The 57,671-nt window shown below is 35.0% G+C and carries 52 protein-coding genes, 1 tRNA gene and 1 pseudogene (1 of these 54 running past the window's edge); 7 read left to right on the top strand and 47 right to left on the bottom strand.

The window, feature by feature from the left end:
- Positions 1–473, top strand: partial view of a Cof-type HAD-IIB family hydrolase gene (locus NFR82_RS04885; RefSeq protein ID WP_251717170.1) — the 3' portion only. Its footprint begins 340 nt before the window's first position; the window shows 473 of its 813 coding nt (coding positions 341–813); the start codon falls outside the window, past its left edge; it ends in the stop codon at positions 471–473.
- A 38-nt stretch (positions 474–511) separates the two neighbouring features.
- On the opposite strand, the gene NFR82_RS04880 is transcribed toward NFR82_RS04885, so the two are convergent.
- The 12 genes from NFR82_RS04880 to murB all read right to left on the bottom strand — a co-directional run bounded on the left by NFR82_RS04880 (position 512) and on the right by murB (position 12,555).
- Positions 512–961 carry a low molecular weight protein-tyrosine-phosphatase gene (locus tag NFR82_RS04880; RefSeq protein ID WP_251717169.1) on the bottom strand — a complete coding sequence of 150 codons (450 nt, stop codon included), beginning with the start codon at positions 959–961 and terminating at the stop codon, positions 512–514.
- Positions 954–1,676, bottom strand: a complete 723-nt coding sequence (locus NFR82_RS04875; protein ID WP_251717168.1) for a hypothetical protein — start codon at positions 1,674–1,676, stop codon at positions 954–956. The genes NFR82_RS04880 and NFR82_RS04875 overlap by 8 nt, the downstream gene beginning before the upstream one ends.
- Complete coding sequence (locus NFR82_RS04870; RefSeq protein WP_251717167.1) at positions 1,677–2,492, bottom strand: Cof-type HAD-IIB family hydrolase; 816 nt, start codon at positions 2,490–2,492, stop codon at positions 1,677–1,679. It lies immediately after the preceding gene.
- Between the two features lie 98 nt (positions 2,493–2,590).
- Positions 2,591–4,402 (bottom strand): glutamine--fructose-6-phosphate transaminase (isomerizing), encoded by a 1,812-nt coding sequence (glmS, locus tag NFR82_RS04865; protein ID WP_251717166.1) that lies wholly within the window; start codon positions 4,400–4,402, stop codon positions 2,591–2,593.
- A 194-nt stretch (positions 4,403–4,596) separates the two neighbouring features.
- Complete coding sequence (glmM, locus tag NFR82_RS04860) at positions 4,597–5,949, bottom strand: phosphoglucosamine mutase (protein ID WP_251717165.1); 1,353 nt, start codon at positions 5,947–5,949, stop codon at positions 4,597–4,599.
- 22 nt (positions 5,950–5,971) lie between these two features.
- Positions 5,972–6,931 (bottom strand): CdaR family protein, encoded by a 960-nt coding sequence (locus NFR82_RS04855; protein WP_251717164.1) that lies wholly within the window; start codon positions 6,929–6,931, stop codon positions 5,972–5,974.
- On the bottom strand, positions 6,928–7,767 hold the full coding sequence (gene cdaA / locus NFR82_RS04850) for a diadenylate cyclase CdaA (protein ID WP_251717163.1): 840 nt from the start codon (positions 7,765–7,767) through the stop codon (positions 6,928–6,930). The genes NFR82_RS04855 and cdaA overlap by 4 nt, the downstream gene beginning before the upstream one ends.
- Positions 7,768–7,811: 44 nt before the next feature.
- Entirely contained in the window at positions 7,812–8,885 is a 1,074-nt protein-coding gene (locus NFR82_RS04845; protein WP_251717162.1) for an ABC transporter substrate-binding protein, read from the bottom strand.
- Positions 8,882–9,694 (bottom strand): ABC transporter permease, encoded by an 813-nt coding sequence (locus tag NFR82_RS04840; RefSeq protein ID WP_251717161.1) that lies wholly within the window; start codon positions 9,692–9,694, stop codon positions 8,882–8,884. Before NFR82_RS04840 ends, NFR82_RS04845 begins: the two co-directional genes overlap by 4 nt.
- Complete coding sequence (locus NFR82_RS04835; RefSeq protein ID WP_251717160.1) at positions 9,691–10,509, bottom strand: ABC transporter permease; 819 nt, start codon at positions 10,507–10,509, stop codon at positions 9,691–9,693. Before NFR82_RS04835 ends, NFR82_RS04840 begins: the two co-directional genes overlap by 4 nt.
- On the bottom strand, positions 10,502–11,599 hold the full coding sequence (locus NFR82_RS04830; RefSeq protein WP_251717159.1) for an ABC transporter ATP-binding protein: 1,098 nt from the start codon (positions 11,597–11,599) through the stop codon (positions 10,502–10,504). Before NFR82_RS04830 ends, NFR82_RS04835 begins: the two co-directional genes overlap by 8 nt.
- Positions 11,600–11,661: 62 nt before the next feature.
- Entirely contained in the window at positions 11,662–12,555 is an 894-nt protein-coding gene (gene murB / locus NFR82_RS04825) for a UDP-N-acetylmuramate dehydrogenase (RefSeq protein ID WP_251717158.1), read from the bottom strand.
- 97 nt (positions 12,556–12,652) lie between these two features.
- Here murB and NFR82_RS04820 point away from each other — a divergent pair, with 97 nt between their 5' ends.
- Entirely contained in the window at positions 12,653–13,186 is a 534-nt protein-coding gene (locus NFR82_RS04820; RefSeq protein ID WP_251717157.1) for a 3'-5' exonuclease, read from the top strand.
- Between the two features lie 35 nt (positions 13,187–13,221).
- Here NFR82_RS04820 and tsaE read toward each other — a convergent pair whose 3' ends face one another.
- Genes tsaE through NFR82_RS04805 form a run of 3 tightly spaced genes read right to left on the bottom strand, consistent with a single transcriptional unit; the run spans position 13,222 to position 15,402 of the window.
- Positions 13,222–13,701: a tRNA (adenosine(37)-N6)-threonylcarbamoyltransferase complex ATPase subunit type 1 TsaE gene (gene tsaE, locus NFR82_RS04815; protein ID WP_251717173.1), complete on the bottom strand. Its 480-nt coding sequence runs from the start codon at positions 13,699–13,701 to the stop codon at positions 13,222–13,224.
- Positions 13,698–14,687, bottom strand: a complete 990-nt coding sequence (gene pta / locus NFR82_RS04810) for a phosphate acetyltransferase (protein ID WP_251717156.1) — start codon at positions 14,685–14,687, stop codon at positions 13,698–13,700. Before pta ends, tsaE begins: the two co-directional genes overlap by 4 nt.
- 16 nt (positions 14,688–14,703) lie before the next feature.
- Positions 14,704–15,402, bottom strand: coding sequence for a uracil-DNA glycosylase (locus NFR82_RS04805; RefSeq protein WP_251717155.1), 699 nt, complete (start codon positions 15,400–15,402; stop codon positions 14,704–14,706).
- A gap of 146 nt (positions 15,403–15,548) precedes the next feature.
- On the opposite strand from NFR82_RS04805, the gene NFR82_RS04800 reads away from it, so the two are divergent.
- On the top strand, positions 15,549–16,061 hold the full coding sequence (locus tag NFR82_RS04800) for an LURP-one-related/scramblase family protein (protein ID WP_251717154.1): 513 nt from the start codon (positions 15,549–15,551) through the stop codon (positions 16,059–16,061).
- Position 16,062: 1 nt separating this feature from the next.
- On the opposite strand, the gene NFR82_RS04795 is transcribed toward NFR82_RS04800, so the two are convergent.
- From NFR82_RS04795 to NFR82_RS04775, 5 genes are all read right to left on the bottom strand, one after another.
- A complete protein-coding gene (locus NFR82_RS04795; protein ID WP_251717153.1) occupies positions 16,063–16,629 on the bottom strand; it encodes a GNAT family N-acetyltransferase in 567 nt (188 codons plus the stop codon).
- A 304-nt stretch (positions 16,630–16,933) separates the two neighbouring features.
- Complete coding sequence (gene tpiA / locus NFR82_RS04790) at positions 16,934–17,689, bottom strand: triose-phosphate isomerase (protein ID WP_251717152.1); 756 nt, start codon at positions 17,687–17,689, stop codon at positions 16,934–16,936.
- Between the two features lie 23 nt (positions 17,690–17,712).
- Positions 17,713–18,924: a phosphoglycerate kinase gene (locus NFR82_RS04785; RefSeq protein WP_251717151.1), complete on the bottom strand. Its 1,212-nt coding sequence runs from the start codon at positions 18,922–18,924 to the stop codon at positions 17,713–17,715.
- 104 nt (positions 18,925–19,028) lie between these two features.
- Entirely contained in the window at positions 19,029–20,045 is a 1,017-nt protein-coding gene (gene gap / locus NFR82_RS04780; protein ID WP_251717150.1) for a type I glyceraldehyde-3-phosphate dehydrogenase, read from the bottom strand.
- Positions 20,046–20,099: 54 nt separating this feature from the next.
- Positions 20,100–21,131 (bottom strand): sugar-binding transcriptional regulator, encoded by a 1,032-nt coding sequence (locus NFR82_RS04775; RefSeq protein ID WP_251717149.1) that lies wholly within the window; start codon positions 21,129–21,131, stop codon positions 20,100–20,102.
- A 251-nt stretch (positions 21,132–21,382) separates the two neighbouring features.
- Between NFR82_RS04775 and NFR82_RS04770 the strand changes: the two genes are divergently transcribed.
- Positions 21,383–21,454 (top strand) — tRNA-Arg (locus NFR82_RS04770).
- A gap of 38 nt (positions 21,455–21,492) precedes the next feature.
- Here NFR82_RS04770 and NFR82_RS04765 read toward each other — a convergent pair.
- Together NFR82_RS04765 and NFR82_RS04760 are read right to left on the bottom strand one after the other, a co-directional pair.
- Positions 21,493–22,980 (bottom strand): hypothetical protein, encoded by a 1,488-nt coding sequence (locus NFR82_RS04765; protein ID WP_251717148.1) that lies wholly within the window; start codon positions 22,978–22,980, stop codon positions 21,493–21,495.
- Between the two features lie 60 nt (positions 22,981–23,040).
- Positions 23,041–24,531 (bottom strand): LBA0864 family S-layer associated protein, encoded by a 1,491-nt coding sequence (locus NFR82_RS04760; protein WP_251717147.1) that lies wholly within the window; start codon positions 24,529–24,531, stop codon positions 23,041–23,043.
- A 150-nt stretch (positions 24,532–24,681) separates the two neighbouring features.
- On the opposite strand from NFR82_RS04760, the gene NFR82_RS04755 reads away from it, so the two are divergent.
- Entirely contained in the window at positions 24,682–26,121 is a 1,440-nt protein-coding gene (locus tag NFR82_RS04755; RefSeq protein WP_251717146.1) for an APC family permease, read from the top strand.
- A 50-nt stretch (positions 26,122–26,171) separates the two neighbouring features.
- Here NFR82_RS04755 and NFR82_RS04750 read toward each other — a convergent pair whose 3' ends face one another.
- Positions 26,172–27,788, bottom strand: coding sequence for a GW dipeptide domain-containing protein (locus tag NFR82_RS04750; protein WP_251717145.1), 1,617 nt, complete (start codon positions 27,786–27,788; stop codon positions 26,172–26,174).
- A gap of 170 nt (positions 27,789–27,958) precedes the next feature.
- Here NFR82_RS04750 and clpP point away from each other — a divergent pair, with 170 nt between their 5' ends.
- A complete protein-coding gene (clpP, locus tag NFR82_RS04745; RefSeq protein ID WP_251717144.1) occupies positions 27,959–28,543 on the top strand; it encodes an ATP-dependent Clp endopeptidase proteolytic subunit ClpP in 585 nt (194 codons plus the stop codon).
- A 42-nt stretch (positions 28,544–28,585) separates the two neighbouring features.
- On the opposite strand, the gene whiA is transcribed toward clpP, so the two are convergent.
- From whiA to NFR82_RS04660, 17 genes are all read right to left on the bottom strand, one after another.
- Positions 28,586–29,521: a DNA-binding protein WhiA gene (gene whiA, locus NFR82_RS04740; RefSeq protein WP_251717143.1), complete on the bottom strand. Its 936-nt coding sequence runs from the start codon at positions 29,519–29,521 to the stop codon at positions 28,586–28,588.
- A complete protein-coding gene (locus NFR82_RS04735; protein WP_251717142.1) occupies positions 29,514–30,560 on the bottom strand; it encodes a gluconeogenesis factor YvcK family protein in 1,047 nt (348 codons plus the stop codon). The genes whiA and NFR82_RS04735 overlap by 8 nt, the downstream gene beginning before the upstream one ends.
- Positions 30,561–30,568: 8 nt before the next feature.
- Complete coding sequence (gene rapZ / locus NFR82_RS04730; protein ID WP_251717141.1) at positions 30,569–31,444, bottom strand: RNase adapter RapZ; 876 nt, start codon at positions 31,442–31,444, stop codon at positions 30,569–30,571.
- Between the two features lie 88 nt (positions 31,445–31,532).
- A complete protein-coding gene (locus tag NFR82_RS04725) occupies positions 31,533–32,075 on the bottom strand; it encodes an HdeD family acid-resistance protein (protein WP_251717140.1) in 543 nt (180 codons plus the stop codon).
- Positions 32,076–32,145: 70 nt separating this feature from the next.
- The gene (uvrA, locus tag NFR82_RS04720) at positions 32,146–34,995 is read right to left on the bottom strand and encodes an excinuclease ABC subunit UvrA (RefSeq protein WP_251717139.1); all 2,850 of its coding nucleotides are present in this window, start codon (positions 34,993–34,995) and stop codon (positions 32,146–32,148) included.
- Complete coding sequence (gene uvrB / locus NFR82_RS04715; protein ID WP_251717138.1) at positions 34,985–37,030, bottom strand: excinuclease ABC subunit UvrB; 2,046 nt, start codon at positions 37,028–37,030, stop codon at positions 34,985–34,987. The genes uvrA and uvrB overlap by 11 nt, the downstream gene beginning before the upstream one ends.
- A gap of 99 nt (positions 37,031–37,129) precedes the next feature.
- The gene (locus NFR82_RS04710) at positions 37,130–38,854 is read right to left on the bottom strand and encodes a phospho-sugar mutase (protein WP_251717137.1); all 1,725 of its coding nucleotides are present in this window, start codon (positions 38,852–38,854) and stop codon (positions 37,130–37,132) included.
- Between the two features lie 192 nt (positions 38,855–39,046).
- On the bottom strand, positions 39,047–39,985 hold the full coding sequence (gene trxB / locus NFR82_RS04705) for a thioredoxin-disulfide reductase (protein WP_251717136.1): 939 nt from the start codon (positions 39,983–39,985) through the stop codon (positions 39,047–39,049).
- A gap of 116 nt (positions 39,986–40,101) precedes the next feature.
- Positions 40,102–41,121, bottom strand: a complete 1,020-nt coding sequence (locus NFR82_RS04700; RefSeq protein ID WP_251717135.1) for an NAD(P)H-dependent glycerol-3-phosphate dehydrogenase — start codon at positions 41,119–41,121, stop codon at positions 40,102–40,104.
- A 29-nt stretch (positions 41,122–41,150) separates the two neighbouring features.
- Positions 41,151–41,990, bottom strand: coding sequence for a prolipoprotein diacylglyceryl transferase (lgt, locus tag NFR82_RS04695; protein WP_251717134.1), 840 nt, complete (start codon positions 41,988–41,990; stop codon positions 41,151–41,153).
- On the bottom strand, positions 41,990–42,949 hold the full coding sequence (gene hprK / locus NFR82_RS04690; protein WP_251717133.1) for an HPr(Ser) kinase/phosphatase: 960 nt from the start codon (positions 42,947–42,949) through the stop codon (positions 41,990–41,992). Before hprK ends, lgt begins: the two co-directional genes overlap by 1 nt.
- 11 nt (positions 42,950–42,960) lie before the next feature.
- The gene (locus tag NFR82_RS04685; protein ID WP_251717132.1) at positions 42,961–43,236 is read right to left on the bottom strand and encodes a hypothetical protein; all 276 of its coding nucleotides are present in this window, start codon (positions 43,234–43,236) and stop codon (positions 42,961–42,963) included.
- Positions 43,237–43,244: 8 nt separating this feature from the next.
- Positions 43,245–44,361, bottom strand: a protein-coding gene (prfB, locus tag NFR82_RS04680) for a peptide chain release factor 2 (protein WP_251717131.1) whose coding sequence is annotated in 2 segments (ribosomal slippage) — positions 43,245–44,288 and positions 44,290–44,361 — 1,116 coding nt in all. Because the reading frame shifts where the segments join, the coding sequence is not laid out codon by codon here.
- 67 nt (positions 44,362–44,428) lie between these two features.
- Positions 44,429–46,828 (bottom strand): preprotein translocase subunit SecA, encoded by a 2,400-nt coding sequence (secA, locus tag NFR82_RS04675; RefSeq protein WP_251717130.1) that lies wholly within the window; start codon positions 46,826–46,828, stop codon positions 44,429–44,431.
- 141 nt (positions 46,829–46,969) lie between these two features.
- Entirely contained in the window at positions 46,970–47,512 is a 543-nt protein-coding gene (gene hpf, locus NFR82_RS04670; RefSeq protein WP_251717129.1) for a ribosome hibernation-promoting factor, HPF/YfiA family, read from the bottom strand.
- Between the two features lie 79 nt (positions 47,513–47,591).
- On the bottom strand, positions 47,592–48,287 hold the full coding sequence (locus NFR82_RS04665) for a ComF family protein (protein WP_251717128.1): 696 nt from the start codon (positions 48,285–48,287) through the stop codon (positions 47,592–47,594).
- 1 nt (position 48,288) lies between these two features.
- Positions 48,289–49,566, bottom strand: coding sequence for a helicase-related protein (locus NFR82_RS04660; RefSeq protein WP_251717127.1), 1,278 nt, complete (start codon positions 49,564–49,566; stop codon positions 48,289–48,291).
- A 45-nt stretch (positions 49,567–49,611) separates the two neighbouring features.
- On the opposite strand from NFR82_RS04660, the gene NFR82_RS04655 reads away from it, so the two are divergent.
- Positions 49,612–50,274: a YigZ family protein gene (locus NFR82_RS04655; RefSeq protein ID WP_251717126.1), complete on the top strand. Its 663-nt coding sequence runs from the start codon at positions 49,612–49,614 to the stop codon at positions 50,272–50,274.
- 43 nt (positions 50,275–50,317) lie between these two features.
- Here NFR82_RS04655 and NFR82_RS04650 read toward each other — a convergent pair whose 3' ends face one another.
- From NFR82_RS04650 to NFR82_RS04620, 7 genes and pseudogenes are all read right to left on the bottom strand, one after another.
- Positions 50,318–51,466, bottom strand: a complete 1,149-nt coding sequence (locus NFR82_RS04650; RefSeq protein ID WP_251717125.1) for a glycosyltransferase family 4 protein — start codon at positions 51,464–51,466, stop codon at positions 50,318–50,320.
- Positions 51,467–51,570: 104 nt separating this feature from the next.
- A complete protein-coding gene (gene rny / locus NFR82_RS04645; RefSeq protein WP_251717124.1) occupies positions 51,571–53,202 on the bottom strand; it encodes a ribonuclease Y in 1,632 nt (543 codons plus the stop codon).
- Positions 53,203–53,326: 124 nt separating this feature from the next.
- Positions 53,327–54,406, bottom strand: a complete 1,080-nt coding sequence (gene recA / locus NFR82_RS04640; RefSeq protein ID WP_251717123.1) for a recombinase RecA — start codon at positions 54,404–54,406, stop codon at positions 53,327–53,329.
- 186 nt (positions 54,407–54,592) lie between these two features.
- Positions 54,593–55,171 (bottom strand): CDP-diacylglycerol--glycerol-3-phosphate 3-phosphatidyltransferase, encoded by a 579-nt coding sequence (gene pgsA / locus NFR82_RS04635; RefSeq protein WP_251717122.1) that lies wholly within the window; start codon positions 55,169–55,171, stop codon positions 54,593–54,595.
- A gap of 37 nt (positions 55,172–55,208) precedes the next feature.
- Complete coding sequence (locus tag NFR82_RS04630; protein WP_251717121.1) at positions 55,209–56,246, bottom strand: helix-turn-helix domain-containing protein; 1,038 nt, start codon at positions 56,244–56,246, stop codon at positions 55,209–55,211.
- Positions 56,247–56,320: 74 nt separating this feature from the next.
- A complete protein-coding gene (ymfI, locus tag NFR82_RS04625) occupies positions 56,321–57,049 on the bottom strand; it encodes an elongation factor P 5-aminopentanone reductase (protein ID WP_251717120.1) in 729 nt (242 codons plus the stop codon).
- 4 nt (positions 57,050–57,053) lie between these two features.
- Positions 57,054–57,671 (bottom strand): annotated as a pseudogene (locus NFR82_RS04620) (M16 family metallopeptidase); the annotation flags it as partial.

The raw sequence follows: 57,671 nt of genomic DNA, 5'->3' as shown, positions 1-57,671 counted from the left end.
ATGCTTCTTACTTCAAAAGTTCTAGTCCTACAGCCTTCAAGCAATTAATGCATTTCTATTATCCAAATTATGTTGAAGTAGATAATTTTGATGAAATGCCTTCCGATGAAAGAATTATCAAGCTCACTTTAAACTGCCCTGCTGAATGGGCAAATGAAATTGAAACCCGTTTTAATAGTAAACACACAGAAAATATTCATTGTACTACTAGTGGTTTCGATGATATTGATGTAGTTCCCTACGGAATTAACAAGGCCCAAGCTTTAAAATATTTCTTACGTTATTTCGATGTTAAACCTAGCGAATTAATTGCTTTTGGTGACGGTATGAATGACAAAGAAATGCTTGCATTAGCTGGATATAGTTATGCAATGGCAAACGGCGACGAGCGCATTAAGAAAATTGCCAATTACGAAGCACCAAGTAATAATGATAGTGGTGTAATGCAAGTCTTAGAAAAATACTTTGATTAATAAAATAAGGAGTGATCGAATTGATCACTCCTTATTTTTTACTGTAATTTCTTAAAAAGTCCTTCACATGATTGCTTAATTTCTTTATAACTCGTATCAAAATCATTTGTATACCAAGGATCGTCAATATCTTTAGTACTATCAATGAAGTTCATTAATTTATATTCTTTATGATCAGGATCACCACCAGTAATCTGATTCATGTCCATAAAGTTTTCTTCATCCATTCCAATCAAATAGTCATACTTTTGATAATCATCTGCAGACATTTTATGGGCAATATGTTTGGTATAAGGAACAGCATTTTTATCAAGAACTCTTTTAGTCCTCGGATCCATCTGCATCCCTTCCGCATCAGTTGTTGCAGCCGCCGAATCAATCAGAAATTGATCGGAAACACCCGCCTTTTCAACTATATCTTTCATAACAAATTCTGCCATTGGTGAACGACAAATATTACCATGACAAACAAATAAAATTTTATGCATTATTCTCACTCTTCCTGATTTTATGAAGTAAAAATGGCCAAATAATTGCCACGATAACTCCTATGAATAGCCCTAAGTCAACGCCGGCATTAATGCTCAAGTTTATTCCACTATAGATTTGTGATTGAAACTCTGCATTTGCCCCTGTTACGAAATAAAGCAATGCCCCATAAGTTATTACCGCACCAATTAATAAAGCAGCTGAAGCCCAATATCGGTTAAAGATAAATAATACAATTGCTAAAACATAAAGTAAAACAATTGCTAACAGTGAATATCGGTAAATACTGATAATGTGATGAACTCGCGTCGACTCTTCCTTTAGTTTTCGGTTAATTTCTTTTATTAAATAAGAGTTAATGACCTTAGTTAAATTATTTTTACTCTTTAGTCCAATATCACTTTCTGTAATTTTACCTTCTTCATCATATTTTCGACTTAATTGATACAAATTAACATAAGAAAAATCATGCTGATACTTTTTAGGAAGTTCTGACAAAAGTACATTTTCTAGGCCTGATTCTTCAAGCATCTTAACGCCAACTTTTAAGCCATCATTATCCGATTGTTCAACAACACGGTTAATAATCGTTGTAGCCATCTTATGAGTATTATTAATTCTTAAAGTAGTTGGGCTAAATAACAATAAATACATTGAAATTAAAGTTAGGGCAGAGACAATTATTTTTGATAAAATTGCGAAACTTTTTTTCATTTAAATCACGAACTTCTTTAAAGCTTTGGCAATTCCATTATGATCATTATCGTCAGTGACATAGTCTGCTTTTTCTTTAATCATACTAATTGCATTCCCCATTGCAATCTTATGAAAATTAGGATTTTCAAACATTGAAATATCATTTCCTTGATCACCGAAGACCATGACATCTTTTTGACTGATCTTCAATCTTTCAGCCAAATCCATCAGAGCATTACCCTTTGAAGCGCCAATTGCATTTAACTCAATAACATTATCGAGGCTTCTTACAATATCATAAGATTCAAAGGCCCAATCAGGAATTGAACCCCATAATTTTGCAATTTGGTCACTATCTTTATTACAAGTGAATCCTACTTTATTGAAAGTAAAATCTTCTGGAATCTCATCACGATTTCTAACTCGAATATCATTATTGGTAAATGCAGCATTGATTTGCATTTGGACAGAAAGATCACGGTCTAAAGTCCAAAAGCACTCAGTCGTTTCAAAATGCAAGTTAACGTGGCTTAATCTTTGAAGACGCAGCATTACATTAAAATCGCGGTAATCCATTTCTTGACTCATTAAAACTTTTCCTGCCAAGTTTTGAACAACTGCACCATTGAAGACAACTGCATATTGATCGTCTCCTTCAAGTCCAAGTTGAGATTCAAATGGTAAAACACCGGAAAGAGGTCTACCTGTCGCTAATACAATTTTTATTCCATTATTCTTTGCAATTTGTAAGGCCTTCTGGGTTTCTGGAGAAATAGTATTTCCACTGGTTAGCAATGTTCCATCAAGGTCAATCGCAATCATTTTAATTGCCATAAATTGTCATCCCCTTAAACAAACTTTAACAACATCACTATTAATTATACAAAAAGCCGTGAGTTTCCTCACGACTTTTTATTAAAAGTATACACTAACTATTCAACAGTTACACTCTTAGCAAGGTTACGTGGCTTATCAACGTCTAAGCCCTTATCCTTAGATGCGTAATATGCTAAAAGTTGAGTTGGGACAACTGTAAGTAATGCTGACATGTAGTAATTAATTTCTGGTAAAACAATATCATCGGTATCTCTAGCAAATTCCTTACCAACAATAGTAATTACTGAAGCTCCACGAGAAGTTACTTCTTGAATGTTACCACGAGTTAAATCAGCAGTTACAGGGTCATTGATTAAAGCAATAACTGGAGTACCGTCTTCAATTAATGAAATTGTTCCGTGCTTAAGTTCAGCTGCAGCGAAACCTTCAGTTTGAATGTATGAAACTTCCTTTAATTTCAAAGCACCTTCCAAAGCAACTGCATGGTCAATTCCACGACCAATGTAGAAGGCATTTCTTGATGGAACTAAGTACTTCTTAGCCAATTCATCAAATTGTTCTTTACCATCTACGATTTGTTGAATACCTTCTGCGGCAATAGCTAAATCGTGCTTCAAGTTCCAGTCCTTGGCCTCTTCATTATTTAACTTTTCACCTAAAGCCTTAGCAAGAACAGCTTGTAAAGCAACTTGAGCAGTGTAGGCCTTAGTTGATGCAACAGCAATTTCAGGACCAGCACCTAATAACATTGTGTAATTTGCTTCACGAGATAAAGTTGAACCTTCAACGTTAGTCACAGTCAAACTTGGAATACCGCGCTTATTAGCTTCCTTCAAAACAACACGTGAATCGGCAGTTTCACCAGATTGAGTTAAGAAGATGAAGAATGGATGCTTACTCATCATTGGGAAGTGGTAACCTGCTTCTGAAGCATAACCAACTTCAGTAGGAATTCCAGTGTAGTGTTCGAATAAAGTCTTACCAACTAATCCAGCGTGGTAACTAGTACCAGCAGCAAAGATGTAAAGGCGATCTGCCTTAGAAACGGCATCAACAATATCTTGTTCAACCTTTGGATTACCATTGTCATCAAGATATTCTTGAGAAATGTGACGCATAACACCTGGTTGTTCATCAATTTCCTTTAACATGTAGAAATCGTAAGTACCTTTTGATGCAGCGTTTGGATCAATATTCAATACGTGTGGTTCACGTTTAACTTTTTCTCCATCTACAGTTTCAATTACGTATGAATCCTTGGTAATGTCACCAACATCACCATCTTGTAAATCAACGAAAGTCTTAGTTTGGTCTAAAACTGAAATAGCATCTGAAGCGATGATATTGAATCCATCCCCGATACCAAGCATCATTGGTGACTTGTTCTTAGCAATGAAAACATGGTCAGGTTCAGTATTATCAACAAGCAAGAATGCGTATGAACCCTTAACAAGCTTCAAAGCTTCCTTAAATGCTGAAAAACCATCTAAGTTCTCTTCACGAGCAATCTTACCAATTAATTGAACAACAACTTCAGTATCAGTATCTGAATGGAACTTTACACCATCTAAATACTTTTCCTTTAATTCAGTATAGTTTTCGATAACACCGTTGTGAACTAAGTAGAATCGCTTAGTTTTATCGTAATGTGGGTGTGCGTTATCAACAGTTGGCTTTCCGTGAGTTGCCCAACGAGTATGTCCGATACCAACTAAACCTTCTTCATCAGGAGTTAATTTTTCTTTTAAGTTAGAAATACGACCTACAGCCTTAGTTAAATATTCGTTGCCGTTTAAATCATTTAAATAAATACCTGCTGAATCATAACCACGGTATTCAAGATTAGTTAAACCATTTAAGATAAGTTCTTTAGCGGGTTTACCAACAACCCCAACAATTCCACACATATTTTTCTCCTTTGGTCTAGTTCATTTTCGTTGAATGGACTAGTTAGTTTTTATTGTTACAGACGTAATAATAGCCTTATTTTTCTAATTGGTCAAGTTTATTATTTTAAAATTGGTATAATAATTAAATTTGGGTAAAAAAATACCGTTTGTATTGCTTTACAAACGGTATTTTTGAACAACAGATTTAAATTTTATCTGCCCATTTCTTTTTTAACAACATCTACGATACGTGCTACGTATGCATCAGTTTCTTCTTGTGTTGGACCTTCTGCCATTACACGTAATAATTCTTGAGTTCCTGAAGGACGAACAAGTACACGACCATTATCGCCCATTTCATTTTCAACTTCTTTGATTACATCAACAATAGCTTGGTGTTCTTTCCAAGAATTCTTATCCTTTACTGGGACGTTTACTAAACATTGTGGGTATTCCTTGAAATCTTCAAGAAGTTCTGACAATGATTTACCAGTCTTCTTCATTACAAGAAGAAGGTGAAGACCAGTAAGCATACCGTCACCAGTATTATGATAGTCACTCATGATAACGTGACCTGATTGTTCACCACCAAGATTGTAACCATTAGCACGCATTTCTTCAGATACGTAACGGTCACCGACTTGAGTACGGACATTCTTAATGCCTCTTCTTTCAAGGGCTTTAGTAAAACCAAGGTTACTCATAACAGTAGTAACGATAGTATCCTTCTTCAAGCGACCATGTTCTGATAAGTAACTACCAATGATGTACATGATATGGTCACCATCTACTTCATTACCGTTTTCATCAACAGCAATACAGCGGTCAGCATCCCCATCAAATGCCAAACCTAACTGAGCCCCTTGCTTAACAACTTCTTCTTGTAACTTTTCAGTATGAGTTGCACCAACGTGATCATTAATGTTCAAACCATCTGGATGAGTTGCAATTGTAGTGAAGTCAACGCCGCAATCAGCGAACAATCTAGGAATCAAGTCACTTGCAGCACCATTAGCACCATCAATTACAACTTTAATACCACTTAAATCTTCTGGAATTGTGTTCTTGATAAATTGAAGATATTTTGCACTACCTTCATGGAAATCAGTTACAGTTCCTAAACCTTTAGCTGAAGGACGTGGTAATTCATCTTTTTCAGCATCAATTAATTGTTCGATTTCTTCTTCCATGGCATCTGAAAGTTTTAAGCCATCGCTACCGAAGAACTTAATACCGTTATCCTCAACTGGGTTGTGTGAAGCTGAAATTTGGATACCAGCATCTGCACCTTGTGCACGAACCAAGTATGAAAGACCTGGAGTTGAAATTACACCAACTTCCAAAACTTCAATACCAACTGAAAGAAGTCCAGAAATAAGTGCATATTCAAGCAATTCGCCAGAAATACGAGTATCACGAGAAACCAAAACTCTAGCTTGACGATCGTCTTCTTTTTCCTTAGTTAAAATATAACCACCATCACGGCCAAGTTTAAAAGCCATTTCTGGAGTTAATACTTTATTTGCTTCACCACGAACACCATCAGTTCCAAAATACTTTAACATTTGAAAAAACCTTCCTGTTTTATTAATTTCTTGTATTTTTCACTTTAATTGAAATCTGAACTTTATCAGGATCAGACTTAACTACTCCACTTGGAAGTTTGATTGGATACGTCTCAGTTGTTGAAGAAATAATTTTATTTAAATCAATATCAACACTAACCTCATCAATCTTATCCAATTTCGTTTTATCTCCAAATAGAGTAACTTCACTCTGCTTAGCTGTTACCGAGTAAACTTTATTGCTATTTTCATTTTTAGAATTCAAGCTCAGTTTTACTTTTTTCTTAGCAATAGAAATCGGTACAACTACTCTAGCAGTTGACGGCTCGATCACTACATTTAATGGTCGACCTTTTTTATCAACTGCCGTCAAAATAACTTGTCTTTCAAAATTATGATCAATTCCGTTAGGTAATGAGACCTTAGCAACAATTTGATCAATTTGATTTACCTCGCTTAAGGCACCAGTTACTTCAACTTGATTTGGATCTGCGCTAGTCTTACCAAAATGATAACCTTTTGCCACAGCATTTTTATTATACTCTATTTGCACTGGCAATGTGCGCGATTTTCTACGTTCGATATCAACTTTGATAGTTTTTGGATTAACTTGATAGTTAATCTGCTTACTTAAACCGCTGACTCTTACAGGTACAGTATGTTGACCAATTTTTTGATTTCCTAAATCAATATATGCACGAAAATTTTGAGTATTAATCGCTGAAGTTACTAAAGCATTTGATCCTTCAAGGGTAATTTTCACTTTTTCTGGATAACCAACAACATAATATTGGTCAGTATCTACTGAAACTTGTAGCGGAACTTTAATTGTTCTTGTCTCTGTTGCTGTCTGCCTGGTTTTATTTTGTTGAATTTGTGAGATAAACCCGGTTTGAGTCGAATCAATGTAAACAACAATTAAAATTGCTAATAGTAGAGAAACGATCCGAATAACCCAGGTTTTAGACCAAAAATTTTTCATCGATCGGCACCCCACTTCCAAATCTTATTAAGCCATTTTTGATACCACTTAGTTGGTACATCTTGCTCTGGAACTAATTCTGCATTTAGATATTTCAAATATTCTTCTCTTGATAAGTCCAATAAGAATCTACCATTACGAGTAATTGTTACACCACCGGTTTCTTCAGAAACCACAATTGTAATAGCATCTGTAACTTCAGAAATCCCAACCGCAGCTCTGTGCCGAGTTCCCAACCGCTTAGGAATCATACTACTATCCGATAAAGGGAGATATGCTGCAGCAACTAGAATTCGATTATTATTAATAATCACAGCCCCATCATGTAAAGGAGTATTTGGAATAAAGATATTTATAAGCAATTCACCTGAAACATCTGCATCCAATTTAATACCCGTTTCAACATAATCATCCAATCCTGTTTCTTGCTGAATTGTAATAAGAGCACCAATTCTTCTCTTAGACATATATTGAATAGCTTTATCTAATTCATTAACCAAATGAACGGACTTATCATGTTCACTATTTTCATGACCACTAAAGATCCGTCCAATGTGTTCTAACCCTCTTCGGATTTCTGGTTGGAAAATCACAATAATTCCAACTACCGACCAAGATACTATTTGATCAACAATATAAGTAACGGCATGGAGTTGCAAATATCCTGCAATTATTCTCACTATGAAAATAAAAACTATTCCTTTTGCAAGCTGTACAACTTTAGTTCCTCGGATCAACATAATTAAACGATAAACGAGGTACCAAATTATTAATACATCAAGAGCAATAGAAAGATTATTCCAAGTGAGCAAACTTGCTACATTGAAATGATTCATATTACTGATAAATATCTCCTTTCACTAATTATCTTAATTATAGATTAATGAGCATACATTTTAAATTCCAAAAATAAATCATTATATTCTTGAGTAACTTTTGAACCTAAATCCCGATAAACTTGTAAACCTTTAATCGTGCTATCAGGTGGATAAAAGCCTTTATTATTTTGAACTTTCTTCGGTAGTAATTTTTTGGCTGCCCAATTTGGCGTTGCATATCCAACATACTCGGCATTTCGAGCTGCATTTTTTGGTTCAAGCATAAAATTGATAAATTCATATGCGGCTTTTTTATTTTTAGCAGTTTTAGGAATCACAAAATTATCTATCCATAAATTTGAACTAGGATTCGGCACTACATAATAAAGATGAGAATTGTTCTCCATCATTTCATGAGCTTCACCTGACCAAGTTACACCAATTGCTGCTTCATTTTGAGTCATATACATTTTCATTTCATCTGAAATAATCGCCTTAATATTATCTCCCAATCCATCAAGCTTTGTCTGGGCCAAATGAAGGCGTAAAGAATTGGTAGTATTCATTGAATAACCCATCGATGCTAATGACATCCCCATGATATCCCTAGCCGAATCAACTAGAAGAATCTTGTTATGATATTGCTTCTTCCACAGATCATTCCAATTAGTAATTGAGCCTTTTTTAACAAATTTATCGTTATAGACAATACCTAAGGTTCCCCAGAAATATGGAATAGAATATTTATTATCTGGATCAAATGATTGATGCAAAAAATTAGAATCAATATATTTAAAATTACTAATCTTTTTAGTATCAATCGGCTCTACAAGATTAGCCTTTTTCATCTTTGATACCATGTATTCAGACGGAATAGTCAAATCATAAGCGGTCCCGCCTTGCTTAATTTTGGTATACATTGCTTCATTTGAATCAAAGGTTTCATAAACTACATGATATCCGGTTTTATTTTCAAATTCTTTGATCAATTTAGGATCTAAGTAATCGCCCCAATTATAAATAATTAAATTTTGCCTTTTGGTTTGAGTTGTTGGCTTATTTAACTTAACTGCTCCATAGCCCAATAAAATGCAGGCTAACAAAATTGAAATGGTTGACCAAATAATTTTTTTCATTTAATCAAACCTCCAATCATTCGCTTGCCCTTTTTAACTCTTCTCTTAGTTAAGAAATAATAAATGATTACTAAAACCAAAACAAAGAGAAACATCACGGTACTTAGCGCATTAATCTCGAGATCAATTCCTTGTCTTGCTCTAGAATAAATTTCAACTGAAAGAGTGGAAAAACCATTTCCAGTAACAAAAAATGTTACTGCAAAATCGTCAAGTGAATAAGTTAACGCCATAAACATGCCGGCTGCAATTCCAGGAAGCATGGTTGGAATCATTACATTACTGAAAACCTGATAGCCACTAGCACCTAGGTCTCTTGCTGCATCAATTAATGAAAAATCCATTTCATTTAATCTTGGTAAAACCATCAACACTACTATCGGAATTGAAAAAGCAATATGACTTAATAAAACTGAGCCGAAATTAAGTCCAAAACCTAATGCAGTAAAAAAGATTAAGAAACTAGCTCCAATGATTACATCAGGTGAAACCATCAAGACATTGTTCAAAGCTAATAAAGTATTTTTTTGCGCTTTCTTTTTCACCATTGTAATTGCAAGAGCACCAAATGTTCCAACTATTGTTGCAATTAAACTAGATAGTAATGCGAGTAAAATCGTCTCCAAAAAAATTGCTAATAATCGATTATCTTGAAACAAATCTTGATAATGACTTAAAGTAAATTGACCGAATTTATTCATATTTTTTCCACTAGAAAATGAAAAGTAGATCAAATAGAAAATGGGAATATATAAAATTACTAAGATAAAAGAAAGGTAGACCCTTGCAAAAATTGAATTTTTTCTCATAGATTTACCTTCTTTCTCTTTTGTCTTCTACCTGTCACAAGCATTACGATAATCATCAAAACAATTAAAACAACACCGATAGTCGCACCCATGTTCCAATTCATGGTTGTCATGAAATATTCTTCTATCGCTGTGCCTAGAGTAATAACTCGATTACCACCAATTAAACGAGTTAGCATAAACAGTGATAATGAAGGAATAAAAATAGCTTGGATTCCACTTTCAACCCCAGGCCATGAAAGTGGCCAAAGTACATATCTAAACGTCTGCCACTTACTGGCCCCTAAATCTTCTGAAGCTTGAATAACTGCAGGATTTATCTCTTTAATTGCATTATAAATTGGCAATATCATGAAAGGTATTTCAATATATGTCGCCACAAACATAAAGGCAAAATCAGTAAATAAAATATTAACTGGGCCAATTCCAAATAACTGCAAAAATTTATTTACTAAGCCATTATTTCCTAAAATACCAATAAACGCATATGCCTTAAGCAGCAAATTAATCCACGTTGGCAAAATAATTAGTAATAACCAGATCTGTTGATTTTTAACCTTTGTCAAAAAATAAGCGGCTGGATAAGAAACTAGTAAAGTGACCAGAGTTATTAAGAAAGCATACCAAAATGAATTCAGCATCATTCTTAAAAAGGTCCCATTTCTAAAAAACGTTACAAAATTATTCAAAGTAAAGTGATTATTACTATCAGTTAAGGAATACCAAAGAATCAATAAGATTGGTAAAATCACAAATAAAATGATCCAAGTAAGATATGGAATCATGAAAAAGGCGCGAGCTTTTTTATTATTCATTTTCGTCGTCTCCTTCATAACTTTCTAGTCTTGCATCAAAGTCTTCTTGACTTTCATGGAGTCTCATTACATGAATATCTTCAGGATCAAAATATAATCCAATTCGTTCATTCAATTTACAACCATTAATTGACTGGATGAGCCACTCATTTTCATCAGCATCAATTGCCTTAATTTCAAAGTGATCACCCAAAAATAGTTGCGTTTGAGCTGTTACTACAAGCTTCCCTTTTTCAGGACTAGTAATATCCAAATCTTCAGGTCTCAAAACCACTTCAACTTTTTCATTCGGCCTCATTCCGGCATCTGCACATTGAAACTTCTTATTAGCAAATTCAACTTCATAATCCTTAATCATTCGACCCGGCAAAATATTCGAGTCACCGATAAAGCGTGCCACAAAATCATTGATCGGTTCATCATAAATATCCACTGGACTTCCGTTTTGTTGAATTTTACCATCGTTCAAAACAAAAATTTCATCACTCATCGATAGCGCTTCTTCTTGATCATGAGTAACAAAAATAAAAGTGATCCCTAACTTCTTTTGGATAGCTCTTAATTCAAACTGCATCTCTTTTCGAAGACGTTTATCAAGTGCTGAAAGAGATTCATCAAGAAGCAGAACTTTTGGCTCATTAACAATCGCTCTTGCAATTGCCACACGTTGTTGCTGACCGCCACTAAGTTCAGAAATTTCCCGATTAGCATAGCCATCAAGTCTTACCATATGAAGAGCATCCCTAACAGCCGCTTTAATTTTGTCCATTGGTACTTTTTTGATTTTTAAACCAAAGGCCACATTTTCAAAAACATTTAAATGTGGAAAAAGAGCATAATTTTGAAAAACAGTATTTATTTGTCTCTTAGCTGGATCTAAATTAGTGATATCTTTTCCATCAAAATATATTTTTCCATCGGTAGGATTGGTAAACCCTGCAATAATTCTTAGAATCGTTGATTTACCTGACCCACTTGGTCCCAATAATGAATAAAATTTTCCTGATTCAATCTCTAAATTAATATCCTTAAGTGCTACAAAACCATCGTCATATCGTTTGTTTACATGCTTTAACTCTATAATCTTCATCGTTATTCCCAAAAAAATAAAAATGGCTACAAGCCTCATAGCCTGTAGCCTGCTTCTAATTTCTATTCTTTACCAATTATTCTAACTTCTGTTTGTAAATCAATATCAAACTTTTCTTTAATTACTTTTTGAATGTAATGAATAAGATCTAAATAATCTGTTGCGGTTGCTCCACCTTTATTCACGATAAATCCTGCATGTTTAGTAGAGTCTTGCGCACCACCAATCTGTTTACCTTGAAGGCCAGCTTCAATTATCATTGGTCCTACAAAATGACCTTTAGGGCGCTTAAATACACTCCCGCAGGATGGATATTCAAGGGGTTGCTTATAACGGCGTAAGGCATTTAAATAATTCATTTGATCAAGAATTTTTGCTTTATCATCAGGTGTTAAAGCAAAAGTTGCTTCAATTACAATATCATCATTTTCTTGAACCCTTGAATGACGATATGAGAATTCCATTTCTTCATTGGTATAAGTCTTAATTTCATCGCTACTTGTAAGTACTGTAACAGTCTTAATAGCATCTTTTGTTTCACCGCCATATGCACCAGCATTCATAAAGACTGCACCACCAACACTCCCTGGAATACCCGCAGCGAATTCAAGCCCTGACAATCCCGCATTAGCTGCTGTAAATGCCGTATCAATTATTCTTGCACCAGCTTGAGCAGTTACTTCATCACCATTAACTGTGATTGATTTCATTTTAGTTAAAATAATAACCAATCCATCGATTCCACCATCACGAATTATCAAATTTGAAGCATTTCCAATAACCGTAATTGGCATCTTGGCATCATTTGCGCTTTTTATTAGCTGCTTTAATTCTTCTACGCTTTTAGGAAAAGCTAAAAATTCGGCCCGTCCACCAGTTTTAGTAAAAGTATATTTACTTAAAGCGATGTTTTCTTGTACATCAATTCCGTCTTTTTTTAAGTCAAGCAAGTTCAATGAGTATGCACCCTCTCTTAATATCTTTATTTATTTTACCTCATTAATGCCTAAGGTTCATCCTATGTTATACTTAATTTGTTTTAAAGGAGAAAAAATGAATTTTATCGCAATGGATTTTGAAACTGCAAATCGGTTTCCAGAAAGTGCTTGTTCCCTCGCTTTAGTGATGGTTAGGGATAATAAGATTGTTGATCGTTTTTATACTGTGATCAATCCACAAATGCCCTTCGATGCAAGAAATATTCAGGTTCACCAAATTACTGCAGAAGATGTAAAAAATGCCCCAACGATGGCTGAAGTTTGGCCTAAAATTTCACAATTATATCAACCAGGTATGCTTGTTGCTGCACATAATGCAAGATTTGATACAAATGTAATGAAACAATCTCTTGCACGATATAGTATTGATGAACCACATTATTTAGTAATCGATACACTTGCTACTAGTCGCGCTTTAGAGTCAGATCTACCTAATCATAAATTAGATACAGTTTCTGATGCTTTAAATATTAATCTTTGGCACCATCATAATGCTTTAAGTGATAGTGAAGCTTGTGCTGAAATTTTAATTAAGCAAAATCAAGAGTTCGGTGATGATGCACTTAAAAATTTTATTTATCAAATATAAAAGAGAGTTTGCAATTTAGAGCAAACTCTCTTTTACTATTTATTAAACTCTTCAATTATTTCTTTGACCCAAGTATCATTTCGCTTACCTTGTGGCTCGAAATTCACAACTCTTTTAGTTGAATCCCAACTATCATCTACTCGTTCAATTTTTAATTGCAGATGACTGTCTGGTAAATCATTCATAATTAATTGAGGCCATTCAATGACTACTAATCCCGGTTCCTCAAGATAAGCATTTAAATCGATTGATGATAAATCATCATGCTCTAATCGGTAAAAGTCCATATGAAACAATGGCATCTTTGCATCTCGATATTCTCTAACAATCGTAAATGTTGGACTTTTTATTGGACGTCTAATTCCTAGAGCGCGTCCAATTCCCTGAGTCATTGTAGTTTTTCCGGCTCCTAAATCACCAGTTAATAACAAAACGTCGTGCGGCCTAGCAGTTTGAGCAATTGCTCTACCTAACTTTTGCATTGATTCTGCTGAATTAATTTCTAATTTCATTATTTATCCTCTGCTAAAACTTGTGCAGCAGTCAAAATTCCCATCATATAAATATCTTCACTGCTTGCACCACGTGATAAATCATTAATAGGAGCAGCTAATCCTGCTAAAACAGGACCTACTGCATTAAAGTTACCAAGACGTTGAGCAATCTTGTAGCCAATATTTCCTGATTGTAATTCTGGGAAAATAAAAACATTAGCACGACCAGCAACTTTTGAACCAGGTGCCTTACTTTCACCTACTGAAGGGACAAATGCAGCATCAAATTGTAATTCACCATCAGCTGGAATATTTGGATATAATTTCTTAAATTTTTCTGTTGCATCTGCAACCTTAGTAACCATTTCACCTTGAGCCGATCCCTTAGTTGAAAAGCTTAAAAATGCCACCCTTGGATCAACTTCAGCCATTTCAGCAATCTTTACGGCCTCATAGCCGATTTCAACTAACCCATCACTATCTGGATCGATATTCATTGCACAGTCGGCAAAAATATATCTTTCATCACCACGTTCCATAATCATAACACCAGATACTCGCTTCATTCCCTTTTTGGTTTTAACAATTTGAAGGGCTGGGCGAACCGTATCTGCGGTTGAATGTGCTGCACCTGAAACCATACCATCGGCAAATCCCATCTTTACAAGCATAGTTCCAAAGTAGGTAGTAGCTTTAAGCATCTTTTGTGCATCTGCAATTGTATTCTTTCCTCGACGAACTTCGACAAACTCTTTACACATTTTGTCAAAATCTTCGTAATCTTCTGGATCGATGATCTTAATAGTATCAATATTAAAGCCGTTATCTTTGGCCTTTTGACGAACTTCTGTTGGATTTCCTAAAAGGATAATATCTATTAATTTTTCTTCTTCAAGCTTAGAAACAGCTTCTAATACCCTTAAATCATCACCTTCAGGGAAAACTAATTTAGGCTTTTTTTCAGCATTTTTTACTTGTCTCTTGAATACATCAAATACACTACTCATATTTATTTACCTCGCTTTAAATCAAATCTGCTTTAGTCACATGTTCGGGCAATTGCCAATCAATTGGATTTTCACCAAATTTGATTAACGCCGCATTACATCTAGAGAATGGTCTTGAGCCAAAAAAGCCTCGATCTGCAGAAAACGGACTTGGATGAGGTGATTTTATGATCACGTTCTTACTCTCATCAATTAAGGGAATTTTATTTTGGGCGAATCTTCCCCATAATATGAAAACAACTTTTCCTCGTTCACTTAAGGCCTTAATAGCAGCATCAGTCACATTTTCCCAGCCCTTGCCTTGGTGTCCATTTGCATGACCATATGGAACTGTTAACACTGCATTAAGAAGTAATACGCCTTGATCGGCCCATTTCTTCAGATATCCATGCTCTACTGGCATAGCACCAACATCATCATATAACTCTTTATAAATATTTTTAAGTGATGGCGGTAAATTAATACCAGGCATAACTGAAAAGCTCATCCCAGTTGCTTGCCCAGGATTATGATATGGGTCTTGTCCTAAGATTACTACCTTAGTATCTGCAAAAGAAGTTAACTTGAAGGCAGTAAAAATATGATACATATCAGGGAAAATCTGTTTAGTTGCATATTCTTCCTTCAAAAAATTATGTAATTGCTGATAACTATCACTAGCAAAAACCGGATCAAGAATTTCATCCCAATCATTACCGATTAACTTCTTTTTCACTTGGACAACCTCTTTTCTAATCCTATCTATGGTATCATGAAATTAAGTAAATATGTGAGTGTTAGCTTCATTAAATTACCTAATAACTCGAATTAAAAACTTTAAGCAGTGATATTTTATTAAAACAATAATAATGGGGTGAGAATATGGAATTCTTACTAGAGTTACATCAAAAAAAATCATATGGACAAATTCCAATTACTGGACCAAATGGTAAAATACAATATTTTATTCGTGGTAATTTAGACAATCCTAACCACACATTATACTTAGTAGATCTTAATAATGATGAAATGGGTAGATTATTTACGGATTATTCAAAATTTATTGCATCATTTACAGTTGATATCATAAACGAGCCAATTGCCAAAGTTAAAAAAATCAATAATCCATTAGCTAATTTATTCTTTGTAACCCACTTAAATTATTTAATCACAGGAAGTATAAAAAAAGGCACTTACACATTTAGAGCCGGAGCTAAGAACGTTGCAAGTGTCAAAACAATTATGGGAGATAATGGTGTTGTCTTAGTATGTAATATTTCAAAATTCGAAGATATTCCATATATCTTACTAATTACTGTCTTATTAACTCAATGGCATGTAACACCACTTAAGTTACCGATTTTTCCACCAATTAATCCAAAATTATCTACTTAAACTAAATTTCTTTTATCATGTGATCATAAACACGATCACCAATTGTCATTGACTTAGTGGTTTTAAAACCCTTGTACGCATATAATTTTTGCGCACGAGGGTTTTCTTTATCTACATTTAGGCTGATAATCGAATAACCGCGCTCTTTTGCAATCTTTGGAGCAATATCAAGTAATTTCTGACCGATTCCTTCACCCCAATGTTTAGGACTGACCGCAAGCGCATCAATGTACCATTCATTAGGCCAAGCTTCTTGATCATCAAAAATGACTGTAGTCAAAGGGAGGCCAACTTTTGCGTATTCTTTTCTTAAAGCAAAATCAATAATTTTTTGATCCTCATATGAATACATTGTTAGCATTCCATTAGGAATATTTTCTTCATTAGTATGTACCCAAATTCTACGATATGAATAGCGATAATAATCCGAAATAAATCCTTGTTTCATTAAAGCATAAAATTGATCTTCTGGTAACTTCTTGATACTTGCCATATCCATCTCTTCAAAGATTTGCTTTAATATTGGATAAATGAATGGAAAATCGTCTCTTTTTGCTTTTCTAATCATTTTTGCCTCCATATTTACTATTTATTTTCTTAACTTATATTATACGAAATTGCAAATTAAAAGACAGCTATGGATATCCCATAACTGCCTTTAAGAAAGTGATATAGATATAGATGTATCTGCCGTAATTATTTTTGAGTAATAAGGAACTGGCAGAGACTGAATTTTGAAGATCTAATCAGTGTTTGATCAGATCTTCATTTATATAGTACTACTTTAAAATAAAAATGCAAGGGCTATATTTTAATATTTCAATTTAAAATATAAAAAAAAGAACCCCTTTCGGAGTTCTTTTTATTAATTATTAGTCTTGGTAATTTACTAATGCAAGGAATGAATCTGGTACAAGTGAAGCACCACCAACTAAACCACCATCAATGTCTGGCTTAGCCATTAATTCCTTAACATTTGCAGGCTTTACAGAACCACCGTATTGAATACGAACGTTTTCTGCAGTTTCTTCGTTGTACAAGTCCTTGATAGTTTCACGAATAGTCTTGCACATTTCTTCAGCTTGATCTGAACTAGCAGTCTTACCAGTACCGATTGCCCAGATTGGTTCATAAGCAATAACAAGCTTAGAAACTTGTTCAGCAGTTAAACCTTCAACATCTGCCTTAATTTGACCTACAACCCATTCTTCTTGCTTGTTTGCTTCACGAGTTTCAAGACTTTCACCACAGCAAAGAATTGGAGTCATGTTGTTAGCAAAGATAGCCTTTGCCTTCTTGTTAATTTCTTCATCAGTTTCGTGGAAGTATTCACGACGTTCTGAGTGTCCAATAATAACGTAATTCATACCCATTTCGCTCAAAACCTTAGGTGAAGTTTCACCAGTAAAGGCACCTTCATCTTCAAAGTAGCAGTTTTCTGCTCCAATGTGTAAGTTTGAGCCAGCTGCTGCTTTTCTTAAAGCATCAAGGTCAACAGCAGGAGCACAAATAAGTGATTCAACCTTATCTGAATCTGGTAATTTGTCCTTTACAGCATTAACAAATTCAGTAGTTTGTTCTGGGTTCATATGTAACTTCCAGTTACCAGCAATAATTGGTGTACGCATTATACTAATTTCCTTCCTTAATTCTACTTATCTGAGATGCAAGCGATACCTGGTAATTCCTTACCTTCAAGGTAATTAAGTGAAGCACCACCACCAGTAGAAATGTGAGTAATCTTAGGAGCGATACCTAATTGCTTAGCAGCAGCAGTTGAGTCACCACCACCGATAATAGTGATGGCATCCTTCAAGTCAGCCAATGCACGACCAACTTCTAAAGTACCTTCAGCGTAGTTAGGCATTTCGAAAGCACCCATTGGTCCGTTCCAAACAACAGTCTTAGCATCCTTCAAGATATCCTTGAATTTTTCAACAGTCTTAGGACCGATGTCAAGACCCATCATGTTGTCAGGAATATCAATACCTACAACTTCGTGTGAAGCATCGTTTGAGAATTCAGTAGCTGCAACGTGGTCAACAGGAAGAACAATCTTGTCGCCAGCCTTTTCTAAAAGACTCTTGGCAAGTTCAACCTTGTCAGCTTCAAATAATGACTTACCAATCTTGTGACCTTGTGCTGCTAAGAATGTGTAAGCCATACCACCACCGATTAAGATGTGATCTGACTTAGGAATTAAGTTTTCAATAACACCAATCTTGTCTGATACCTTAGCACCACCAAGAATAGTTACGAATGGGTGAACTGGATTTTCAACAGCATCACCTAAGAACTTAATTTCCTTTTCCATCAAGTAACCAGCAGCTGCAGGCTTACCTTCTGCCTTCATAGCAGTAGCAATACCAACATTTGAAGCGTGGCTTCTGTGAGCAGTACCAAATGCGTCGTTTACGAACATATCGCCAAGGCTTGCCCAGTATTCGCCAAGCTTAGGATCGTTACCTGATTCACGCTTACCGAAATCGTTGTCGATATCTTGGAATCTAGTGTTTTCAAGAACAACAACGTCGCCATCTTTCATGTTGTTAATAGTTTCTTCAACTTCCTTACCTTCATTTTCAGGTACGAAAGTTACAGGCTTCTTAAGTAATTCACTTAAACGTTCTGCAACTGGCTTCAAAGTCAATTCCTTCTTGTCAGCATCGCTCTTAATACGACCTAAGTGACTCAAAAGAATTGCCTTACCACCATTATCAATAATGTACTTGATAGTTGGAAGTGCAGCAACGATACGGTTATCATCACCGATAACACCATCTTTAATTGGAACGTTAAAGTCTACACGAACTAAAACTTTTTTGCCTTTAACATCGAGATCTGAAACGATTAATTTAGCCATCGAAATCCCTCCGAATATATTTCTTTAAATTTTTTCTTTAAAAAAAGGCGGAAGGAAGAATCTCCCTCCGCCTTCTCATTTAACACTTAACTTTTAATTTAAAATTAAAGAGTTGCAAAGTGTAATAAAGTACGAACCATTTGGCAAGTGAATGAGTATTCATTGTCGTACCAAGCAACAGTCTTAACTAATTGCTTGTCACCTGCAGTAGTTACCATAGTTTGAGTTGGGTCAAAGATTGAACCAGCAGTTCTACCTAAGATATCACTTGAAACAATGTTGTTGTCATCGTATTCAAATGAAGGACTTTCGTACTTCTTCATAGCTGCGTTAACTTCGTCAGCAGTTACGTCCTTACCTAAGATAGTTACTAATTCAGTTACTGAACCATCTGGAACTGGAACACGTTGTGCGTGACCGTTCAACTTACCGTTCAATTCTGGAATTACAAGACCGATAGCCTTAGCAGCACCAGTTGAGTGAGGAATAATGTTGATTGCAGCAGCACGTGCAGCACGTAAGTTACCACCACGTACAGGACCATCCAAGATCATTTGAGTTGAAGTGTAAGCGTGGATAGTAGTCATAGTACCAACTTCGATACCAAATTCCTTTTGTAAAGCGTTAACCATTGGTGCCAATGAGTTAGTAGTACATGAACCAGCTGAAACAATCTTGTCATCAGCAGTCAAAGTATCTTGGTTTACTGAGTAAACGATAGTCTTCAAGTCGTTACCTGCTGGAGCAGAAATCAATACACGCTTTGCACCTGCATCGATGTGAGCTTGTGACTTAGCCTTGCTAGTGTAGAAACCAGTACATTCAAGAACGAAGTCAACACCGTCGTTCTTAACCCAAGGAATGTTTTGAGCTTGTGGTTCTGCGTAAACACGGTACTTCTTACCGTCAACAACGATTGAGTCTTCAGTAGCTGAAACTTCGTGGTTGAAAGTACCATGAGTTGAGTCGTACTTAAGCAATTGTGCTAAAAGTGCTGGAGTGGTCAAGTCGTTAATTGCAACAACTTCGATATCCTTTGACTTTTCGCCTAAATCCATAATACGACGGAATGCTAAACGACCGATACGGCCAAAGCCGTTAATACCAATTTTAACTGTCATAACCTAAAAGTCCTCCTTAAGAACTATAAACAACAATTTATTTTAAACGGGATTTTAATTCCCCTTTAAAATCATATCTGAGGCACCTTCGTCAGTAATTAACCAGGTTTGACGAGGCGCATTTGGCATATAAGCTTTAATTGCTTCAGCTTTTTTGCTTCCGCAAGCAAAGGCAAATATGTGAGGTATTTTCTTTAGATTTTCGAACTGCAAACCAACCTGGGTGATGCGGTCGACAATCTCTCCTTTGTCATCGAAGAAACACCCGAAACATTCGGTGACAGCATTTTTTTCACGCAGCTCAGATAATTTAATTGAATCATAGCCTCTTCGCTTAGCCATTTCTTGAGCTAAGCCAATACCATGAATCACTGCATCGCTTTGTGAAATATCTTGAAGCACGTCTGCAATAGATGCCTCACGAATGAGGGATTTGTAGGCAGTATCAGAAACCTGCTCAGGTAAATATAAAGTTTTATATGTACCGTTGGTTTTGATTGCCATCTCCTGAACGATTGTATTACTTTGAGTCAATGCATTTTCACCCAAAGCACCACGTCCAGGAACAAATTCAAGTTGACGATTATTTCCAAGCGCACTTGATAAATATTTAGCAGAATTTGCTAACGCCAACCCACCTAACACAGTAACAATTGTTGGACCTAGTGGAAGAAGTAAATCAAGTGCTGAGCTTAACGCCTCTCCCATTTCTTGAAATACTCGATCTTGCAAATCAGCATTTCCAGGAACAATAATTGTTCGATCAATCCCTAATTTCTGTGCTAGCTTAACTTCCGTCTCACCAGCATTAAATAACCGATCGATCAGGGGTGCTGCATCTTGTAAGGTCTTCTCGCCTTTTTCTGTTAAAACCATACCGAAACTTTTTATTTCGATTAAACCCGATTTTTTTAAATAATCAGTCTCAGTTCTAACATTTCGTTCCGATAGACCTAATCGTTGAGCAACGCTTCTTCGCCCAACAGGCGCATTAAGTGAAATTTGCTCAAGAACAAGATATCTTTGTCGAAGTATCTTTAGGACATCAGGAACCAGAGCTTCGAGCAAGGAAAAGTCCGAGTTCATAAGCTCCTCCTTTCCTCGGGACGTAAAACGACCATCAATGTGTCATTTTATGTCCCAGATAGTCTAAAAATATAAGAGACATGTATTCTCAAGAACTTTTTCTGTTCAATCTACATCTCTCATCGACAATGTTAGTATAACAATCTATTTTTTGTAATTCAAGGAAAACTTTTAGCTTTTTAAGATTATTCAAATTGAATTGAAAAAGTTTTCATTCATAAGTAATTTTTGCTATAATTGGAGTGCTTATAGGGCCCTTAGTGTAATGGATCGCACGTAAGATTCCGGTTCTTAAAATCTGGGTTCGACTCCCAGGGGGCCCATATAAAAAGCCATCGCAATCGCGATGGCTTCTTTTTTTCTAATTAATCGGGCTTACCAGTAATTCTGGTCTTTCTGCTAATTCAGCAAATAACTTACCTCTTCGAGCACTTATTCCTTCAAACTCTCTACCAGTATTAAAGTGACTTGTACTCAATACTTTTCCATTTTTGGCAATTTTAAAAATGTAATCATTAAAAGCTAAATAAAAATTCTTATTAATTTTATCGTAAGTTAATCCCTGCATTGGTGAATTATTTCTCATGAATTCGCCTTGACTTGCGCCTACTTGTTTTGGTACCCATTTATTTCCAACTTTATCAACTTGCCAATATTGGAATTTATGCTTTCTTCCATTATGAAAAACTGCATAAAAGCGATGATCATTTACAAAAACCGCATTATGCACATAATAACTATATTTTTTACGTGCATTCCAAATTCTAAAAGTCCAAATTCTTTTAATTGTTAAATCACTCTTACGAATTTGCATGATTTCTTCAGATTTGAAACTATTCTTCAAAGTATGGTCATTAGCAATTACATAAAGATAGTTTTTAGTTGAACTTAAGGACTGACCGTGTCCTAACTTAATTAATGGACTAATTTTTATATTTTTGGATAAAGCAACAAACTTATTCCAGCTTAGCCATGGTAATTTTTGTAATTCATAACGTGGTACTTTCTTTAAATTATAAGAAACAATTCTAGCATTTTGTCGGTAAGGTTTTTGAAACATCGCAATATATGCTCTTTTTCCTGATACAGTTAAGCCTTCTGGTGTTGGTCCAACAGCACCTTGTACTGAATTACCTATACTTAATGTAGCTGGCTGATAAAATACTGTTTTTAAATCTAAATTTCCACTCTTTAATTTATGGCTCTTTGTTTCTGGTGCATAACTTTTACCCCAATTACCTGAAGTTTTATAGTGATGCTTCCAAGTTGATTGCGTTTTACCGGGTTTAAATTTATTTCTAACCTTAACAATTCCTTCTTGCTCATCTGATCTAACTGTAACAATCGCTTTGGCATGAGCTTTACCATAATTGTAGCTAATCACATGACTACCAATATTCGTCGAGGATACAGACTTAGCTGAAACATTAACTTTACTCTTAGAAATTACGCTGCCATGAGAATTTGTCACATAATTGATTGCATCCCTAGTAGGAAATTTATATGCCGGGTTATAAACTAAACTAATATGCCTTGCAACTGAAATTTTACTTCTTCTAAAAGCTTTCTCATTAACCCAGCCTGCACTATGACCATTAATGTAAAGAAACCAATATCTTTGTCCGCGAACCTTTCTCGAAAGCTTTGACTGATAATTTGCTAACCGAAGACTTCTAGTATTAGCCATTGGCCTACTAGGCCCTTTCCTAGTCAATCTTTCATAGATTTGAAACTTATGATTATTTACGATTTTAGTTTGATATTGACCATAACTTTTAGCAGAAATTTTTTGACTGCTATAAGTAAAACCAAAAATTAATAATAAAAAAATAAAACTAATTTTCTTCATAATGAAACCAAAAAAAGTTGCCTCCGATTGAAGGCAACTTTTTATAATTAAATCCTAAAATTAAATTCTACCCTCTGTTAATTCGGCTCTTTGGGCAAATTGAACATAAAGCTTAGAACCATTAGCAGACATACCTTCTAATTCTCTTCTTACATTAAATTTGTAATGCTTTTGAGCCTTACCACTTTCTGAAACTTGGAAAATGTTATCGTTGAATCCAATAAAGAAGCGGCCATTACTGTATGCAAAACCTTGAACTGGTGAATTTGAAATAAATGAACCTTTGGTTGCACCTACTTCATTAGCTTTCCATGCATCACCATCTAAACTTACTTTCCAGTATTCATAGTGGTTGTTTCCACCATTGTGGAATAATGCGTACATGGTTCCATCATTTGTGAAAGTTGCATTGTGGATGTAGCGGTTAGAAGCAATGCTAAATGTCCAAATCTTGTTAATCTTCATATCACTCTTACGGATTTGAAGAATTTCTTCTGACTTAGGACCATTAGTGTACTTATTGTCATTAGCTAATACATAGATATATGAACTACTTGATCCAAGTGATTGACCATGACCTAACTTAATGTATGGACTTACTTTGATATTGCTTGCATAGTGCTTAAAGTTACTCCAACTCATTGTAGTTAAGTTTTGAGCAGCAGTTTTACTACCTAAAGCATTTAAATTGTAAGATACCAAGTGTCCATGTTGATTACTACTGCTTGTAAACATTGAAGTAGTGAAAATACCGCCATTAACTGTAATACCTTCTGGAATTACACCAACTTGACCCATAGCATCTGCTGCTTGTCCATAACCTAAACTGACAAATCTAGGTTGGAATAATCTAGTCTTTAGGGTTAAGCCGTTTGATCTAAAAGTATTACCACTAGTTTCTGAGCTATAATGATGTGCTGCATTCCAATTACGTGATGAACTCTTAGAACTACCGCTCCATGTTGAACTTGTCTTGAAGCCTTTTTGTGGTGTCTTATCAGCGCCTGCTTCTTCGCCATCATAAATAGATATATTTACGCTAGCTTTAGCTTTACCATAACTATAATTTACCGTGCCACCTTTGGTACTAATATGCGCTTTAGAAACATTAACCTTGTCTGGGTTAACTGCAGTACCTTGACTATTAGTCACGTAATTAATTGCATCTCTAGTTGGAAATGCATAATTTGGATTGCTTACTAATGAAACTTCCTTAGCCACAGAAATTTGATTTCTTGCAAAGAATTTTTCACTAACCCAACCAACATGACGTCCATCAACATAGATATCCCAGAAGTTTCCCTTCTTGGTTGAAACATATTTCTTTGATTGGATTTGACCACGCTTAAAGTACTTAGTTGAAGTAAACTTTCCTGATGGACCTCCATTAGATACATTGTGATAAATAGCATAATTACCATTACCAGCAATCTTGGTCACAGCCTTACTAAAACTCTTTGCTTGAGTTGGTGCAGCGTTTAATAATGATACTCCACTAAGCATCACAGCACTTATTGCCAAAACTTTTGCGACTTTCTTATTCACTTTCATAAAAATCCTCCCAATGTTTTTAAAACACTGTTATTTTAGCACATTATTTATTATTTTTTATGAGATTTTAATTAACCTTTGCCCATTTTTGGGCTATCCGTTATATAATGAAAAAGTTCACAATTTATTTTTTTGAATAGGAGAAATTTAATGGTAGAAACTCAAAACAATCCTAAAAAAATGATGTGGACTTCATTAGCAATGATGGCCTTCTCTACAGTATGGGGGTTCAGTAATGTTGTTAATGGTTATGTCTACTTCGATGGAACAAAGGTTGTCTTTAGTTGGATAGTTATGTTCCTGCTCTATTTCGTTCCCTACGCCCTGATGGTTGGGGAACTTGGTGCCACCTTCAAAAATTCTGAAGGTGGGGTTTCATCTTGGGTAAATGCTACAATGGGCGCTAAATGGGCTTATTATGCAGGATGGACTTATTGGGCTTGTCACATCGTTTATATTTCTAGTAAAGGTACGGGTGGCCTAAGAGCAATGGCCTGGGGGATCTTTGGAAATACTATTTGGTATGATAGTTTACCAACTGCAACTACTCAAGTTGCTACATTAGTTGTCTTTTTATTTTTCTGTTGGGTAACTAGTCGTGGTATCACCGTATTAAAGGGTCTTGCAACTATTGCTGGTACATCAATGTTCATCATGTCAATTTTATTCATCATCATGATGTTCGCAGCACCTGCAATTAATCCACATGCAAGTTATCTCAGTATTAATTTTAACTGGAAGAACTTGATGCCAACATTTAATGTTAAATACTTAACTTCACTTTCGATTTTAGTATTTGCCGTTGGTGGTGCTGAAAAGATTTCACCATATGTTAATAAGGTAAAAGATCCATCAAAGAACTTCCCTAAAGCAATGATGGCACTTGCAGTTATGGTTATGATTTCAGCTATCTTAGGGACCTTTGCGATGGCTCTGATGTTTGACCCTAAAGTTGTTGATAATAACTTAAATGAATATATTTCAAATGGTGCCTACATGGCCTTTGATAGACTTGGAGAATATTACCACGTTGGTGGTTTATTCATGTACATCTATTCATGGTGTAATGTTATTGGTCAATTCTCAACTTTGGTTATTAGTATTGACGCACCACTTAGAATGCTCCTTGCAAGTAAAGAAGCTAAAGAATTCATTCCTAAGAAACTGCTCAAGGTTAACAAACATGGAGCTTACCTCAATGGTATCTGGATGGTTGTAATCCTTTCTGGTGGCTTAATTGCTGCTCAGGCATTGTTGCCCGATGCTCAGTCAGTTATGGCCCAATTAGTTAAGTTAAACTCAACTACTATGCCACTACGCTATCTTTGGGTATTTGCAGCATATATTGCCTTACGAAAACATCAAAGTCAATTTGAAACAAGCTATCAAATGACCAAGAGCCAAGCCTTGGCATACACCGCTGGTATTTGGTGTTTTGTTATCACTGCAGCTTGTTGTCTTCTCGGTATTTATTCACCTGATGGATTTACCTTCTTCTTGAATGTAATCACACCAATCATTTTAGTAGCATTGGGATTGATTTTGCCAGCTATCAAAAAATCTGAAGACGCAAAAGAAATATCAAAATAATTTAAAAGTTTTTAAAAAAACAGGATTAATTAATCCTGTTTTTTTAACTTTTAATTTAATTTACTTTGACTTTCAAGTAATTCAGCACGTTGAGCTAGGTTTACGTATAGACGTTCATCACTTATTGAAATACCTTCAATTTCTCTACCAGTTGAGAATGTATATGACTTCTTCAACTCGCCGTCACGACCAACCTTAACAATTAAATCGTTAAATCCAAGATAAAAGTTCTTATTCTTAGTATCGTAAGAGAATCCTTGAATTGGTGAATCATTATCTACAAATTTTCCTTTTGTAGCACCAACTAAAGTTGGGTACCAGTTATCACCAGTACGGTTTAATTCCCAGTATTCGTAACGATCTGTAGTCTTGTCATAGTAAAGTCCATACATTTGCTTATCGCTAGTAATAACGGCATTCTTGAAGTAACGTGGTGAGTTTTCATTGCCGTTCCAGCACTTAATAGTCCAAATCTTGTTAATAAGCATATCGCTCTTACGGATTTGTACTAATTCTTCAGACTTATTACTTGTTTGTTCAGTATTATCATTAACAAGAACATAGATATAATTCTTGGTTGATCCCATTGCTTGTCCATGACCAATTGGAATGTATGGACTAACTTTAATATTCTTTACGTATGTGTTAAATTTGCTTTGACTCATAGTAAGAAGATTCTGTGGGTTATATGGACTAACCAACTTATTCAAGTTATAACCAACAATGTGACCTTGAATTAAGTTAGTGTGACTAAGCAAACTAGTATATGCCCAACCATTTGAAACAGTTAATCCTTCAGGGATATGACCTACACGGTTAATATTACCGTCATTATTAGTGTCAGTCTTTACACTAAGTAAAACTGGTTGGAAAAGACGGGTCTTTAGTGTCAAGTCATCACTACTCCATGAATGTGTTTTCTTTTCAGGAGTAAATTCCTTTGGATTAATGTAGTTCAAAGATGAACCATAGTGACTGTCTGGACTCTTTAAGCTATTAGTACCTTCCTTTGGAGTAACGGCATCTGCATTTCCGATTCCTTCACTAGTACTCTTTCTAACTGTAATCTTTACAGTTGCCTTGGCTTTTCCATAAGTATATTTAACGTTATAAGTCTTTGGATCTGTACAATCTACACCATCTTTTGAAACGCTAACTTCATCATTATCTACAACTGTACCAGTATCATCAGTTGCGTAGCTGATGGCATCACGCGTATCAAAGAGATAATTTTCATTATTCACAAGAGAAACTGTCTTAGGAACTGCAATTTCGTTTCTTGCAAAGAATCTTTCATTAACCCAACCGACGCGACGACCATCAACATAAATTAACCAATAAGTATATTTCTTAGTTTTAATACTTTGATTAGATTGAATGTGGTTATAACGGAAATTAATCCCATCGGCTACCTTGCCAACTGGTTTGCCATTATTAACGGATTTCCAAACTTTATAATTCTTATTTCCGGCAACCTTAGTCATCAAATCATAACTAGTTGTTACTTGAGCGGGTGTAGTCTTCTTTTTCTTAACATTTGTACTTTCACTAACAGTTGATTTATTACTGTTTGAATCAGCAGCAAATGCCACACTTGTAGTATTAGCGGCAACGCCTAAGCTCAATACAACTGAAGCAGTAAAAGTTAATAATTTTTTACAGTTCAAATTATTTCCTCCAAACACAAAATCTTACTTCTACATTGTAATATAAAATTATTGTAATAAAAAATACAAAATTAATACACTTTCATTGACATGAACAAAAGTAAGTGATTTAATTAGCACTGTACTCTTATGAGTGCTAATTAATAATGTTTATTATAGGAGGCAAAAATATGCTCGTACCTACAGTTATTGAACAAACTGCACGTGGTGAACGTGCTTATGACATTTACTCACGCTTATTAAAAGACAGAATTATTATGTTGAGTGGCGAAATTAATGACCAAATGGCTAACTCAATTATCGCTCAATTATTATTCCTTGATGCACAAGACAATACTAAAGATATTTCATTATACATTAACTCACCAGGTGGTGTAATTACCTCTGGTCTTGCAATTATGGATACTATGAACTTCATTAAGTCAGACGTATCTACTATTGCAATTGGTATGGCTGCATCAATGGCTTCAATTCTTTTGACAAGTGGTACTAAAGGTAAGCGTTTCGCTCTTCCAAATTCAACAGTTTTAATTCACCAACCATTAGGTGGTGCACAAGGTCAACAAACTGATATTCAAATCGCTGCTGAAGAAATTTTGAAGAGTCGTAAGAAGATCAATGAAATCTTGCACGAAACTACTGGTCAACCATTAGACAAGATTCAAAAAGATACTGAACGTGATAACTACTTAACTGCTGAAGAAGCAAAAGAATACGGCTTAATTGACGAAATTATGGTTAATAAGAAGAAGTAATTTAAGTCACAAAAATAGGGATTCGTAATGAATCCCTATTTTTTATACTCTTAATTTTTCTGCCATTTCTTTTAACTTTTTCAAGCGATGATTTACGCCTGACTTTGAAATTGGCCCATCTGGTACTTGTGCTGCCAACTCTTTTAAAGATAATTCCGGATGTTTTAATCGGAAACGTGCAAGCCCCTCTAACTTTTCAGGTAACTTATCTAAACCTACTTCTTTATCAATCAATTGAATATCTTCGATTTGTTTTGCTGAAGCTGAAGCTGTTTTCTTCATGTTTGCTGTATCGCAATTAACCAAGCGATTAACCGAATTTCTCATATCACGAATAATTCTCAAATCTTCAAATGCCAACATTGCATTTAAAGCACCTACAATATGTAGAAAATCTCCAATTTTTTCTGCTTCTTTCAAATACGCAATATATCCACTTCTTCTTTTAGTCGTTTTAGCGTTTAAGTGGAAATATTTGTTCATTAAATCTTTCAGATCTTCATTGTGATCTTCGTAAGTTGAATATATCTCTAAATGATAACGGCTTGTTTCCGGATTGTTAACACTTCCACCAGCTAAAAAGGCACCACGTAAATACGACATTGCACCTTCTTCAGAATTCATGATTCTTTCTGGAATTCTAGTAACTAATCCCTTTTCTGGATCCCAGATTTGCAATTTACGCATTATTTCCTGAACATTATTTTGAAGACGTACCAAATATTGATTATTCTTCTTCAATTTCATTTTTCTAGAAACAATTAATAATGGTTCTACTCCAAATGCAACTTTAATTAAAGTAAATATTCTTCTAGCAATTGCTGGATTTTCCGTTGTTATATCCAAACTAAATTGATGATCATGTAAATTTAAAACACCATTCATACGCAAAAAAGCAGCTAACTCCGCCTTTGCATGTTCCGGGTGAACTTCAAGCGAAGTTAGCTCTTTTTTTACATCACTAGCATAACTAGCCATCTATTTCTTCATCCAATCTTTTTCTTGACATTGCTTCAAAAGCCAAGTTAATAATTTCTTCTCCCACTTTTTCACCGTCGTGAAAAACTAAGCCATGTCTTTGATCAATAAAATCATCCGTAATAACTCGACATTCTTGCTCTCTTAGGCCCTTAAAGTTATTTCTAACTGGTTCAATATATTCATCGTAATCTTCTGGATGGAACTTATCCATATCGATTTTTGCACCATTTACTAGAGCGGTATTAATATAATGACCACCTAAATGTTCATTAATCACTCGAACGTGATCAGCATCACTGAAATGATCTGTTTCTCCGCGCTGGGTCATAATATTACAAATGTAAATAACTTCTGCCTTAGTTTCACGAACCGCCTGACCCAAATTCGAAATCATCAAATTAGGTAAAATAGAGGTAAACAAACTACCAGGACCAAGTACAACTGCATCCGCCTGCATGATTGCTGCCAAAACAGGTAATACAGCTTTTGGAGTCTCGCTATTATTGGTATCGGTTACCCAAACACGCTTAATTTGTTTATCTTTGGAGGTAATTTCAGTTTCACCTGATTCAGTACTTCCATCCATAAATTCTGCATTTAAGGTCAATGGTTCATTAGAAGCTGGGAAAACATGCCCATCAACCTTCATCATCTTAGAGAGGGACTGCACTGCATCAAATATGTTTCCATGCATTTCATTTAAGGCCGCAATAATTAAATTACCGATTGCGTGACCTGAAAAGAATGAATCTGATGAATCAAATCGATATTGGAAAATATTCTTTTCTTCATTTGGAATATCACTTAGTGAGACTAAAACATTTCTAATATCACCAGGTGGAACAACGTTAATAAAATTTCTGATTGAACCAGATGAACCACCATCATCTGAAACTGTAACAATAGCAGTAATTTCTGCATTTTGATCTTTCAGAGAATTGAGAACTACTGGTAATCCAGTTCCTCCTCCAATTACGACAACTCGCGGACGTCTTCCCTTAATCACGCGAATTACTTTGGTTTCACCATATGCCATCTTTTCACCTAATTTCTTATATAACGACTAACCTCACGATGAGTTATATCCACAGAATACTTCTTTGATAAATCTCTTGCCAATTGTTGAGCAATTGATACACTTCTGTGCTGACCACCAGTACAACCAATCGCAATAGTCAATTTTTCTTTACCTTCTTTAATGTAACCTGGAATAGCGGTTTTCATTAAATCTAATAGTTTTTCGTAAAAGACTTTTGTTTCTTCTTTGTTCATTACATAATCAAAAACACGCTTATCCAATCCAGTAAAAGGTCTCAACTCTGGAATATAGAATGGATTAGGCAAAAATCTAACATCCATTACAATATCCGCATCAATTGGCATCCCATATTTAAAGCCAAATGACATGACCTCGATTGAAAACTGTTGATGTTTGCGGTCGCTAAATTCATGTAATAATTTTTCTTTTAGTTCTTTAGTAGATAACTTGGAAGTATCAATAATATAATTTGCACGATTCTTAATTGGGCTAAGAATTCTTCTCTCTTCTTGTATGCCATCAAGTAATCGACCATTTGTAGCAAGTGGGGGTAAACGACGAGTTTCCTTATATCTTGCTACCAGAGCATCATCGGAAGAATCTAAGTAAACAATTGTAGCCTGGACTTTACCGTTATCTTCAAGTGAATTTACTTCTGAAAGTAAGTCTTCATAAAAAGTTTTTACTCTTAAATCAATTACTACAGCCACTTTCTTGAAATCTTCAGAATTAATCATTAGATCCCAAAAGCTACCCAGTAAAGTCGGAGGTAAATTATCAACAACAAAATACCCCATATCTTCTAAGGCATGAGCCGTAACAGTCTTTCCTGCACCACTCATCCCTGTAACTATTAATAATTGTTTCTTTTCTTCGGACATAAGACGCCTCCTGTTCAAATATTATAACACACCGGGTGTTTCATTTTCTTAAATTAGGCAAAAAAAAAGAGTCTTTCGACTCTAATTTTTATCTATGCATCCAGGCAGTAATAATTTCGTTTATTCCGAAAACCAAAAGCCAAAATGCAACCAACCATACTAAGCTCAATGCAGCAATAATTGGGTTGAAAATCAAAAAGATTGCAATGATTAAACTCAAAATGTTCATAATCAAGTTAAAGATAAAGTAACCATTTGAAATCATTTTCAAGCGTCCTGAAAATGCAATTCCAACTACTGAATCAACAAAGAACCAAATTGCAAATAAGTATGCAATCACAATTCCACCAATGTCATATGAACATAAGAATAAAATACCAATAATGATATCTAAAACACCAGAAATGATTGCTACCCAACTGTGTTGGAAGAAATCACGAAAACGTGAGTATCCTGCTAACCATACAATACCTTGAAGTATTGAAACAATACCAAATACAAGAACAAAGGCCTGTAAACCTTTGGCAGGGTGACGCATAATTAAAAATGATGCAATTACCATTAAAATACCGGCAACAAATGCCCCCCAGTCAAAGCCACGACTTTGATTTGAAGATGAAAAGTTATCCATAATTATATCTCCTCCTTGTTAACATTTTACACTGAATTAAAGTTATAGCCAACCAAATTAATTTTATACATTATTTTTTGTTATTTTTGGCAGCCTTCGTTAATTTAGTATCACGGTCTAAAACCGGTTTCAAATATTTACCCGTATAGCTTTCTTTAACATTAACAACTTCTTCAGGAGTGCCAGTGGCTACTACAGTACCGCCGCCATCTCCTCCTTCTGGGCCCAAATCAATAATCCAATCAGCGCATTTGATAACATCCAAATTGTGTTCAATGATTAAAACGGTATTGCCTTCATCTACCAATCTTTCAAGTACTTCCATCAAACGTTTAATATCATCTGTATGAAGTCCAGTTGTTGGTTCGTCAAGAATATAGAAGTTCTTACCAGTTGATAATTTCTGTAATTCTGCAGCAAGTTTCATTCTTTGAGCTTCACCACCAGATAAAGTAGTTGCTGATTGCCCTAACTTAACATAGCCTAAACCTACATCAACAATAGTTTGTAATTTTCTTTCGATCTTAGGAATGTTTTCGAAGAACTTAGTTGCTTCATTTATTGTCATATTCAATACTTGCGAAATATTCTTTTCGCGATAAGTTACTTCCAAAGTTTCTGAATTATAACGATTACCATGACATACTTCACATGGTACATATACATCAGGTAGGAAATTCATTTCAATCTTGATGATTCCATCACCATGACAAGCTTCACAACGTCCACCTTTAACATTAAATGAGAATCTTGCTTTAGTGTATCCTCGCATCTTTGCCTCATTAGTTTGAGCAAATAATGTTCTAATATCATCAAAGACACCAGTATAGGTAGCCGGATTACTTCTTGGGGTACGACCAATTGGGCTTTGATCAATATTAATTAATTTTTCAATATTTTTATATCCAGTAATACTCTTGTACTTTCCTGGTTTAGTTGAATTATTATTTAGTTTTTGAGCTAAAGCCCGCTTTAAAACAGTATTGACCAAAGTAGATTTACCAGAACCGGAAACACCCGTCACAAGATCTAATTTTCCTAAAGGAAAATCAACAGTAATATCTTTCAAATTGTTTTCTTGTGCACCCTTAACTGTTATTTTCTTGCCATTACCTTTACGGCGCTTTAATGGTACTGGCACAAATTTTTCACCAGTTAAATATTGACCTGTTAAAGATTTAGGATTATTTTCAACCTCTTCAGGAGTTCCTGCGGCCATTACTTCACCACCATAAGAACCGGCACCAGGTCCCATATCAATTAAATAATCAGCTTGCCGCATTGTTTCATCATCGTGTTCAACAACGATTAAGGAATTACCTAAATCTCTCATTCGCTTAAGAGATGAAATTAATCGGTCATTATCACGCTGATGAAGACCAATTGATGGCTCATCAAGAACATACATAACCCCTGACAAGTTAGAACCAATTTGAGTGGCTAATCTAATACGTTGGGCCTCACCACCAGATAAGGTATTAGCGGATCTAGAAAGTGTTAAGTAATCTAATCCCACACTATCAAGGAATGATAAACGATCACGAACTTCTTTCAAAATCGGCTTGGCAATCGTGGTCTTTTGTTCATTAAAATTAAGATTCTTGAAGAAATCGAGTGACTTGTTAATTGATAATTCTGAAGCTTCAGCAATATCTTTACCATTTACTTTCACAGCTAGAGCTTTTTCATTGAGACGCTTACCGTGACAAGTAGTACAAGTAAGTTCAGTCATATACTTACCCATTGCCTCACGCATAAATTTTGACATTGGGTGGTGATAACGACGGTCAATATTATTAATAACTCCTTCAAAGGCCTGAGTTGTATCATTAACGCCAAAATCACCTGTTAAGTGAAACTTAACTTCCTTGGTTGAACCATATAAAATAGTTTCTCTCTGTTTTTTAGTAAGCTTATTAAATGGTTTATCCATCGGAATTTTTAAAGCTTCACAAGCTTGTTCTAACATACCCGTGTAATACTTTGAAGTTTTCCATGGTAGAATTGCACCTTCAGCCAAAGTTTTCGACTTATCTGGAATAACTAAATCCTCATCAACAGTTAATTTCATTCCAAGTCCATCACAGGCAGGACAAGCACCAAAGGGTGCATTGAATGAGAAAAGTCTTGGCTCCATTTCTCCAACTGTAAAGCCACACTTTGGACAAGCATAGAATTCTGAAAAGTTAAGCATTTCTCCGTCAATGACATCAACATTCATGTAACCATCAGAAAGTCTTAATGCTGCTTCAATTGAATCAAATAGTCTTGAACGAATGCTTTCTTTAACGACTAAACGATCAACTACAATATCAATTGAGTGACGCTTATTTTTTTCTAATTCAAAGTCTTCATCAATTGAATGCATTTCACCATCAACAATGACACGCACATATCCTGATCTTTGTACTCGTTTGAATACTTCTTTATGTCCACCGCGTTTATTTCGAACAACTGGAGCCAAAAGCTGGATTTTAGTTCTTTCAGGTAATTCCATAATTCGATCAACCATTTGATCAACACTTTGACTTTCAATGACTGTACCATCATTAGGACAAATTGGAGTTCCAACTCTTGCCCAAAGCAATCTCAAATAATCATTAATTTCAGTAACTGTTCCGACTGTTGAACGTGGATTATGTGAAGTGGTTTTTTGATCAATTGAAATAGCTGGATTTAAGCCATCGATTGAATCAACATCCGGCTTATCCATTTGTCCCAAAAATTGTCTGGCGTAGCTTGATAATGATTGAACATAACGTCTTCTACCTTCTGCATACAAGGTATCAAAAGCTAAGGAGCTTTTCCCTGAACCAGATAAGCCTGTAATTACCACTAATTTATCTTTAGGAATTGTTAAATTGACATCTTTTAAATTGTGTTCACGCGCTCCGCGAATGACAATTTTATCATTTACCATTAAAATTTTTCCCCTTTATCTTTTTTGGCCTTCTATTTTCATTTTGTAATTCAAGTATAGCATCACGTAAATTGGCTGCTTCTTCAAAGTCTAATTTCTTAGCTGCTTCTTGCATTTGCTTACGCAAAGTAGCAATCATTGCTTTCTTCTGTTTTGCAGTCAATTCATCAAAGTTCAAATCTGCAAAGCTATCTGATTTCTGCTCTTCTTCACTACCTGCTTTAATAGCAGAAATTGCATCTCGAATTGGCTTAATAATTGTCTTTGGAGTAATGCCATGCTCTTTATTGAATTCCAGCTGAATCTTACGACGACGGTTAGTTGCATCTATGGCTTCACGCATTGAATCAGTAATCTTATCCGCATACATGATTACCTCACCGTTAGCATTACGAGCTGCACGTCCCATAGTCTGCACTAATGGCCGATATGCACGAAGGAATCCTTCCTTATCAGCATCAAGGATCGCCACCAATGAAACTTCAGGTACATCAATACCTTCACGAAGCAAGTTAATTCCAATTAGGACATCGAATTTTCCAAGTCTTAAATCTCTCAATATTTGCATTCTTTCAAGCGTCTTAATGTCAGAGTGAAGATATCTAACCTTAATTCCCAGATCCTTTAGATAGTCGGTCAAATCTTCCGCCATCTTCTTGGTTAAAGTAGTAACAAAGACACGCTCGTCGCGCTCAATTCGCTTATTGATTTCACCAACTAAATCATCAATTTGACCCTCAATCGGTCGAACCTCAATCTTAGGATCAAGTAAGCCGGTTGGACGAATAACTTGTTCAACTTTTTGATCAGCTCTTTCTAATTCATAATCACCCGGAGTTGCTGAAACATAAAGTATTTGATGAACATGATCTTCGAATTCATCTAATTTTAAAGGACGGTTGTCTAAAGCTGAAGGTAAACGAAATCCATAATCAATCAAAGTCTTTTTACGATTACGGTCCCCATTATACATTGCTCGAATTTCTGGCATAGTTGCATGTGACTCGTCGATTAAAATCAAGAAATCATCTGGAAAGAAGTCAAGTAATGTATAAGGAGGTTCCCCTTCTTTTCGACCTTCCATATGACGAGAGTAGTTTTCGATTCCATTGGTATAACCAACTTCTCCCATCATTTCCATATCATAAGTAGTTCTTTGTTTAATTCTTTGAGCCTCAAGAAGCTTTCCCTCTCCTTCAAACTTCTTGACTTGAAGATCCATTTCCTTAGAAATTGCCTTAAGTGCTCGTCTAAGTTGCTCATCATTAGTCATAAAGTGAGTAGCTGGGAAAAGTGAAATATTTTCTCTTTCACCGATTACTTCACCAGTTAAGGAATCGATCTCAACAATTCGATCTACTTCATCACCGAAGAATTCAATTCGGTAAGCATGATTTGAATTTCCTGCAGGGAAAATTTCTACTACATCCCCACGCACACGAAAACGTCCACGTTGAAAATCAATATCATTTCGATCATATTGAATATTTACTAAGTCTCTTAGTAAAGTATTTCTTTCATATTCATCACCTTCATGAATTGTTAAAACGCTCTTAGCATATTCATGTGGGTCACCCAAACCATAAATACTTGAAACAGATGCTACTACAATAACATCATTGCGCTCCATTAACGCACTAGTTGCGGCATGTCGAAGCTGATCAATTTCATCATTAATTGATGAGTCCTTTTCAATATAAGTATCAGATTGAGGAACATAAGCTTCAGGTTGATAATAATCATAGTATGAAACAAAGTATTCAACTGCATTGTGTGGGAAGAATTCTTTAAATTCACCATAAAGCTGACCAACCAAAGTTTTATTATGAGAAATTACTAAAGTAGGTTTATTTAACTTAGCAATAATATTTGCCATTGTAAAAGTCTTACCAGTACCGGTAGCACCTTCCAAAATCTGTTCTTTGTAACCTTCTTTAAAGCCTTCAGTTAATTTTTCAATCGCTTGTTCCTGATCACCAGCAGGTTTATATTTTGATACAAGTTCAAACTTTTTATTATTTTGTCGCTTAATCATAAAAAAGCCTCCTCGTAAAAAAAGTTGGACCAAAAGTCCAACTTTTTATTTAATGATTCTATTTTACTACTTCGAACGTGTTTTCGCACTATTTTTACTTTAATTTAAAAGTTTTGCTAAAGCTGCTTGATAGTCTTCAGCCGCCTTTTCAGCAGTTTGAATATCCTTTTTGTTAACTCCAACATAAGCTTTAATTACTGGTTCAGTACCTGATGGTCTAAGGGCAACCCAAGTTTCATCATCTAAGAAGTACTTCAAAACATCTGACTTTGGAAAGCCTTCCAATGGTTTCACTTCACCATTTTCAATAGTTTCCTGCTTCAAAAAGTCTTGAATTTTAAGAACTTTAGTACCATTAATTTCAGTTAGGTGATCATTTCTAAGCTTATTCATCATTTCGGCCATCTTCTTTTGACCACCAATACCTGGCATTTCAATTGCTTTAGTAATTTCGTAAGCAACACCATACTTTTCCCAGATTTCTCTTAAGCCATCAAAGACAGTCATACCACGGGATGCATAGTAACTTGCTACTTCTGCAAACATCAAAGCGCCTTGCATAGCATCTTTATCACGAGCAAATGGTTTAAACAAGTAACCGTAACTTTCTTCAAAGCCCATAAGGAATTTACCATCATTTTTCTTCTTCATGCGGTCAACTTCTTCACCAATATATTTAAAGCCTGTCAATACATGCTTAGTTCTGATGCCATAACTCTTAGCAATCTTGAATGGTAAAGCACTTGATACAACTGAAGTTACAATTTCGTAATCGTCAGTTAATTTACCTGTTTCTTTAAGGTGAACTAATAAGTAATTGGCCATTAAAGTAGCAATTTGGTTACCGGTAAGAACTTGGAAATCACCTTCATTAGTTCTTACAGCCGCACCCATTCTATCAGCATCCGGATCAGTTGCGATAATTACATTAGCATTAACTTCATCGGCCAATTTAAAGCCGGGTTTAAAGACATCACGATATTCTGGATTTGGTTTAATAGTAGTTGGAAATTCTGGATCAATAATTGATTGACTTGGAACCGGAATCACATTATCAAATCCACCTTCTCTAAACGCACGATCGTAAAGCATTTTACCTGTACCGTGAAGAGGAGTGTAAATAATCTTAAGTTTATCGGCATTCTTTTTGACCATATCAGTATCAATATTAACCTTCTTAAGTTCTGCCAAATAAGCTTCGTCAACATCTTCACCAATTAATTGTAAGGTACCATTTGCACGCAATTCTTCTACTGGTGCAGCCTTCACTGAGAAAATATCATCTACTTTTTGTGCATAAGCAAATAATCTATCAGCATTTTCTGGAGCCATTTGTGCACCGTCTTCACCGTAAGCTTTATAACCGTTGTATTGCTTAGCGTTGTGTGAAGCGGTAATGTTAATACCGGCAAAAGTGTGTAAATAACGTACTGCAAAAGATAATTCTGGGGTTGGTCTTAAATCATCAAACAAGTAAACATGAATTCCATGTGCTCCCAAAATTCTAGCAGCATGTTCCGCAAATTCTCTTGAATGGTATCTTGAATCAAACGAAATTACAACTCCGCGTTTCTTAGCTTCATCACCATTTTCATCAATCAAGCGAGCCAAACCTTCAGTTACTCGTCCAACAGTAAACATATTAATTCTGTTAGTACCAGGCTCTAAGCGACCTCTCATACCGGCAGTACCAAAGTTAATATCTTGACCAAAGGCATCTTCAATCCAAGATTTATCCTTACCTAAGGTATTCAATTGATCTGCTAAGTAATCTGGTAACTTATTACTGTTTTTCCACTTTTCAAAAATTTCTTGTGCGTTCATTCTGAACCTCAATTCTTTATTTTTTATTTAATCCCTTGTAACACTATTCTACTATTTTTTTAGATAAAATTTAGAGTACATTTACGAAATAATCTTCTAAATTCAAAATTTTTACATATTGTGTTATGAAAGCACAAAAAAAGAGAGGCCTTCGCCTCCCATTATATATAAAATATTTTAACTGTTAATTTTTTATTTATCGTTTAAGTCTTGAATATAATTATAGGCTTCTTGACCTGCAATACTACCATCACCGACAGCATTAGCAATTTGACGCAAGTTCTTTTGACGAACATCACCTAATGCAAAAATTCCAGGAACCTTAGTATGCATGTTTTCATCAGTAGGAATCCAACCCTTTTCATCTAAAATTCCAAGATTCTTAAAAGCCGCAGTTTGTGGTACTACACCTACATAAATAAATACTCCAGCAGCCTTAACTTCCTTCTTTTCACCGGTATCTTTATCAATGTATTCAACACCAGTTACTTTTTGACCATCGCCGACAATTGCAGTTGTATTTGCATCCCAGACAAAACTCATCTTTGGGTTAGCAAATGCGCGCTTTTGTAATGAAGGTTGTGCACGTAACTTATCACGACGGTGAATATCAGTAACTGATTTAGCCATTTGAGAAAGGTAGTTACCTTCTTCAATTGCTGAATCACCACCACCAATAACAGCTACATCTTCGTCTTTAAAGAATGCTGCATCGCAGACTGCGCAGTAAGAGACTCCTCTTCCTGAGTATTCTTCTTCCCCAGGAACACCAAGTTTTCTATGATCTGCACCAGTAGCAATAATTACAACTGGTGCTTTATATTCAGCTGTATCGGTTTTAACAACTTTCATATTGCCATCTAACTCAACAGATTGAACATCACCATAAGCAAATTCAGCATCAAATTTTGTAGCTGTTTCATGCATTTTATCTGCTAAGTCAGGACCTTTAATTTCAAGAAAGCCAGGATAGTTATCAATTGCATCGGTATTATTCATTTGACCACCATATGGGCCACGATCTAAAACTAATGTATTTAAGTTAGCTCTTGATGCATAAACTGCGGCGGTCATACCGCCTGGTCCAGCACCAATGATGATTACATCATATTCTTTAGTTTCTTTACTCATTTTCGCACCTCTCTTACTTTTAATAAGCATATTCTACATGATAAAAATTGAAAAGACAACACTTATGCTCAATAAAAAAAGTTTAAGCATTCTTGCTTAAACTCAATCATTATATTTTATAAACTAATTTCAGGTTTTGGTTCTCTGCCCATCATTTTCTTGATTTCATCATCAACATTGCCATTTTCATAAAGCACACTATAAATTGCTTCACTAATTGGCATATCAATATTCTTTTCTTCAGCTAATTCATGAACAGCCTTAACAGTAGTTGCACCTTCAACAACTTGACCCATGTTTTCCAAAACATAATCTAGATCTTTACCTTCACCGATTTGCTTACCGGCACGCCAGTTACGTGAATTAGGTGAAGTACAAGTTACGATTAAATCACCAATACCTGATAAACCACTAAAGGTAAGTGGCTTAGCTCCAAAGTAATTTACACCTAAGCGAGTGATTTCAGCGAGACCTCTTGTCATCAAAGCAGCTTTGGCATCATCACCATATTTCTTACCTACTAAGATTCCTGCAGCAATCGCAATAACATTCTTAACAGCACCACCTACTTCAACACCAGCCAAATCATCATTAGTGTAGAAGCGAACATAATCATTTGAGAACACCTTTTGAATAAACTTGGCATTATCTTCATTAGTTGATGCACAAGCAATAGCAGTTAAATCTTTTTGAGCAACGTTTTCAGCGTGACTTGGTCCAGAAATAGCAACAATCTTATCACCATCTTCAGGATAAATTTCTTCAGTTAAAATATCCGAAATAAGCTTCTTAGTACCTGGTTCAATACCTTTAGTAGCTGTTACAATAAGTGGCTTATTTCCAGTTTTATCAAGGACTTTGCGTACATTCTTAGCAACAATGCGAACTGCCTTTGTTGGCAATACAAATAAAACAATTTCTGCACCATCTAAAGCTACTTCTAAATCGCTAGTTGCTTTTGTGCTTGGATTCAATTTCCAGTCCTTCATGTAATGACTGTTGGTGTGATGGGTATTAATTTCTTCATTCACACTATCGATATTTCCAAAGAAAGTAACATCATTACCATTATCTGCGAGCATGGAACCTAAAACAGAACCCCATGAACCATTACCTAAAACTGCAATTTTTGTCATTTTTTCACTCAATCTTTCTAATTGAAATTTTAATCTCTTGTATATGGATATTTTAAACCACTACCATCAAGATACCACTTAGGTTTAATTTTAACACGACGATAAATAAATAGGGCCAAAGTTATAATAAACAATATCACACTTAATGCTTGTGATACTCTTATTGTACCAAAAATATACAAACTATCAGTTCTTAATCCTTCAACAAAGAATCTCACAGCTGAGTACCACATCAAATACAACATGAATATTTCACCTTGTTTAAAGAGATGCTTACGATGTCTTAAACTTAAAATAATTATCAATCCAATTAAATTTAAAACAGATTCATATAAAAATGTTGGTTGATAATAGACTCCATTAATTTTCATTTGTTGAATAATAAATTCTGGCAAATGTAATTCTTGAAGAAAATGTAATGTAGTCGGTCCACCATGTGCCTCTTGATTAACAAAGTTGCCCCAACGACCTATTATTTGAGCTGCCATAACTCCTGGTGTAATGATATCAAGCATCAAAAACGGTGGTAAAAACCTTTTGTAGCAAAAAACAAGTAAAACAATTGCTCCGGCAATTAAACCACCATAAATGGCTATTCCACCATTCCAAATTGCAATAATTTCATTTGGATGTTGTGAATAGTAACTCCATTCAAAGATAACATAATAAATTCTAGCACCAATATAGCCAATTGGTACTGCCCAAAGTAGAAGATCAACAAAATCATCAGGAATAATTTGCCGCTTTTTTCCCTCAGAAATAGCCATCCACGCAGCTACAACTATAGCGGCCGCCATGATGATCCCATACCACTTAACATTAAACGGTCCTAATACAAATGCCGTAGGATTAATAGCTAAATTGATCATTATTTATTTTCCTTACTTGTATCTTTTTGGGAGTTATCAGAAATTAAACTTGCCAAATTATCATCAAATGTTTGTGTCGCATCAAAGCCCATCTTCTTAGCTCTAAAGTTCATTGCTGCAACTTCAATGATGATTTCAATATTTCTACCAACCTTTACAGGAATCGTAACTTGAGGTATTTCTACATTACAAATTTCACGAGTATCTTCATTGAAACCTAAACGATCATAATTTGCATTAGGATCCCAATTAGCCAAATTAATTACTAATTGAATTTGGGTACGATCCTTAATTGCTCCAACTCCAAATAAATTCATGACATCAATAATTCCAATTCCACGAATTTCCATTAAATGTCTTAAAATCTTAGGAGATTCTCCCATAACCGTTTCATGATCTTTTTGATAAACATCAACACGATCATCAGCAATCAAACGATGTCCACGTTGAACAAGACCTAGGGCTGTTTCTGATTTACCAACACCAGAAGCTCCTGTCAAAAGAACACCCATACCTTTTATCTCAACTAAAACGCCATGAATACTGGTTCTTTTAGCCAATCTTTGACGTAAATAATCAGTTAAAATACTTGATAAATAAGTAGTTGATTCACTTGATCTCAAGATTGGAATTTTGGCCTTTTCAGCTGCTTCTTTTAATTCTTCTGGCACAGGTAAAGACCTAGAAATTAAAAAGCATGGTGTTTCGTCCGTACACATTTTTGTAAATACTCGCTTGCGAATATCATGATCGAGATGTGCCGCGTAAGAAATTTCTGTTCTTCCTAAAAGTTGAATTCTTTGCTTAGGATAGAAATCAAAATAGCCTGTTAATTCAAGTCCTGGACGATAAACATCAGACACTTTTATATCTTTATTAGTTAGAAATTGTTGACCGTCATAAACCTCAATAACACTTATATCACGAATTAATTTTGTTAATTTAACCGATTCTACCATCTTTATTTCCCCTATTTTTTATCGTCAACATCCTTAACCTTTACATTACGAGCCCGTTTTCTTGAATTTGATTTTGGACCTGAATTACTAAAATCTTCAAAGTTAATTCTACTACTTAAAATATTATCTTTGGTTTTATTTTTTGAAAATTTGCCAATTAACCAAATAATTAAAGCAGCTATTAAGGCTACTGGAATTAAATAAATAAAAATATGAAAAAATACAAACAGCAAACTCAACAAAATCGCTGCTATTAAAACTAAAATTAAGATACTTGCAAAAGTCATTTTTTCACCTATTCTGGATTTTCTTGGCTAAGAAGCCATTGGAGGTATGAATAGATAAATGGTTGTAAATCTCCATCCATTACCCCTTTAGTATCAGCCGTTTCATATCCTGTTCGTAAATCTTTGACCAAATTATAGGGATGGAAAACATAAGATCTAATTTGTGAACCCCATCCGATTTCCTTTTGCTCACCTTTTAGCGCCATTTTTTCTTTACGCTTTTTTTCTTCTTCCAGATGGAATAATTTTGCACGAAGTTCGTTCATCGCAGTTTCACGGTTTTGAATTTGTGAACGTTGTGCCTGAGAAGTAGTTACTATTCCAGTTGGTAAGTGAGTAATTCTAACCGCACTTGAAGTCTTATTAATATGCTGACCACCGGCCCCGCTAGAACGGTAGACATCAACTCTAAGATCTTTAGGATCAATGTCAACTTGAATACTTTCATCTACTTCGGGAATTACTTCCACTGAAGCAAAAGAAGTATGACGACGTTTAGCAGAATCAAATGGTGAAATTCGAACTAATCTGTGGACTCCATGTTCAGATTTAAGCATTCCGTAAGCATTCTTGCCGACAACTCTAATACTTACACTCTTGACACCAGCTTCTTCTCCAGCCTCGTAATCGTTTATTTCAAACTTAAACCCGGCTTGATCTGAATATCTTTGATACATTCTTAGGAGCATATCTGCCCAGTCCATGGCCTCTGTACCACCTGCACCCGGATGTATTTCCATAAGTGCATTATGATCATCATATTTACCAGAAAGAAGTAGATCTAGCTCATAATTATGAAATTTACTTTGCAAACCTGATAAGTTTTGAACAACTTCTTTTTCTAAATCTTCATCAGGCATTTCTCGCAAAAGTTCTAATGCTGCTGTCTCGTCTTCATATCCGGCTTGCAGACTTAAAAATGAATCTCTTTTTTCTTTTAAGCGATTTGTTTCACTAATAAGTGCTTGGGCTTTTTCTTGATCATTCCAAAAGTCTGGTTCAGCCATTTTCTGTTCATTTATACTGATGCTTTCGTCGATAGCATCTAAGTCAAAGAGACCCCCTAAAGTGGTCTAACCGCTTTTTTAATTCATCTAATGAGCTTTGAATTTCACTTATTTCCATTTAAATTCACCTTATTTTTAGCAAAAAAGGGAAAGCTTGTCACTTTCCCTCTTTTTTATTTATCTTATTAACGACTTAAGTTTTGTCTGATTTGAGCTTTCATGAATAAACGAGTTACGTCAAACTCAATGTTAGATACCATTTCTTCAAACATTCTATAACCTGAATCTTGATATTCAACAAGTGGATTCAACTGACCATATCCACGAAGTCCGATAGATTGACGAAGTTGGTCCATCGCATCAATGTGATCAGTCCAACGATCATCTACGACACGTAAAATAACAACCTTTTCGAATTCAAGCATTTGTGAAGGATCACCCAATGCCTTTTCCTTTTCTTCGAAGTTCTTTTCTACGATATCGTAAAGTTTCTTCTTCAAATCATCAACACTAATTGTCTTAAAGTCGATTTGCTTTGCAAAATCTTCTGAAGTTAAACTTGATGCAATAAAGTCACGTAAAGAATCTAAACGCCAATCTGAACGATCGCCTTGTGTAAACATTGATACTTGACTATCAATAGTTCGATGAATCATTGGAATTAAAACATCCTTCAACGAATCTTCAGCTTCAATGACTTGCATTCTTTCGCCATAGATAATTTCACGTTGAATTCTCATAACATCATCGTATTGCAAAGTTTGCTTACGAGTATCGTAGTTGTTACCTTCAACACGCTTTTGAGCAGCTTCAACTTGACGAGTGATCAAACGACTTTCAATAACCTTATCGTCATCATTATTTGATAAACGATCGAGGAAGTTCTTAACTCTATCCCCCCCGAACCGCTTCATCAAATCATCTTCAAGTGATAAGTAGAATCTAGTATAACCTGGATCACCCTGACGTCCTGAACGTCCACGAAGCTGATTATCAATACGACGTGATTCGTGTCTCTCAGTACCAATAACTGCTAAACCACCTAGCTTATCTACACCAGGCCCTAATTTAATATCAGTACCACGACCAGCCATGTTAGTGGCGATTGTAACAGCACCACGTTGACCAGCATTCATAACAATTTGAGCTTCCTTGGCATGGTTCTTAGCGTTCAAAACTGCGTGAGGAATACCTGCTTCGTCAAGCAGATGACTCAAACGCTCTGAGCTTTCAATAGCAACAGTACCAACCAAAACAGGTTGTCCCTTTGCATGTCTTTCTTTAATTTCTTCTACAACAGCATCAAATTTTGAATCCAAAGTTGGATACAAAATATCAGGCATATCCTTTCTTTGCTTTGGACGGTTAGTAGGAATAGTAATTACCTGCATATTGTAGATTTCACGGAATTCTTCTTCTTCCGTCTTACCAGTACCGGTCATTCCTGAAAGCTTATTGTACATTCTGAAGAAGTTCTGGTAAGTAATAGTAGCTTGTGTTCTTGATTCTTCTTGAATCTTAACACCTTCTTTGGCTTCAATCGCTTGGTGAAGACCATCTGAATAACGACGACCTTCCATTACACGACCAGTAAAGGAGTCAACAATCATTACTTCGCCATCTTGCACAACGTAATCAATATCCTTAAGCATGATGTAGTTAGCGCGTAAAGCTTGATCAATGTGGTGAACTAGCTTTTGGTTTTCTACATCATACAAGTTCTTAAGACCAAAGTGCTTACATGCCTTATCAATACCAGTTCTAGTTAGAGAAATGGTCTTTGTTTGCCAATCAATCTTGTAATCACCGTAGTCCTTGTCATCGTCAGCATCGTCATCACTCTTATCTTCTGATAAAGTTTTAACGAAACGGTCGGCACGAATATAATCACTATTAGCTTGTTCAGCTTGACCAGAAATAATCAATGGAGTTCTAGCTTCATCAATTAAAATTGAGTCAACCTCATCGATAATTGCATAATTAAGTGGTCGTTGTACCATTTGTTCTTTATAAACCACCATGTTATCACGCAAGTAATCGAACCCTAATTCTGAGTTGGTTGAGTACGTAACATCACAATTATATGCTTCACGCTTTTCGTCTGGTGACATTGAATTGATATTCAAGCCAACAGTAAGACCAAGCCAACGATACAATTGACCCATTTCTTCTTCATCACGACTTGATAGGTATTCGTTAACAGTAACAACGTGTACACCCTTACCTTCAAGAGCATTCAAATATACCGGCATGGTTGCTGTCAAAGTCTTACCTTCACCAGTCATCATTTCTGAAATATTACCAAAGTGAAGTGAAATACCACCGAGAATCTGTACGTGGAATGGATAAAGACCTAAAACACGTTTTGCTCCTTCTCTTGAAACAGCAAATGCTTCAGGTAAAATATCATCTAATGTTTCACCATTTTTCAAACGTTTGCGAAATTCTGGTGTCTTTGCTTTTAATTCATCATCTGAAAGTTTGCTCATTTCATCGGCATAGCCTTCAACTTTTTTTGCAAGCTTTTCAAATTTTTTAAGTTCTCGTTTATCTTCGTTATAAAGTTTCTTTAAAATATTTGCCATTAAATCGGTCCCTTATATGTCGAAAGTCTAAAAATACAGACTAATTTTACCATGTTTGGAGAAAAAATAAAAATTTCATTTTAAAAGTCTCGTGCTATACTGCGCGAGACTTTTAAATTATCATCAGTTTGTAAGTTGAATTTATTCAGTAACTTCAATCAAACCATATCTACCATCATTTCTGCGGTAAACGATGCTAGTTCCATTAGTTTCAGCATCTTGGAAAATGAAGAAATCATGTTCAAGCATATCCATTTGTAAGATTGCTTCTTCAGGATCCATTGGCTTTAAGTTCAAACGCTTGTTACGAACAATATCAAATTCACTAGGCTTAGTTTCTTCACTCTCTTCTTCTACAAAGAAATCACTAATACCCTTTTCACGACTCTTTCTATTTACACGAGTCTTGTACTTTCTGATTTGTCTTTCAAGTTTTTCAGAAACAAAATCAATACTACGATACATGTCATCAGTAGTTTCTTCAGCTCTTAATACTAAGTAAGGTAAAGGAATAGTAACCTCAACTTTAGCTGAGCGATCACGATAAACCTTTAAGTTTACGTGAGCAATTACATCTTGATTTAAATCAAAATACTTTTCTAATTTTTCTAAGCGCTTTTCAACGTAGCTTCTTAAAGCATCAGTTACTTCAATATTTTCTCCACGAACATTGTACTTTAACATATAAGGTCTCCTTTCACCGCTACGCGGTTTTCTTTATATTTATATTATAGCAGAAAATGAAAGCGTTTCATATATTTTTTTACCTGCAAATTGAAAAGCTTTCAATCTTTGCCTTAGGAAAAACTGATCTAAGTGCATCCCGAGCATGGTAGAGTGTTCTACCAGTTGTATAAATATCATCTAGCAAAAGAAAACTGCCCTCATCCTTATATTGGAACTTTTCATTATCTTTTTCAACCAAAAAGCTCTGCGGGGTTGCCAATCTTTCAATTCGATTCTTTTCACCTTGAGATTCGCTAATATCCATTTTTTCAAGAGCATAACTTAAAGGCACAATGTTTTGATAAATTGAACTAATCGTATCAAACTGTCTTCTTTCTTGATGGTCTTTTGACGTTGGAATTGGAACGTAATAATCAAAATTTAAACCACTTAACTCTTCCATACACAATTGCTCTAGGACTCTATATAACACATAGTCCCCATATCGTTTATAATTCACCATTAAATCATGAAAAAAATCATTATATTTATATATTGAATGATTAATTAGAATATCTTTCTGATAAATTTTTTGCCAAGCTTTACAATCATCACAAATATCTGCCTTAGGTAATTTTTTTGAGCAAAACTTGCATCTTATTTCTCCAAGATCTTCAAATTTTTTCATACAATGTGCACAAATTGATTTTTCACTTTTTTTAATTAAAGACAAAATCTTAAGATATGAAATTCTAGGAATAAATGACTGCCCACAAATTAAACAGTTAATCATTTCACTTATTCATCTCCCTTATTTGCTTCATTGCCAGTCGTAAATTTTTCGTATACTTGTGATAGCAATACATAATCATTCCTGTTGGATCACTTTTTGCTCTTCCTACTCTTCCGGCGATTTGAACTAAACTATGTGAAGTATAAATTTGATCATCGGCCGCAACTACAATTACCCACACATGCTTAAAAGTAACTCCACGTTCCAGGATTGTAGTTGTAACTAGTAGTTGCGTTTTCCCTACTCGAAAATCTTGTACTTTCTCTAATCGGTGTAAATCAGAAGCATGAACTCCTGCAATTGAAACTTGCTTTAGCTCTGGTATCTTTTTTAGAAACCTTAAATAGTCTGAAATTTCATCAACCCGCGGAACGAACAGTAAGAGTGGGTGTCCTGCCTTTATTACATTGATTATTTCTTTTACTAATACTTTATTTAATCCTTTACTCGTAATAAAAGGCCTCAAAAATAATTTTTCTTTTGGTACTGGCAATAAGTGCCCATGAAATCGGCGATTTAACTTTAATAATTCAAGTTGTCCTTTCTTTACTTCTTCGAGTAGATCAGTGGTTGGAGTAGCCGTTAAATATTTTCTTACCCCATTAGGCTTAACTGCATTTTCTGCCGCATAATGCAGCTGCTTATTTCCAACATATGGAAAAGAGTCAACTTCATCAATAACTAATAAATCAAACGCATGAAAATATTTCATTAATTGATGGGTCGTGCAGATAATTAATTGCTCATTTTTGGGTTCATGATATTCACGACCATGATATTTTCCAATTTCAATTGCAAAAGCTTTAGTAAATCTTGGATATAATTCATTAACTACATCAATTCTAGGCGTGGCAATACAAGCTCTTTCACCCCGTGCCAAACATTCTGCAATTAACTTAAATAGCATTTCCGTTTTTCCAGCTCCTGTTACTGCATGAACTAGGCTAGATTTTTTTGCACGGTAATTTTCAATTAGTGTATCTGAAATTTTTTGTTGAAGAGGTGTTAACTGCCCATCCCAAACCAAAGCTCCTTGCTTTAATTGCGGAAAATTATATTCAGTATCATATCTGACTAAATAATCACCTTCTACAATTCGACCAATTCCAATACAACTGCGACAATAAATTTTTCCACTTGGCAATTTTGCATGAACATCACTGCCACAACGATTACACTTTCCTTGAGAAATTGCCTCAATTTTATTACATCCCTTAAATGTGCTAGAATCCTTGTGAGCGACTATCCATTGTCGACCAATTAAATTTAAATTGTTCATTATAGGACCTCCCCCTATATATATACGCAAAAAGAGGTGATTTGTTTGTCAAAGAATGAAAACTTTTTAACAATTAAAGAAAATGGAAATCATGAGTTGGTTATAAAAAAGAGTAAATTCATTGCCAGCCTTGCTCGGACAAATACAGTGGAAGAGGCAAATGATTTTATTAAGAAGATCTCTAAAAAATACCATGATGCTACCCACAATACTTATGCCTACACAATAGGTCTTAACGATGATCAAGTAAAAGCAAGTGATAATGGTGAACCATCAGGAACTGCTGGAATTCCAGAACTTAAGGCACTTCAACTAATGAATCTAAAAAATATTACCGTAGTTGTAACTAGATATTTTGGTGGTATCAAACTTGGTGCAGGTGGGCTGATTAGAGCATATTCTAATAGTGTTACTGAAGCCGTAGAACATATTGGTGTAGTAAAACGTGTGCTGCAGCAAGAGCTGAGTTTTACCGTTCCTTACAATCGGTTTGATGAAGTAAACAATTATTTAAAGAAAAATAATATTTTTGTTTCAGAAACAGAATATGGTGTTGACATCACAATTAAAGTATTTTTGGATGAAGATAAGCAAAAGGAATTTACTGATCCATTAACTAATTTATTATCTGGACAAGTTTCATTTACCAAAGGTAAGAAACGCTATAATGAAATTCTACTTGAAAATAATAATTTTCATGAACAATAAAAAGGCTTCATAATGATCAAAGTCATTACAAAGCCTTTTTTATCTATCTTTTTTTCTTCAATTGGTCTGGCTTTTCTTCACCTAAATGCCAAACTTCAACAGTTGGATCATCTTTACTACGTTGATTAATAATCTTTTGAATTAAGTGCATCAGCGGCTTATATTTTTCACCTAAAAGTCCAATTGATTCTACAAATATTTCTAATGCAAACAATAATGCCAATATAAGTGGCCAAATCCCCCATGATGGAGATAAAAGGAATAAGAGTGAAATAAATGAAAAAATCAAAGATAGCGCATAAATAGTCAATACAGTTTGTCTATGAGTTAAACCCATATTCATCAACTGGTGATGCAAGTGATGTTTATCAGCTTGAGAAACTGGTTGCTTATTAAGTCTTCTTCTAATCATGGCATAAACAGTATCAGTTATTGGTACTCCCAAAATAATTATTGGAACAAGCAATGAGATAAAAGTAACATTCTTTAACCCTTTTAAAGATAATACCGCAATCATAAAGCCAATATATAATGCTCCAGTATCACCTAGGAATATCTTTGCCGGATGGAAATTATATGGCAAAAATCCCAATAAACAACATGCAAGCATAAAACACGCAATTGGCACATATAACTGATGAGTATGTAAGAAGAAATATCCAACTACCCCCATAGTTACTAAAGAAATCATTGAAACTCCGTCGGCTAGACCATCAAGTCCATCAATTAGATTAACTGCGTTAGTTAATGCTAAAATCCAAAAGATCGTGATTGGTAAGCTCCACCATCCCAAATTAATTTCATGATTTACAAATGGTAAATTTAAGACATTCATTCTAATTCCGGCCAAGAAATAAATTATTAAGGCCGCAATTAAGATACCAAACATTTTCTGTTTAGGATTAAGTTCAAGGATATCATCAATTAGCCCTGTCAAAACAATTACACTTGAAGCTAGTAACAAGGCAAATAATTCATGAGTAGGAAATTGCTCTCGAAGAAGTACAAATGCTCCAATATTAAATGTAACAAAAATACCCAGCCCCCCAATAGTGGGCATCGGTTTCTTATTAACACGTCTAGCATTTGGATTATCTACCGCTCCCAAAACGAAGGCCAACCTTCTAATAAATGGAGTGATTGCCGCTTGAATAATCACTAAAAAGAATAAATCAACAATAATTTTAAACATATATGACTACTTTCTCTAAATACTTGCTCTAATTATACAAGTACTTTTATTTAACAATCAACCCACATTGACAATAAAAAAAGCGTAGGATGCTCTCCCACGCTTTATTTAGCAACTGCAACGACACGTTTTTCACGAATAACTGTAATTTTGATATTTCCTGGATAATCAAGCTCTTTTTCAACTTGATTACGAATATCACGAGCAAGAATAACAACTCTATCATCTGAAATTTCATCAGGTTCAACCATTACTCTTACTTCACGACCTGCTTGAATTGCATATGCTTGGCTTACGCCAGGATAACTTTTAGCAATCTTTTCAAGATCGGTCAATCGTCTAATATAATTTTCCAAGCTCTCACTTCTTGCGCCAGGTCGAGCAGATGAAATTGTATCTGCTGCAACTACCAATTCAGCAATAAACGAAAGCTTAGGTACGTCACCGTGGTGAGCCGCAATTGCATTAATAACTACTTCTGATTCATGATATTTACGAGTAAGTTCTACACCAATTTCAACGTGTGAACCTTCAATATCATGATCAATCGCCTTACCAATATCGTGTAATAATCCCGCGCGAACTGCTAGTTTTTCATCTAAACCAAGTTCCGCAGCCATTGTTCCAGCTAACTTTCCAACTTCAATGGAGTGTGCCAAAACATTTTGTCCGTATGAAGTACGATATTTAAGTCGTCCAAGCGTCTTAACTAATTCAGGATTCATTCTGTGAATGCCTAAATCCATAAGCGCACTTTCACCGGCTTCATAAATGTCGTCATTTACTTCCTTACGTGCTTTATCAACCATTTCTTCGATTCGAGCTGGATGAATTCTACCATCCTTGATTAATCGTTCCATTGCTCTTTTCGCAATTTCACGTCGAATCGGATCAAAACCGCTCAATGTTACTACATTAGGAGTATCATCGATTATCAAATCAATTCCTGTTAATGCTTCAAATGAACGGATATTTCTACCTTCACGACCGATAATTCGACCCTTCATCTCTTCATTTGGTAAGTTGACTACAGATACTGTTGTTTCAGCAACTGTATCTGCTGCACTACTTTGAATTGCATCAACTAATACTTGATGTGCAAAATGATCAGCTCTAGCCTGAACTTCTTCATTACTATTTCTAATCAATTCGGCACGTTCTTTAACTAATTCTTCTGATAATTGGTCCAAAACAATCTTCTCAGCTTGTTTTCGATCAAGTTCTGATACTTCATATAGTTTTTGACGGCGCTCTTCTACGAGCTCATCTGCCGTATTGAGCTTCTTATCTAAATTAGCTTGCTGCTGTTTCAACTGATTTTCTTTTTGTAAGATTTCAGAATTTCTTTCATCAAGAAGTGAATTCTTATGATCAAGGGTATCTTCTCTTTGTTGAAGACGATTCTGCCAACGAGATACTTCATCTCTTTTAACATTTAAACTATCTTCAGTTTTTTGCCGATAATCATTAATTTCTTCTTGTGCTTCAAGAATTTTTTCTTTTTTAGTATTTTCTGCACTTTGTTTAACTGCTTTTGCAGCTTGTTTTTGTGCTTCTACTTCTGCTTTTGCAGTAGCAACCTGTGCCTTTGCATCAGCAAGAATATGATCAGCATCCAATTGCGCATTTTGAGCTTTCTTTTCCCAAGAATGCTTACGAATACCATATCCAATACCTAATCCCACAAAAAGAGAAACAATAGCACTTACGACGGGAATCAAAATAATATTTTCCATGATTACTATCGCCCTTTTTTAGAATTATTCACACTAGTTAATGATAAAGAACAATAATGCCCGTGTCAATTATAAGAAAAAACCTTGGAACTAAATTCCAAGGTTCAAATCTATTTCTTCGATTTTATTTTTTGTCCTTACTGACCTTTCCGTCTTCAGACTCCTTTTTTTCTTTTACCTTTTCAGGGTCCTCACGTTCAGCAATTGATTCATCATCAATTCCATAAGCTTGACGAACTTGTGATTGAACATCTGCATAAATATCTGGATGTTCTTCCAAATACTTCTTAGCATTCTCTCGGCCTTGTCCAATTCGATCACTCTTATATGAATACCATGAACCAGCTTTATCAATAATATCCTTATCTGCAGCCATATCTAGTAATTCACCACTTTGTGAAATACCTTTTCCATACATGATATCAACTTCAGCGACCTTAAATGGTGGAGCAACTTTGTTCTTTACAACCTTAATCTTTACTCTGTTACCAATCACATCACCGGATTGCTTAATTTGTTCAGCGCGTCTAACTTCCAATCGAACAGTTGAATAAAATTTAAGTGCGCGTCCACCTGGAGTAGTTTCAGGATTACCGAACATAATACCAACTTTTTCACGAATCTGGTTAATAAAAATGGCAATAGTCTTGGTCTTAGAAATTGTTCCTGATAACTTACGTAAAGCTTGACTCATTAAACGAGCTTGCAAACCAACATGAGCATCACCCATTTCACCCTCAATTTCAGCACGAGGTACCAAAGCAGCAACCGAGTCGACAACTACGATATCAATCGCACCACTGGAAATTAAAGTATCTGCAATTTGAAGACCTTCTTCACCAGTATTGGGTTGTGACAAGATTAAAGAATCTATATCTACACCTAAAGCTTCAGCATAAGCGGGATCCATTGCATTTTCAGCATCAATGTACGCTGCAGTACCACCACGTTTTTGAACTTCAGCAACAGCATGTAAAGCAACTGTAGTCTTACCTGAAGATTCTGGACCATAAATTTCAACAATACGACCACGGGGATAACCACCTACACCGATGGCGGCATCTAAAGCAATCGAACCGGTAGGAACTGTAGAAATTTGCGTATCAGCTCTTTCACCCATGCGCATAACAGCACCCTTACCAAAATTCTTTTCAATTTTCTTAAGTGCTGCATCTAAGGCAGCTTGTTTTTCATCTTTGGCCAAAACTTTTACCTCCTAATGAATTTACCTAATAATTATACTTTGTAAACTACTTATAATGCAAGAAAAAACGAACTAGCGTTTCAATTTTTTCTCCTCTATTTATATGTACGCAAAAAAATCGAATTTGTCCGAAAAAAATAAAGAAAAGTTTCAACTTTTCTTTATTTTTAAAATATTCAATTGTTTTTACATAGAACCTTTAAATACACTCCAAGATCCACGGAAGTAGTCATAACCTGAGTAAATTGCAAAAATCAAAGCAATATATAGTAAAACTGTTCCGATATAGTATGGATCTCCTAGCAATAAGAAAATGATTGCTAACATTTGAGCAGTAGTCTTAATCTTACCTGGCATCTTAGCCGCAATAACTTCACCATCATTTTCAACAACGATTAAACGCAAACCAGTAACCGCAAGTTCACGGCAAACAATAATTGCAACAACCCATGCTGGTGCTAAGTTTAAGCTTACTAAGAAAATAAATGCTGTCATGGTCAACATCTTATCAGCTAATGGATCCGCAAATTTACCAAAATTTGTAACTAATCCACGCGCACGAGCAATGTGACCATCGAGCCAGTCTGTAGCTGAAGCAACTGCAAAGACAATCATTGCAATAACTTGCAACCATGAAATAGTAGTTCCATGTGCAATTCCCATTGGAGCTATATATCCACCAGTAGCACCTTTAAAAATTAGTAACAGCATAAATACTGGAATCATAAAGATTCTAAACATTGTTAATTTATTTGGTAAATTCATTCTATGATCTCCTACTTTTTTTGTAAATAATTATCGATTAACGATTATTATTTTCGGTATTAGTTGTACTTGATTGTTGTGTAGACTGTTGTTGACTGCTACTTTGAGCAGATCTTTGTTCTTCACTACGGCCTTGGGTAGAAGATTGTACTCGAGAGCTTTGTGATTGACTTTGACTAACTCTACTGCTTTGAACGTTATTATTTTGACCTGTTGCAGAGCTGCTAGTAGTTTCATTATTAGTACTACTATTGCTACTTTGAGTACGCTTAGCCGCACCAATTAATAAAGTCAATGAACGGTAACTACCATTGCTTGTATATGGAACCTTCTTACCGCCAACAGTTACTGAAGTACCATCATCATTACTCAAAGTAATGACTACACGTTCTGCATCACTAGGAATAGTAACAGTTTGTTTTTGGTTAGCCATCAAAGTTTGTTGCCACTGAGTATTTCCATTAATTGAAATACTTGCAGTGACAGTTTGATCGCCAGACTTAAGAACTAAACGGCGATTATTCTTTAAACCAGTAACACGGAATTCATTATCACTAAGTTCACTGATCTTTACACTGCTCTTCTTTACTGCAGGTTTAGTTTTTTTAGATGAAGTTTGTGAAGAAACAGAAACGTTACTGTTTTCAGCAGTATTATTTTGATTGTTTGAAGAAAGTCTTGCATAAAGAACGTAAACTACAAGAATTACGATGATTACGCCAAGTCCAATGGCGATCTTAGGTAAGTAGTTTTTCCACAAGTTTTTCTTATTATCTGTGGTTTCACGAACTTCTTCACTTTTATTATCAATAGAGTTTTCCACATATTCATCGGGTTTTGATTCAGGTACATCTTGGTGGAACTCACTAAGTAATTCCTTACCATCTAAGCCGACGATTTGAGCATATTGTCTAATAAACGCTCTTACATAAAAATCACCAGGGAGCTTATCAAATTCATCATTTTCAATCGCAACTAAATATCTACTTTGAATCTTAGTTGCCTTTTCAATATCTTCAATTGATAAACCTTTTGCTTCTCTGGCACTACGTAATTTTTCTCCAATATCTGCCATAATTACCTCTTCAAAATTTTAATTAACAGTTTGAGTATACCATGAACTATAGTTGTATTAAAACATGTCTTTTATTATATAAGCCATCCACCATCAACATAAATAGTTTGTCCAGTAAAATATCTACTTTCTGGTTGCAAGATATTCTTAACCCAAAAAGCAATATCTTTACCTGTTGCAAGTCGACCAGTCGGTATTTCAGACTTTAAATCCTGCAAAGTTTCAGCTGAGAAGATTGCATTCATCTTCGTGTCAACCGCACCTGGTGCAATCACATTAACAGTCAAGTTTGTTGACGCAACTTCCCGAGCATATGCTTGACAAAATCTACTTAACCCAGCTTTAGTTGCACTATACACAGCCTCGAGTGGGCTTCCCTGTTCACCATAAACAGAACCTAAATAAATAATTCGACTAAATTCCTGCGTAATTAATTTTTTCTCAAATATTTTTGTTAACTTAATTGGTACTGTTAGATTAATATTTAATATATTTGAAATATCATCTAACTTTTGCTCACCTAAAAAGCCATATTTGGTAATACCCTGAGAAAAAATCACTGCATTAACTGGTAATAAATTAGCAACAAATTTTTCTAGTTCTGAATCATCTATATCAAAATCTAATTTTATTGGTATAAAATCTTGCATTGGATATTTATCCATTAACTCAGAACATATCGCCTGTGCTAACTTATCTTGATGCCTATAGTGCACATATACTGACCAACCCGCTTCAGCTAATTCGTTACAAATTTCTGAGCCGATTCCACCAGTCGCACCGAAAACAATCGCACGTTTCACTTTATTAATCTTCCCTATTTTTAAAATGAGCTGAACATATTTGACTATCAGTCATTAATTCCTTATAGAATTTGCAATAATTTTCAAAACTCATAGTTTGTAAATTACGCAAATTCTCATATGGGTCTTCCTTATCTAGAAGTGCTTCCAATGTATCAACAGAAACCGATGACAAGTTATCCATTTCTCTAATAAAATTCGCAATACATTCTTTTTTCTTCAATTCAAAAAATTTTCTACTGAAACTTAAACTTTTGACAAGCTCAAGTTGTTCTATCTCATTTTTTATTTCTGCAATTACTTCATCGCTATGTTCACTAATTCCAAAAATATTTATGAAATTTCCTTGTCGAGTGTAGTTTACCGAGATTTGTAATGGATTGATTAATAATTTTTTTCTATTCATCCGTTCAAACCAAGGACTTGTTACACTTAATTTTGATTCTAACATTATTTCCAGAATAATTTGAGCCAAATCGGAACTTGCTAATACTTTCTTAAAATTCTTCAAGTAAACTCCGATACCAAATATATTTGAATTATCTGTAGAATCAATCACAACATCCTTCATTTCTCCAATTGGAGCCAAACTATTTTTTGACTTTTTTGCATTCGTTGATAA

Origin of the sequence: Lactobacillus agrestimuris, from assembly GCF_943193025.1 — a bacterium.
Classification (GTDB): domain Bacteria; phylum Bacillota; class Bacilli; order Lactobacillales; family Lactobacillaceae; genus Lactobacillus; species Lactobacillus agrestimuris.
The sequence above is the reverse complement of the archived record's forward strand: the minus strand, read 5'-3'. Positions and strand labels throughout refer to the sequence as shown.

What these genes read in the sequence shown, in the direction of transcription:
- secA (WP_251717130.1), bottom strand. Translation starts at nt 46,828, where the DNA reads ATGGCAAATATTTTAAAGAAACTTTATAACGAAGATAAACGAGAACTT.
- NFR82_RS04845 (WP_251717162.1), bottom strand. Translation starts at nt 8,885, where the DNA reads ATGAAAAAAATTATTTGGTCAACCATTTCAATTTTGTTAGCCTGCATT.
- rny (WP_251717124.1), bottom strand. Translation starts at nt 53,202, where the DNA reads ATGGAAAATATTATTTTGATTCCCGTCGTAAGTGCTATTGTTTCTCTT.
- trxB (WP_251717136.1), bottom strand. Translation starts at nt 39,985, where the DNA reads ATGAGTAAAGAAACTAAAGAATATGATGTAATCATCATTGGTGCTGGA.
- NFR82_RS04660 (WP_251717127.1), bottom strand. Translation starts at nt 49,566, where the DNA reads ATGAACAATTTAAATTTAATTGGTCGACAATGGATAGTCGCTCACAAG.
- uvrA (WP_251717139.1), bottom strand. Translation starts at nt 34,995, where the DNA reads ATGGTAAATGATAAAATTGTCATTCGCGGAGCGCGTGAACACAATTTA.
- gap (WP_251717150.1), bottom strand. Translation starts at nt 20,045, where the DNA reads ATGACAGTTAAAATTGGTATTAACGGCTTTGGCCGTATCGGTCGTTTA.
- NFR82_RS04820 (WP_251717157.1), top strand. Translation starts at nt 12,653, where the DNA reads ATGAATTTTATCGCAATGGATTTTGAAACTGCAAATCGGTTTCCAGAA.
- NFR82_RS04875 (WP_251717168.1), bottom strand. Translation starts at nt 1,676, where the DNA reads ATGAAAAAAAGTTTCGCAATTTTATCAAAAATAATTGTCTCTGCCCTA.
- whiA (WP_251717143.1), bottom strand. Translation starts at nt 29,521, where the DNA reads ATGGCTAGTTATGCTAGTGATGTAAAAAAAGAGCTAACTTCGCTTGAA.
- NFR82_RS04735 (WP_251717142.1), bottom strand. Translation starts at nt 30,560, where the DNA reads ATGGCATATGGTGAAACCAAAGTAATTCGCGTGATTAAGGGAAGACGT.
- NFR82_RS04725 (WP_251717140.1), bottom strand. Translation starts at nt 32,075, where the DNA reads ATGGATAACTTTTCATCTTCAAATCAAAGTCGTGGCTTTGACTGGGGG.
- NFR82_RS04880 (WP_251717169.1), bottom strand. Translation starts at nt 961, where the DNA reads ATGCATAAAATTTTATTTGTTTGTCATGGTAATATTTGTCGTTCACCA.
- NFR82_RS04765 (WP_251717148.1), bottom strand. Translation starts at nt 22,980, where the DNA reads ATGAAGAAAATTAGTTTTATTTTTTTATTATTAATTTTTGGTTTTACT.
- glmM (WP_251717165.1), bottom strand. Translation starts at nt 5,949, where the DNA reads ATGTTAAAGTATTTTGGAACTGATGGTGTTCGTGGTGAAGCAAATAAA.
- hprK (WP_251717133.1), bottom strand. Translation starts at nt 42,949, where the DNA reads ATGGTAGAATCGGTTAAATTAACAAAATTAATTCGTGATATAAGTGTT.
- NFR82_RS04650 (WP_251717125.1), bottom strand. Translation starts at nt 51,466, where the DNA reads ATGTTTAAAATTATTGTTGATTTATTCTTTTTAGTGATTATTCAAGCG.
- NFR82_RS04800 (WP_251717154.1), top strand. Translation starts at nt 15,549, where the DNA reads ATGGAATTCTTACTAGAGTTACATCAAAAAAAATCATATGGACAAATT.
- NFR82_RS04870 (WP_251717167.1), bottom strand. Translation starts at nt 2,492, where the DNA reads ATGGCAATTAAAATGATTGCGATTGACCTTGATGGAACATTGCTAACC.
- cdaA (WP_251717163.1), bottom strand. Translation starts at nt 7,767, where the DNA reads ATGAATCATTTCAATGTAGCAAGTTTGCTCACTTGGAATAATCTTTCT.
- NFR82_RS04830 (WP_251717159.1), bottom strand. Translation starts at nt 11,599, where the DNA reads ATGAAGATTATAGAGTTAAAGCATGTAAACAAACGATATGACGATGGT.
- rapZ (WP_251717141.1), bottom strand. Translation starts at nt 31,444, where the DNA reads ATGTCCGAAGAAAAGAAACAATTATTAATAGTTACAGGGATGAGTGGT.
- NFR82_RS04755 (WP_251717146.1), top strand. Translation starts at nt 24,682, where the DNA reads ATGGTAGAAACTCAAAACAATCCTAAAAAAATGATGTGGACTTCATTA.
- NFR82_RS04685 (WP_251717132.1), bottom strand. Translation starts at nt 43,236, where the DNA reads ATGACTTTTGCAAGTATCTTAATTTTAGTTTTAATAGCAGCGATTTTG.
- clpP (WP_251717144.1), top strand. Translation starts at nt 27,959, where the DNA reads ATGCTCGTACCTACAGTTATTGAACAAACTGCACGTGGTGAACGTGCT.
- tpiA (WP_251717152.1), bottom strand. Translation starts at nt 17,689, where the DNA reads ATGCGTACACCAATTATTGCTGGTAACTGGAAGTTACATATGAACCCA.
- NFR82_RS04855 (WP_251717164.1), bottom strand. Translation starts at nt 6,931, where the DNA reads ATGAAAAATTTTTGGTCTAAAACCTGGGTTATTCGGATCGTTTCTCTA.
- NFR82_RS04665 (WP_251717128.1), bottom strand. Translation starts at nt 48,287, where the DNA reads ATGATTAACTGTTTAATTTGTGGGCAGTCATTTATTCCTAGAATTTCA.
- NFR82_RS04775 (WP_251717149.1), bottom strand. Translation starts at nt 21,131, where the DNA reads ATGAACTCGGACTTTTCCTTGCTCGAAGCTCTGGTTCCTGATGTCCTA.
- NFR82_RS04795 (WP_251717153.1), bottom strand. Translation starts at nt 16,629, where the DNA reads ATGATTAGAAAAGCAAAAAGAGACGATTTTCCATTCATTTATCCAATA.
- hpf (WP_251717129.1), bottom strand. Translation starts at nt 47,512, where the DNA reads ATGTTAAAGTACAATGTTCGTGGAGAAAATATTGAAGTAACTGATGCT.
- NFR82_RS04840 (WP_251717161.1), bottom strand. Translation starts at nt 9,694, where the DNA reads ATGAGAAAAAATTCAATTTTTGCAAGGGTCTACCTTTCTTTTATCTTA.
- glmS (WP_251717166.1), bottom strand. Translation starts at nt 4,402, where the DNA reads ATGTGTGGAATTGTTGGGGTTGTTGGTAAACCCGCTAAAGAACTTATC.
- NFR82_RS04630 (WP_251717121.1), bottom strand. Translation starts at nt 56,246, where the DNA reads ATGGCAGATATTGGAGAAAAATTACGTAGTGCCAGAGAAGCAAAAGGT.
- NFR82_RS04835 (WP_251717160.1), bottom strand. Translation starts at nt 10,509, where the DNA reads ATGAATAATAAAAAAGCTCGCGCCTTTTTCATGATTCCATATCTTACT.
- uvrB (WP_251717138.1), bottom strand. Translation starts at nt 37,030, where the DNA reads ATGATTAAGCGACAAAATAATAAAAAGTTTGAACTTGTATCAAAATAT.
- NFR82_RS04710 (WP_251717137.1), bottom strand. Translation starts at nt 38,854, where the DNA reads ATGAACGCACAAGAAATTTTTGAAAAGTGGAAAAACAGTAATAAGTTA.
- NFR82_RS04700 (WP_251717135.1), bottom strand. Translation starts at nt 41,121, where the DNA reads ATGACAAAAATTGCAGTTTTAGGTAATGGTTCATGGGGTTCTGTTTTA.
- pta (WP_251717156.1), bottom strand. Translation starts at nt 14,687, where the DNA reads ATGAGTAGTGTATTTGATGTATTCAAGAGACAAGTAAAAAATGCTGAA.
- NFR82_RS04785 (WP_251717151.1), bottom strand. Translation starts at nt 18,924, where the DNA reads ATGGCTAAATTAATCGTTTCAGATCTCGATGTTAAAGGCAAAAAAGTT.
- NFR82_RS04760 (WP_251717147.1), bottom strand. Translation starts at nt 24,531, where the DNA reads ATGAAAGTGAATAAGAAAGTCGCAAAAGTTTTGGCAATAAGTGCTGTG.
- pgsA (WP_251717122.1), bottom strand. Translation starts at nt 55,171, where the DNA reads ATGAATTTACCAAATAAATTAACAATGTTTAGAATCTTTATGATTCCA.
- lgt (WP_251717134.1), bottom strand. Translation starts at nt 41,990, where the DNA reads ATGATCAATTTAGCTATTAATCCTACGGCATTTGTATTAGGACCGTTT.